General features: G+C 71.6%; 35 protein-coding genes and 1 rRNA gene. 13 read left to right on the forward strand and 23 right to left on the reverse strand.

The window, feature by feature from the left end; all coding sequences use genetic code 11:
- The 4 genes from ACWDN5_RS29405 to ACWDN5_RS29420 all read right to left on the reverse strand — a co-directional run.
- Positions 1-93: ribosomal RNA gene (locus tag ACWDN5_RS29405) — 16S ribosomal RNA — on the reverse strand; the annotation flags it as partial.
- Positions 94-526: 433 nt separating this feature from the next.
- A complete protein-coding gene (locus ACWDN5_RS29410; protein ID WP_449678560.1) occupies positions 527-2,089 on the reverse strand; it encodes an amidase in 1,563 nt (520 codons plus the stop codon).
- The gene (gene glnA, locus ACWDN5_RS29415; protein WP_191315086.1) at positions 2,089-3,432 is read right to left on the reverse strand and encodes a type I glutamate--ammonia ligase; all 1,344 of its coding nucleotides are present in this window, start codon (positions 3,430-3,432) and stop codon (positions 2,089-2,091) included. The genes ACWDN5_RS29410 and glnA overlap by 1 nt, the downstream gene beginning before the upstream one ends.
- A 61-nt stretch (positions 3,433-3,493) precedes the next feature.
- Positions 3,494-4,774, reverse strand: a complete 1,281-nt coding sequence (locus ACWDN5_RS29420) for an MFS transporter (protein ID WP_449678561.1) — start codon at positions 4,772-4,774, stop codon at positions 3,494-3,496.
- A gap of 87 nt (positions 4,775-4,861) precedes the next feature.
- Between ACWDN5_RS29420 and ACWDN5_RS29425 the strand changes: the two genes are divergently transcribed.
- On the forward strand, positions 4,862-5,509 hold the full coding sequence (locus tag ACWDN5_RS29425; protein WP_310970624.1) for an LppX_LprAFG lipoprotein: 648 nt from the start codon (positions 4,862-4,864) through the stop codon (positions 5,507-5,509).
- Here ACWDN5_RS29425 and ACWDN5_RS29430 read toward each other — a convergent pair whose 3' ends face one another.
- Positions 5,510-7,066, reverse strand: coding sequence for an alpha/beta hydrolase (locus tag ACWDN5_RS29430; RefSeq protein ID WP_449678585.1), 1,557 nt, complete (start codon positions 7,064-7,066; stop codon positions 5,510-5,512).
- A gap of 155 nt (positions 7,067-7,221) precedes the next feature.
- Here ACWDN5_RS29430 and secA2 point away from each other — a divergent pair, with 155 nt between their 5' ends.
- Together secA2 and ACWDN5_RS29440 are read left to right on the forward strand one after the other, a co-directional pair.
- On the forward strand, positions 7,222-9,561 hold the full coding sequence (secA2, locus tag ACWDN5_RS29435; RefSeq protein ID WP_310970626.1) for an accessory Sec system translocase SecA2: 2,340 nt from the start codon (positions 7,222-7,224) through the stop codon (positions 9,559-9,561).
- 102 nt (positions 9,562-9,663) lie between these two features.
- The gene (locus ACWDN5_RS29440; protein WP_449678562.1) at positions 9,664-11,385 is read left to right on the forward strand and encodes an NAD+ synthase; all 1,722 of its coding nucleotides are present in this window, start codon (positions 9,664-9,666) and stop codon (positions 11,383-11,385) included.
- Here ACWDN5_RS29440 and ACWDN5_RS29445 read toward each other — a convergent pair.
- The gene (locus ACWDN5_RS29445) at positions 11,382-11,996 is read right to left on the reverse strand and encodes a VOC family protein (RefSeq protein ID WP_449678563.1); all 615 of its coding nucleotides are present in this window, start codon (positions 11,994-11,996) and stop codon (positions 11,382-11,384) included. The genes ACWDN5_RS29440 and ACWDN5_RS29445 overlap by 4 nt on opposite strands.
- Positions 11,997-12,004: 8 nt before the next feature.
- On the reverse strand, positions 12,005-13,342 hold the full coding sequence (locus ACWDN5_RS29450) for a S8 family peptidase (protein ID WP_449678564.1): 1,338 nt from the start codon (positions 13,340-13,342) through the stop codon (positions 12,005-12,007).
- An 84-nt stretch (positions 13,343-13,426) separates the two neighbouring features.
- Between ACWDN5_RS29450 and ACWDN5_RS29455 the strand changes: the two genes are divergently transcribed.
- Complete coding sequence (locus tag ACWDN5_RS29455; RefSeq protein ID WP_449678565.1) at positions 13,427-13,960, forward strand: methylated-DNA--[protein]-cysteine S-methyltransferase; 534 nt, start codon at positions 13,427-13,429, stop codon at positions 13,958-13,960.
- A gap of 265 nt (positions 13,961-14,225) precedes the next feature.
- Here ACWDN5_RS29455 and ACWDN5_RS29460 read toward each other — a convergent pair whose 3' ends face one another.
- The 3 genes from ACWDN5_RS29460 to lysX all read right to left on the reverse strand — a co-directional run bounded on the left by ACWDN5_RS29460 (position 14,226) and on the right by lysX (position 18,841).
- Positions 14,226-14,816 carry a DinB family protein gene (locus ACWDN5_RS29460; protein ID WP_449678566.1) on the reverse strand — a complete coding sequence of 197 codons (591 nt, stop codon included), beginning with the start codon at positions 14,814-14,816 and terminating at the stop codon, positions 14,226-14,228.
- 71 nt (positions 14,817-14,887) lie between these two features.
- The gene (locus tag ACWDN5_RS29465) at positions 14,888-15,454 is read right to left on the reverse strand and encodes a hypothetical protein (protein WP_310970633.1); all 567 of its coding nucleotides are present in this window, start codon (positions 15,452-15,454) and stop codon (positions 14,888-14,890) included.
- Positions 15,455-15,517: 63 nt separating this feature from the next.
- Complete coding sequence (gene lysX / locus ACWDN5_RS29470) at positions 15,518-18,841, reverse strand: bifunctional lysylphosphatidylglycerol synthetase/lysine--tRNA ligase LysX (protein WP_449678567.1); 3,324 nt, start codon at positions 18,839-18,841, stop codon at positions 15,518-15,520.
- A gap of 238 nt (positions 18,842-19,079) precedes the next feature.
- Here lysX and panB point away from each other — a divergent pair, with 238 nt between their 5' ends.
- The gene (gene panB / locus ACWDN5_RS29475; RefSeq protein ID WP_449678568.1) at positions 19,080-19,949 is read left to right on the forward strand and encodes a 3-methyl-2-oxobutanoate hydroxymethyltransferase; all 870 of its coding nucleotides are present in this window, start codon (positions 19,080-19,082) and stop codon (positions 19,947-19,949) included.
- Between the two features lie 5 nt (positions 19,950-19,954).
- Here the strand turns inward: panB and ACWDN5_RS29480 are convergent, their stop codons facing one another.
- On the reverse strand, positions 19,955-20,803 hold the full coding sequence (locus ACWDN5_RS29480) for a cytochrome c oxidase assembly protein (protein ID WP_449678569.1): 849 nt from the start codon (positions 20,801-20,803) through the stop codon (positions 19,955-19,957).
- 1 nt (position 20,804) lies between these two features.
- On the reverse strand, positions 20,805-21,731 hold the full coding sequence (locus ACWDN5_RS29485) for an undecaprenyl-diphosphate phosphatase (RefSeq protein WP_449678570.1): 927 nt from the start codon (positions 21,729-21,731) through the stop codon (positions 20,805-20,807).
- A gap of 386 nt (positions 21,732-22,117) precedes the next feature.
- On the opposite strand from ACWDN5_RS29485, the gene pip reads away from it, so the two are divergent.
- On the forward strand, positions 22,118-23,062 hold the full coding sequence (gene pip / locus ACWDN5_RS29490) for a prolyl aminopeptidase (RefSeq protein WP_449678571.1): 945 nt from the start codon (positions 22,118-22,120) through the stop codon (positions 23,060-23,062).
- On the opposite strand, the gene ACWDN5_RS29495 is transcribed toward pip, so the two are convergent.
- On the reverse strand, positions 23,048-23,599 hold the full coding sequence (locus ACWDN5_RS29495) for a TetR/AcrR family transcriptional regulator (RefSeq protein WP_449678572.1): 552 nt from the start codon (positions 23,597-23,599) through the stop codon (positions 23,048-23,050). The two genes, pip and ACWDN5_RS29495, sit on opposite strands and share 15 nt — an antisense overlap.
- A 59-nt stretch (positions 23,600-23,658) precedes the next feature.
- Here ACWDN5_RS29495 and ACWDN5_RS29500 point away from each other — a divergent pair, with 59 nt between their 5' ends.
- A complete protein-coding gene (locus ACWDN5_RS29500; RefSeq protein ID WP_449678573.1) occupies positions 23,659-24,438 on the forward strand; it encodes an SDR family NAD(P)-dependent oxidoreductase in 780 nt (259 codons plus the stop codon).
- 157 nt (positions 24,439-24,595) lie between these two features.
- Here the strand turns inward: ACWDN5_RS29500 and ACWDN5_RS29505 are convergent, their stop codons facing one another.
- The 5 genes from ACWDN5_RS29505 to ACWDN5_RS29525 form a co-directional block, all read right to left on the reverse strand.
- The gene (locus ACWDN5_RS29505) at positions 24,596-25,384 is read right to left on the reverse strand and encodes an ABC transporter permease (protein ID WP_310970644.1); all 789 of its coding nucleotides are present in this window, start codon (positions 25,382-25,384) and stop codon (positions 24,596-24,598) included.
- Positions 25,385-25,394: 10 nt separating this feature from the next.
- Positions 25,395-26,234, reverse strand: coding sequence for an ABC transporter permease (locus ACWDN5_RS29510; RefSeq protein ID WP_449678574.1), 840 nt, complete (start codon positions 26,232-26,234; stop codon positions 25,395-25,397).
- A gap of 76 nt (positions 26,235-26,310) precedes the next feature.
- The gene (locus ACWDN5_RS29515) at positions 26,311-27,513 is read right to left on the reverse strand and encodes an ABC transporter substrate-binding protein (protein ID WP_449678575.1); all 1,203 of its coding nucleotides are present in this window, start codon (positions 27,511-27,513) and stop codon (positions 26,311-26,313) included.
- Between the two features lie 18 nt (positions 27,514-27,531).
- Positions 27,532-28,596 carry an ABC transporter ATP-binding protein gene (locus tag ACWDN5_RS29520; protein ID WP_310970648.1) on the reverse strand — a complete coding sequence of 355 codons (1,065 nt, stop codon included), beginning with the start codon at positions 28,594-28,596 and terminating at the stop codon, positions 27,532-27,534.
- A gap of 8 nt (positions 28,597-28,604) precedes the next feature.
- Positions 28,605-30,053, reverse strand: a complete 1,449-nt coding sequence (locus ACWDN5_RS29525) for a gamma-aminobutyraldehyde dehydrogenase (protein WP_449678576.1) — start codon at positions 30,051-30,053, stop codon at positions 28,605-28,607.
- A 111-nt stretch (positions 30,054-30,164) separates the two neighbouring features.
- Here ACWDN5_RS29525 and ACWDN5_RS29530 point away from each other — a divergent pair, with 111 nt between their 5' ends.
- Together ACWDN5_RS29530 and ACWDN5_RS29535 are read left to right on the forward strand one after the other, a co-directional pair.
- A complete protein-coding gene (locus tag ACWDN5_RS29530; RefSeq protein ID WP_310970650.1) occupies positions 30,165-30,899 on the forward strand; it encodes a FadR/GntR family transcriptional regulator in 735 nt (244 codons plus the stop codon).
- Positions 30,900-30,932: 33 nt separating this feature from the next.
- On the forward strand, positions 30,933-31,643 hold the full coding sequence (locus ACWDN5_RS29535; protein ID WP_449678577.1) for a cache domain-containing protein: 711 nt from the start codon (positions 30,933-30,935) through the stop codon (positions 31,641-31,643).
- Here ACWDN5_RS29535 and ACWDN5_RS29540 read toward each other — a convergent pair.
- Positions 31,640-31,963: a hypothetical protein gene (locus ACWDN5_RS29540; protein WP_449678578.1), complete on the reverse strand. Its 324-nt coding sequence runs from the start codon at positions 31,961-31,963 to the stop codon at positions 31,640-31,642. The genes ACWDN5_RS29535 and ACWDN5_RS29540 overlap by 4 nt on opposite strands.
- A gap of 49 nt (positions 31,964-32,012) precedes the next feature.
- Entirely contained in the window at positions 32,013-33,458 is a 1,446-nt protein-coding gene (locus ACWDN5_RS29545) for a PucR family transcriptional regulator (protein WP_449678579.1), read from the reverse strand.
- A gap of 101 nt (positions 33,459-33,559) precedes the next feature.
- Here ACWDN5_RS29545 and gabT point away from each other — a divergent pair, with 101 nt between their 5' ends.
- Both gabT and ACWDN5_RS29555 read left to right on the forward strand, forming a co-directional pair.
- Positions 33,560-34,915: a 4-aminobutyrate--2-oxoglutarate transaminase gene (gene gabT / locus ACWDN5_RS29550; protein ID WP_449678580.1), complete on the forward strand. Its 1,356-nt coding sequence runs from the start codon at positions 33,560-33,562 to the stop codon at positions 34,913-34,915.
- Positions 34,912-36,339 (forward strand): aldehyde dehydrogenase family protein, encoded by a 1,428-nt coding sequence (locus tag ACWDN5_RS29555; RefSeq protein WP_449678581.1) that lies wholly within the window; start codon positions 34,912-34,914, stop codon positions 36,337-36,339. Before gabT ends, ACWDN5_RS29555 begins: the two co-directional genes overlap by 4 nt.
- Here ACWDN5_RS29555 and ACWDN5_RS29560 read toward each other — a convergent pair.
- Both ACWDN5_RS29560 and ACWDN5_RS29565 read right to left on the reverse strand, forming a co-directional pair.
- Positions 36,311-37,087 (reverse strand): helical backbone metal receptor, encoded by a 777-nt coding sequence (locus ACWDN5_RS29560; protein WP_449678582.1) that lies wholly within the window; start codon positions 37,085-37,087, stop codon positions 36,311-36,313. The two genes, ACWDN5_RS29555 and ACWDN5_RS29560, sit on opposite strands and share 29 nt — an antisense overlap.
- Positions 37,084-38,490, reverse strand: a complete 1,407-nt coding sequence (locus tag ACWDN5_RS29565; protein ID WP_310970660.1) for an RNB domain-containing ribonuclease — start codon at positions 38,488-38,490, stop codon at positions 37,084-37,086. The genes ACWDN5_RS29560 and ACWDN5_RS29565 overlap by 4 nt, the downstream gene beginning before the upstream one ends.
- A 130-nt stretch (positions 38,491-38,620) precedes the next feature.
- Between ACWDN5_RS29565 and ACWDN5_RS29570 the strand changes: the two genes are divergently transcribed.
- Positions 38,621-39,565: an ATP-binding protein gene (locus ACWDN5_RS29570; protein ID WP_449678583.1), complete on the forward strand. Its 945-nt coding sequence runs from the start codon at positions 38,621-38,623 to the stop codon at positions 39,563-39,565.
- On the opposite strand, the gene ACWDN5_RS29575 is transcribed toward ACWDN5_RS29570, so the two are convergent.
- On the reverse strand, positions 39,562-39,747 hold the full coding sequence (locus ACWDN5_RS29575) for a hypothetical protein (protein ID WP_310970663.1): 186 nt from the start codon (positions 39,745-39,747) through the stop codon (positions 39,562-39,564). The two genes, ACWDN5_RS29570 and ACWDN5_RS29575, sit on opposite strands and share 4 nt — an antisense overlap.
- 401 nt (positions 39,748-40,148) lie before the next feature.
- Here ACWDN5_RS29575 and ACWDN5_RS29580 point away from each other — a divergent pair.
- Positions 40,149-40,430: hypothetical protein (locus tag ACWDN5_RS29580; protein ID WP_449678584.1), on the forward strand; the 282-nt coding region annotated here is incomplete at its 3' end.

The raw sequence follows: 40,430 nt of genomic DNA on the forward strand, positions 1-40,430 counted from the left end.
TCATCCACACCCGAAGGTGCTTCAGCGTTCGACTTGCATGTGTTAAGCACGCCGCCAGCGTTCGTCCTGAGCCAGGATCAAACTCTCCAACAATGAATAGTTTAATCGAGGCAATATAATGCTCTCAAAGGAAACCCCGACGAGGGGGTTTCAAATATAAGCTCTACTGGCTTAGTTCACTAGCACACTGTTGAGTTCTCAAGCAACACACTCCGGACTCACCGCCTTATCAGCGGCTCTATCCTCGGCAGTTGTTCCAAGCGATATTCACAAGCTTTTGGTCGAGCATGCCTCAGCCTACGGGTTTAGTCGTAGGGGGTCGGCGGCCGCTCGTGGGCCGACGCTGAACATTACCCGGTCCGATCCGCGGTGTCAACCCGCTCGTCCCGGCCTGGTCTCCGGGGCTTTCGGCCCCGGTGTGACCCGGTGTTCCTGGCGACGAAGAGAAGATTACATGGCCCGGAACGCCCCCCGAACAGGGGGGTCACTTAACGGCATCGCCGCAGGTCAGACTGCTTACGGACGGCTACGACGGCACCGTCGGCAGATACCGCGGCGGCACCCGGGCCGGCGCGGCCCGCGAGAAGTCCGCCGCCAACGCCAGCATCCGGGCGTCGGACCACCGCGCTCCCATGAACGAGATCCCGACCGGGAGCTGTCCCGCGAACCCGGCCGGGACCGTCACGTCCGGGTAGCCCGCGACCGCGGCCGGCGTCGAGGACGGGATCACGTCGTTGTCGCCCACCGCGCAATTCGTCTTCCACGCCGGCGGGTTGGTCGGCGAGGCGATCGCGTCCAGGTGGTACGCGTCCAGGGTCTCGTCCAAGGATCGACGCGAAAGGTCCGTGAGCTCGGCGCGCACGGCGAGGTAGCCCGGGTCCGACGGACCGGGTGCCGCCAGGGCCTGTTCGAACAGCTCCTGCCCCGCGAAACACGTCCGCTCCAGCGGGTCCGCCCGGTTGTAGGCGATCAGCTCGGCCAGGTTCCGCGGCCCGGACGGGCGGGTCGCCAGGTACGCGTCGATGTCCCGGTGGAACTCCGTGAGCAGCGCCGGGAACTCCAGTTCGGTCAACCGCGACTGGTAGGGCAACGTCACTTCGACGACCGTCGCCCCCGCCTTGACCAGGGAGTTCTTCGCCGATGTCATGATCGCGTCGGTGGCCGGGCCGAGGACCGGGAGGCGCCACAGACCGATGCGGGCGCCGCGCAGGACACCCGGCCGGAGGAACTTCGCGTAGTCCGTCGGCTGGGTGCGGGGGTACGTCAGGGTCGCCGGGTCCGCGGGGTCGCGGCCCTGCAGGACCGAAAGCGTCAGGGCCGCGTCGACGACGTTGCGGGCGATCGGGCCCGCCGTGTCCTGCTCGGCCGAAATCGGGACCACGCCCGTGCGGCTGACCAGGCCGAGACTCGGTTTGTGCCCGACCGTCGCCGTCATGCCGGCGGGGCACACGATCGAGCCGTCCGTCTCCGAGCCGATCGCGACCTGGGCCAACGTGGCCGCGACGCCGGCCGCCGAGCCCGCCGACGACCCGCACGGGTTGCGGTCCAGCACGTACGGGTTGTTCGTCTGCCCACCCACGCCCGACCAGCCCGACGTCGGCTTCGCGGCGCGGAAGTTCGCCCATTCCGACAGGTTCGCCTTGCCGAGGATCACCGCTCCGGCGGCACGCAAACGAGTGATGAGGGTGGCGTCCGCCGCCGGGCGGCTGCGCAACGCGCGCGAGCCGGCCGTCGTCCACTGGTCCCGGGTGTCGACGTTGTCCTTGACCAGCACCGGGATGCCGTCGAGCGGGCCACGCAGGTGGTGCGCGCGACGTCGCGCGTCGCTGGCCGCGGCCTGGCCGAGAGCCGACGGGTTGAGGGCCAGGACCGCGTTGACCTTACCGTCGATCCGGTGAATCCGATCGAGGTAAGTGCTGGTCAGGCCCACGGCGGTGAGCCGGCCCGACGCCATCCGGGCCTGCAGGGCCGGGATGTCGGCGGAGTCGAGGTCGAACCGCGGCGAAACCGGCGCGGCGGCGACGGGCGCGGCGGGGACGAGCACGAGTGCGGCGGCCAGGATCGCGAGGAACACCGGCCGCCGCCCCATCAGAGCACCGGGAGGAGCGTTCGGAGTTCGTACGGGGTGACCGCGCTGCGGTAGTTGTCCCACTCCACGCGCTTGTTGCGGAGGAAGAAGTCGTAGACGTGCTCGCCGAGCGCTTCCGGCAGGAGCTCGGACTTCTCCATCTCGGCCAGCGCCTCTCCCAGGTTCTGGGGTAGCTGGGCGTACCCGGCGGCGCGCCGCTCGGCGTCGCTCAGCTGCCAGATGTTGTCCTCGGCGGGTGGCGGCAGCTCGTAACCCTTCTCGATCCCCTTGAGCCCGGCGGCCAGGATGACCGAGTACGCCAGGTACGGGTTGCACGCCGAGTCCAGGGTACGGATCTCCACCCGGCGGGATGACGCCTTTCCGGGTGAATACATCGGGACGCGGACGAGCGCGGAGCGGTTCGCGCGGCCCCACGACACCGTCGTCGGCGCCTCACTGCCGCTGATCAGGCGTTTGTAGGAGTTCACCCACTGGTTGGTGACCGCGGAGATCTCCTTGGCGTGGTGCAGCACCCCGGCGACGAAGGCCTTGCCGGTCTCCGACAGCTCGTGCGGGTCCTCGGCGTCGTAGAACGCGTTGCGGTCGCCTTCGAACAGGCTGACGTGCGTGTGCATCCCCGAGCCGGGCTGGTCGGTGAACGGCTTCGGCATGAACGTCGCGCGCACGCCCTGGGTCAGCGCGACCTCCTTGACGACGTAGCGGAACGTCATCACGTTGTCGGCCATCGTCAGCGCATCGGCGTAGCGGAGGTCGATCTCCTGCTGGCCCGGTGCCCCTTCGTGGTGGCTGAACTCGACCGAGATGCCCATCGCTTCGAGGGTCTCGATGGCGTGCCGGCGGAAGTGCGTCGCGGTGGCGTGGCTGGCCTGGTCGAAGTAGCCGCCGTTGTCCGCCGGCTCCGGCTCGCTGCCGTCGTCGGGCATGTTCGAGAGGAGGAAGAACTCGATCTCGGGGTGCACGTAGCAGGTGAAGCCCGCTTCGGCGGCCTTCGACAGCTGGCGGCGCAGCACGTGCCGCGGGTCCGCCCAGGACGGTGAGCCGTCGGGCATCGCGATGTCGCAGAACATGCGGGCCGAGTACGGGCCGCCGTCGGGGGTTTCCCAGGGCAGCACCTGGAACGTGGCCGGGTCCGGCTTGGCGACCATGTCCGATTCGTAGACGCGCGCGAAGCCCTCGATGGCCGAGCCGTCGAAGCCGATCCCGTCGTTGAAAGCGCCCTCGAGCTCGGCCGGCGCGACGGCGACGGACTTGAGGAACCCCAGCACATCGGTGAACCAGAGACGAACGAAACGGATGTCGCGCTCCTCGAGCGTGCGGAGCACGAATTCCTGCTGGCGATCCATGGCCGCACCCTAACCACAGCGTGTTAACGGCATGTTTCGCGACGCGCCGACGCCGCCGAAGTCACGTCGCGAGCACCGCAACGGGTTTCTTCGCCCGCGTGATGGCCAGCGAAGCGACCGACGCGATCACGGCGAGCACGGCGGCGGAGTACCAGGCCAGGGTGTAGTTCCCGAGCTGGTCGCGGACCAGGCCGGCGGCCGACGCGGCGAACGCGGCCCCGAGCTGGTGGGAGGCGAAGACCCAGCCGAACACGATCGGGCCGGCGTCACCGAAGGCGCGGATGCAGAGCGCGACGGTCGGCGGGACCGTGGCCACCCAGTCGAGGCCGTAGAACAGGATGAACGCCCACATGCTCGGCTGCACGCTGTCGGTGAACAGCTGCGGCAGCAGCGCCAGCGAGAGCCCGCGCAGGGCGTAGTAGACGCCGAGCAGGATCCGCGGGTCGATCCGGTCGGTGAGCCAGCCGGAGAAGATCGTGCCGACGACGTCGAAGACGCCGACCAGGGCCAGCAGGCTCGCCGCCGTCGTCTGCGGCATGCCGTGGTCGTGCGCGGCCGGGACGAAGTGGGTGCCGACCAGCCCGTTGGTCGTCGCGCCGCAGATCGCGAAGCCGACGGCGAGCAGCCAGAACGTGCGGGTCCGGGCGGCCTGGCCCAGCACGGAGAGGGCGCGGCGGACCGAGCCGGTCTTCGGCGCCGGGCGCGCGATCTCGGTGCCGGCGGGCGCGCCGTAGGCCGTGGTGCCGATGTCGGCCGGGTGGTCGCGCATCACCAGCAGGACCACCGGGACGACGGCGAGCGCGGCGATGGCGATCACCAGCGACGCCGTCCGCCAGCCGGAGCTGACCGCGAGGTTCGCGATGAGCGGCAGGAAGATCAGCTGGCCGGTGGCGCCCGCCGCGGTCAGGACGCCGGTGACGACGCCGCGGCGCTCCACGAACCACCGGGTCGCGACCATCGCGGCGAAGCCCATCGCCATCGAGCCGGTCCCCAGCCCGACCAGCACGCCCCAGCACAGCACGAGCTGCCAGCTCGCGGTCATGAACACCGTGCCGCCCGCGCCGGCCGCGATCACGGTCAACGCCGTCGCCGAGACGCGCCGGATGCCGAACCGCTCCATCAACGCCGCCGCGAAGGGCGCGAAGAGGCCGAAGAGCACGAGGTTCACCGAGACGGCGGAACTGATCGTGGTGCGCGACCAGCCGAACTCTTCGTGCAGCGGGTCGATCAGGACTCCGGGAGCGGCGCGGAAGCCGGCGGAGGCGAGCAGCGCGACGAAGGCGGCGCCGGCGATCAGCCACGCGCGGTGCAGCTTCGGGGCGGGACGGGTCTCAACAGTCACCCAGGCAGTCTCACCGCGCGCGCGTGACGGCGGAAGTGGCCGGAAGGACATCATCCGCAAGATTCGGGCCAACAGTAGGCTCGCGCCATGTCCCGCCTCGCGCTGCTGCTGCTCGCGCTTCTCCTGACGGCCGGCTGCACCGGGTCACCCGACACGCGGGGGCCGTTCCCGGCGGGTGCCGACCTCGTCCGCGAGGCCGCGACGTCGTTCGCGGCCGTGCGGGGCGTGCACTTCGCGGCCGGCGTCAACGGCGTGCTGCCGGGCTTCCCGCTGCGTCAGATCGAGGGCGACGCGACCCTCGACGACGGCGAGTCCGCGACCGGCACCGCCGACGTCCAGGACGGCGACGGCCACACCGAGTTCCGCTTCATCGTCAATGGCACGCACGTCGACACCGGCACCGAGGCCGGTCCCCTGCCCGACGCGTACACGGTCAGCAGGTTCCTCGGTCCGCACGGCGGGCTGAAGCGGCTGCTCGACGGCGTGACCGACGCGAAGACCGAAGGTCGCGAGAACGTGGATGGCGCGCCCGCGCTGCGGGTCGGCGGCAAGGTGCCGGCGAACGTCGCGTACAGCGTGCTCGCCCAGGTCCACGCCGACCTGACCGTCAAGATCTGGGTCGCCGACGACGGCGGGCCCCGGCGCTTCGTGCGGCTGTGGGTGCAGGTCCCGCCGGCCGGCGACCACCTCAGCCCGGTGATGATCGAGCTGTCGCTGACCAACCAGCAGCAGTAGCTACTGGCCCGAGCAGCGCTTCCCGTCCGGCGGCACCGTGCCGTCGACCAGGTAGTCCGTCCCCGCCTGGTCCACGCACTTCACGCCCTGGAGGAACACCGTGTGCTGCGTGCCCTCGTAGGTGAGCAACGCGCCCTTCAGGCCCTTCGCGAGGTTGACGCCGGCCTGGTACGGCGTCGCCGGGTCGTTGGTCGTCGAGATGACCAGCGTCTTCGCCAGGCCTTCGACGTTCGGCACGTGCGGCTCGGACGTGTTCGGCACCGGCCAGAACGCACAGGCGTCGCGGGCCGCCGAAGCCGGGCGGCCGTCGTCGAGGAACGGCGCCACCTTCACGTACTCCTCCTGCGCCTTGAGGATGACGGCCGGGTCCGTGACGCGCGGGTCGTCGACGCACCGGATCGCCGTGAAGGCGTCCTGCGTGGTGCCGTACTTGCCGTCGGAGTCGCGCTCGTTGTAGATGTCGGCGAGCTTCTCGAGCGTCGCGCCGCGCTGCTGCTTCAGCTCGTTGAGGCCGGTGTTCAGGGTGTCCCACAGGCTTTCCTGGTAGAGCGCCTGGATGACGCCGGTGGTGGCGTCTTCGTAGGAGAGCTTGCGGCCGTCGCCGACCGGCACCGGGAAGTCGATCAGCGGACGGACGAGGTTCTGGAACGCCGTGACCGCGCCGCCGGCGTCCCCGCCGAGCGCGCAGTCCTGCTGGGCCGTGCACCACTTCGCGAACTGCGTGAACGCCGTCCCGAAGCCCTGACCCTGCGCGACGAGCGACTCGACCGCGTCCTGCTCGGGGTCGACCGCGCCGTCGAGGACCATCGCGCGGACGTTCTTCGGGAACGCCTCGGCGTAGGCCGACCCGATCCGGGTGCCGTAGGAGTAGCCCAAATAGGTGAGCTTTTCGTCGCCGAGGACCGAGCGGAGGACGTCCAGGTCCTTCACGACGTCGCGGGTGCCGACGTTGGCGAGCATCGCGGTGCCGTCGTCGGTGCGCTGCGCGCACTTGGCCGCGAAGTCCTTTTCCTGCGATTCCTGCTTCAGCACCCCGGCCGGCGAGCCGTCGGTCTCGCTGTCGTCGGCGCGGTCGGCGTCCCGCTCCTGATCGGTCAGGCAGTGGATGGCCGGCTGGCTGGCCCCGATCCCCCGCGGGTCGAACCCGACCAGGTCGAAGCGCTTGCCCAGCCCGGTGCTGGTCACCGGCTTGCCCAACCCGGCGGCCGCGACCATGCCCGACGCGCCCGGGCCGCCCGGGTTGACCACGAGCGACCCGATCTTCTCGCCGGTGGCCTTGCGGCGGAGCAGGCCCAGCGTGATCGTGTCCCCCGCCGGCTTCGCGTAGTCCAGCGGCACGGTCAGGCGCGCGCACTGGACGTCTTTCGCCTGGAACGCCGATCGCGAGTCCTCCGACGTCGCGTAAGGTGCGCAGTCGGCCCAGCTCAGGCTCTGGCCGTAGAACCGCTCCAGCCCGGCGGGCACCGGCCCGGACGGCGGGTGCGACTCGGTCGTCGGCGCGGGCGGCTCGGTCTTGCCGGAAGACGTGCACGCGGCCAGCGAGGCCGCGAGCAGCACGGACGTCGCGATCGCGGTGATCCGGCGACGATGGGACCTGGCGCTGGGATGAGGGAACACGGTTGGATCGTCCCATCCGGCCGCGGAACTCGAACGCACCACCGTCGCGTTGGGTGGTGGAGGCCGGTCGAGCGAGAGAGAACGGGAGACCAGGGGTGGCAGCACTGATCAGCCGGATGGGCAAGAAGCTCCGCCGGATCATCCAGCGGCCGGGCAGCGTCGAGCTGACCCGCTACGAAGCACTGCTGCCCGCGGTCGAGAAGCTCGAACCCGAGCTCGAAAAGCTCTCCGACGAGGAGCTGACCGAGCGGGCGGGCAAGCTCCGCGAGACGCTGAAGGACACCGCGTTCGGCGACGACCAGCTGATCGAGGTGTGCGCGCTGGGCCGCGAAGCTGCCCGGCGGGCCTTGGGCGAGCGCGCGTTCGACGTGCAGGTGCTGGGCACGATGGGCCTGCTCACCAAGCACGTCGTGCAGATGGAGACCGGTGAGGGCAAGACCCTCGCGGGTGCGCTGGCCGCGGCGGGGTACGCGATCCGCGGAAAGCGCGTTCACGTCGTCACGGTCAACGACTACCTGGCCCGCCGCGACGCGGAGTGGATGGGCCCGGTGTACGCCCTGCTGGGCGTGTCGGTCGGCTGGGTCGAGCCGTCGCACTCGCGCGAAGAGCGCCGCGAGGCCTACGCCAAGGACGTCACGTACGGCGCCGTCGCCGAGATCGGCTTCGACGTGCTGCGCGACCGCCTGGTCACGAAGGTCGACGACCTGGTCCAGCCCGACCCCGAGGTCGCGATCGTCGACGAGGCGGACTCGGTGCTGGTCGACGAGGCCCGCGTCCCGCTGGTGATGGCCGGCTCGATCGACCGCAGCGACGCCGACGAAGAGGTCGCCAAGATCGTCCGGCGGCTGCGGCTCAACCTGCACTACGAGACCGACAGCGAGGGCCGCAACGCCTGGCTGACCGACGCCGGCTCGTCCGTCGTCGCGAAGTCGCTCGGCCTCGAGGTCGACGACCTGTTCAACGAGCAGGCGTCGGACCGGCTGGCCGCGGTCAACGTCGCCCTGCACGCCCACGCGCTGCTCACCCGCGACGTCGACTACCTGGTCCGCGACGGCAAGGTCCAGCTCATCAACGCCGCCCGCGGCCGCGTCGCCGAGCTGCAGCGCTGGCCGGACGGCCTCCAGGCCGCCGTCGAGGCGAAGGAGCAGGTCACCGCGACCGACCGCGGCGAGATCCTCGACTCGATCACCGTCCAGGCGCTGCTGGCGCGCTACCCCGAGGTCGCCGGCATGACCGGCACCGCGGTCGCCGTCGCCGAACAGCTGCGCGAGTTCTACGAGCTCGAGGTCGCGGTCATCCCGCCGAACACCCCGAACATCCGCGAGGACCTCGAGGACCGCGTCTTCGCGTCGCCGTCGCAGAAGCTGCGGGCGATCGAGGAGGAAATCCGCACGGTGCACGAAACCGGGCGGCCGATCCTCGTCGGCACCCAGGACGTCGCCGAGTCCGAAGAGCTGGCCGAGAAGCTCGCGAAGGTCGACCTCGAGTGCGTCGTGCTCAACGCGCGCAACGACGCCGAAGAGGCCGCCATCATCGCCGAGGCCGGCAAGAAGGGCGCGGTCACCGTGTCCACCCAGATGGCCGGCCGCGGTACCGACATCCGGCTGGGCGGCACCGACGGCGCGACCCGCGAAGAGGTCGTCGAGCTGGGCGGGCTGCACGTCATCGGCACCGCGCGGTACCCGTCGAGCCGCCTCGACGGGCAGCTGCGCGGCCGGTCCGGACGTCAGGGCGACCCGGGCAGCGCGGTCTTCTTCGCGAGCCTGAACGACGACCTCGTGCTGTCGAACGCGCCGGACGTGCCCGAGGGCATCGTCGACGACGAAGAGACCGGCGAGATCACCGACGGCGCGGCGCTGCGGCAGCTCAACCACGCCCAGCGCGTCGCCGAGGGCGTCGACCTGGAGATCCACCGCAATACCTGGCGGTACACGCGGCTGATCGAGCGGCAGCGGCGTGACCTGCTCGTGCACCGCGACAAGGTGCTTCGCACCGCGTACGCGGCGGAGGTGCTGGAGAAGGCGCACGAGGAGAAGTTCGGCGAGCTGAAGGAGAAGCTGGACGATCAGGAGAAGCTGGAGCAGATGTGCCGCGAGGTGCTGCTGTTCCACATCGACCAGCTCTGGTCCGACCACCTCGCGTACCTGACCGACGTCCGCGAGAGCATCCACCTGCGCGCGCTGGCCCGCGAGACACCGCTGGACGAGTTCCACCGCGCGGCGATCCCGGAGTTCCACAAGATCATCGGCGAGGCCGATGCGCGGGCGGCGAAGACCCTCGAAGAGGCGGAGCTGACCGACGAGGGCATCGACCTCGGCGACGCCGGGGTGCGGCGGGCGAACACGACGTGGACGTACCTCGTGCACGACAACCCGTTCGATTCGGACTTCGAGCAGACCATCAAGAAGGTCCGGAGCATGATCAAGCGCAAGTAGTCCTTCGCCTGTCGAGGCCCCCGTCCGGTTCGCCGGGCGGGGGCCTTCGATTTCGCCCACATTCGCTCGGCCTTCCGGGTGACCGTGAGCCAGAATGGCGGCATGCCGCAACTGCGCATCGCGCTCGCCCAGGTCAACCCCACCGTCGGCGACCTCGACGGCAACGCCGAGCTGCACGTCGAGTGGACGCGGCGGGCCGCCGAAGCCGGCGCGCACGTCGTCGTCTTCCCCGAGATGTCCCTGACCGGCTACCCGATCGAGGACCTTTCGCTCCGCAAGACGTTCGCGGCCGCCTCGCGGGAGGGCGTCGAGTCGCTGGCGCGCCGGCTCGACGAGGCCGGCTGCGGCGAGGTGCTGACCTACCTCGGCTACCTCGACCTCGACGACGTCGGCCCGCGCGACGCCGCCGCGGCGCTCTACCGCGGCGAGGTCGTCGCCCGGCAGTTCAAGCACCACCTGCCCAACTACGGCGTCTTCGACGAGCACCGCTGGTACAAGGCGGGCACCACGCTCGACGTCGTCCGGTTCCACGGGCTCGACATCGGCATGGTCATCTGCGAGGACATCTGGCAGGACGGCGGGCCGATCTCGGCGCTCGGCCGGGCCGGCGTCGATCTCGTCGTGGCGCCGAACGCTTCGCCGTACGAGCGGTCGAAGGACGAGCAGCGGCTGCCGCTGATCGCCCGCCGCGCCGCCGAAGCCGGGGCGCCGCTGGTCTACACCAACCAGATCGGCGGGCAGGACGACCTCGTCTTCGACGGCGACTCGCTCGTCGTCGGCGCGGACGGCACGCTGCTGGCCCGCGCGCCGCAGTTCGTCGAGCACCTGCTCGTGCTGGACATGGATCTGCCCAAGACCGGGTACGCGGGCGACGGTTCGTACGAAGGCCTGGCCGTCCGGCGCCGGGTGCTCAGCGAGGATCCGCTGCCGGCGTACCCGGCTTCCGCCGAGCCGGTGATCAGCGAGCCGCTGTCGGACGAAGCCGAGGTGTGGCACGCGCTGGTCGTCGGGCTGCGGGACTACGTGCACAAGAACGGCTTCTCGTCGGTGACGTTCGGGTTCTCCGGCGGCATCGACTCGGCGGTCTGCGCGGCGCTGGCCGCGGACGCGCTGGGCGGCCACAACGTCTACGGCGTCTCGATGCCGTCGAAGTACTCGTCGGGGCACTCGAAGGACGACGCCGCCGACCTGGCTCGGCGGATCGGCGCGCACTACCGGGTCGAGCCGGTCGAGGACATGGTGCGCGTGTACGTCGACCAGCTGTCCCTGACCGGGCTGGCCGAGGAGAACATCCAGGCGCGGACGCGGGGCATGCTCCTGATGGCACTGTCCAACCTGGACGGTCACCTGGTGCTGGCCACCGGCAACAAGACCGAGCTCGCCGTCGGGTATTCGACGATCTACGGCGACGCGGTGGGCGCGTTCGCCCCGATCAAGGACGTCTTCAAGACGCACGTGTGGCAGCTGGCGCGGTGGCGCAACGCCGAAGCGGTGAAGAACGGCGAAACCCCGCCGATCCCGGAGAACTCCATCACCAAGCCGCCGTCGGCCGAGCTGCGGCCGGGCCAGGTGGACACCGATTCGCTGCCGGACTACGAGCTGCTGGACGACATCCTCGACGACTACGTCGAGGGCGACCGCGGGTACGCGGACCTGGTTTCGGCGGGCTTCGACCCGGAGACGATCGACCGCGTGGTGCGGATGGTCGACAAGGCCGAGTACAAGCGGCGCCAGTACCCGCCGGGCACGAAGATCACGTTCAAGGCGTTCGGCCGCGACCGGCGGCTGCCGATGACCAACCTGTGGCGCGAGGGCAAGGCTTAGCTCAGCGCGACCTGGCGGCCTTCCGGAGTGCGGAGGGCCGCCGTCAGGCTCGCCTCGTCCGCGCGGCGGACCAGCAGTTCCAGGCCGAGCGCGTCGGTCACCGCGAGCACCGAATCCGGGTCCGGGTGGGTGCCGGTGACCATCAGCAGCGGCAGGGACGGCAAGTCCCTCGTGGTCGGGTGCGGGGTGCTGCCCCAGTCGATGAGGAACGGGTGCAGGGTGCCCGGGACGCTCGGCGGGGTCAGGCGCCAGCGCAGGGTTTCGCCGTCGCCGGTTTCGCGGGACATCTCCCTCGGGTCGCCCGGGTCGAAGCCGTGGGCGCGGGCCTGCGCGATCGTCGCGTCGAGGTCCGTCGTGCGGACGGCCCAGGCGACCAGGGCGGGCTCGGTCAGGTCGTCGATGCCGAACGGCCGGGGCCCGTCGGGGTCCGGCTGGTCCGGGTCGGGGCCGATCACCTCGAGGTACATGCCCGCGCCGAGGTCGGCGAGGTGGTTGGCGGTGCCGAGACCGACGTGGCGGCCGCCGGGCGCGGGCGTGACCCCGGTGAGGGCGGCGACGCGGGCGACGGCGTCGGCGAGGTCCGGGCCGGCGTAGACGAGGTGATCGAGCACGAGCGCCATCATCCCGCGCCGACGGCCTTCGCCGCATCGACCACCCCGTGGCCGTAGTAGGTCGTTCCTTGTTTCGTGGGCGCGCAGACGGTGTCCGGGCAGGACAGCGGCGTGGCCGTGGCGTAGAGGGCGCGCTTGATGCGCTCGGCACTCCAGTGCGGGTGCTGGCTCGCGATCAGGGCGGCGACCCCGCTGGCGTGCGGCGCGGCCATCGACGTTCCGCTGGCCGATCGGTATTCGCCGTTCGGCCAGGTCGACCAGACGCGCGCGCCGGGCGCGGCGACGCTGATCCGCGTCGCGGAGTAGTTCGAGAAGGTGGCTTTGACGAGCTTTTCGTCGAGCGCGCCGGTGCCGACGACGCCGGGGAGCTCGTGCGGCAGCCGGGTGCAGGTCGGGTCGATCCGGCGTTCCACCGGGGTGCTGTCGGCCGGGCTCTCCTTGTCCACCGAGCGGGTGTCGAGGTTGATCCCGGCGTTGCCGGCGGAGGCGACGACGAGGACGTTCCGGCGTTGCGCGTACGCCACCGCGCGGCCGACGGCGAGCTTCGCGGCGGCCTGGTCCGGCTGGTCGTCGCAGTTGTAGCGCCACGGGATCGAGCGGTAGCTGTTGCTGGCCACGGTGAACCCGTGCTCGGCGGCCCAGACGAAGCCGCAGACCATGCTCTCGGCCGTCTCGGTGTCGTCGAGTTCGGCGAGCTTGACGGCGGCGATGCGGACGCCGGGAGCGACGCCGACGACGCCGGAACCGTTGCGGACCGCGGCGATCGTGCCCGCGACGTGCGTGCCGTGGCCGTCGAGGGTGGGCCGCCAGGCGCCGGGGCCGCGGTCGGGCCAACCGGAGAGGCAGGAGACGGAGTTCCTTCGGTCGAACGCTTCCGTGAGCTCCGGGTGGGTGTCGTCGACGCCGACGTCGAGGACGCCGACGACGGTGCGCCGGCTGCCGTCGGTGACCTGGTGGGCTTCGGGCAGGTGCAGCGCCGGGACGTCCCAGGCGGTGCCCTCCGGCGGGACCTGGCCGGAGTTCGGCGAGTTCGGCCCGGTGTAGCGGAGGTCCTTGCGGGGCGCGAAGAACTCCTTCGGGACCTTCGCGGTGCGCGTCGCGCCGACGGCGTCGATGCCCGGGGTTGTCCGGAGCTTCGCGGCGAAGTCGTCCTTCGCGGTGTACGCGACGACGACGCCGATCTGCGGGTAGCTCGCGACGACAGTGCCGCCGGCCTTCTTGATGGCGAGCTCGGCCCACCAGGTGTGGTGCGCGACGACGACGTGCGGCAGCACCAGCGGGTCGGCGGCCGCCGGCGTCGCGATCAGGCCGAGCAGCAGCGCTGTCGCCAGGATGATTCGCCGCACGCGTCCTCCTCGAATTCGCCCAAACCGAACTTAGCGATCATTTGCGGCGGGGCGGTACCCCTCTTCGGTCGTAGGCTGGACGCCATGACGACGGGGTTCACGGTGTTCGAGACGGCGATCGGCGCGTGCGGGCTGGCCTGGCGCGACGACGTCGTGATCGGGACGTCGCTGCCCGAGGGAAGCGCTTCGGCGACGCGGGCCTGGCTGATCCGGCGGTTCCCGGACGCCGTCGAGGGGCCGCCGCCGGCGCCGGTTCAGGAGGCGGTGGACGGGATCGTGGCGTTGCTCGTGGGCGCGCGTCAGGACCTGGCTTCGGTGGCGCTGGACATGGCCGGGGTGCCGGAGTTCAACCGCCGCGCGTACGAGGTCGCGCGGACGATCCCGCCGGGCAGGACGCTGACGTACGGCGACATCGCGCACCGGCTCGGCCAGCCGGGGTCGGCGCAGGCCGTCGGGCAGGCGATGGGGCACAACCCGTTCCCGATCATCGTGCCGTGCCACCGCGTGCTGGCCGCCGGCGGGAAGGACGGCGGGTTCTCCGCGCGGGGCGGCGTCGGGACGAAACGCCGGATGCTGGTGATCGAGGGCGCGCTGGCGGACGAGCCGACGCTGTTCTGAGCCTCCCGCGGTGCGCTCGGAGGGGCATCACGCGTGCCGGGATGGACGACACGCGTACCCAGGCGGACGACACACGTGCCGGGATGGACGACACACGTACCTGGACGGACGACACGCGTACCCAGGCGGACGACACGCGTACCTGGATGGACGACACGCGTGATTGGAGGGTCGGCTCGCGTGATTGGAGGGTCGGCTCGCGTGATTGGAGGGTCGACACGGGGGGCGGCTGGGTGGCTCGCGGGGGGCGCGAGCCGGGCGGCCGTCAGGCTGGTTGGGTTGTCGGGGTCCAGGGCTTGATGAAGGGGGACTCGGGCCAGCCTTCGGCGGCGGCCATCAGGGGGAAGGCCGTGGCGCCGTCGATGTGCTCGCGGATGATGTCCGCGTGGCCGGCGTGGCGGGCCGTCTCCTGGATCAGGTGCAGCAGGACCCAGCGGACCGACCACGCCTCGACGTCCTGCGGGAACCACGGGACGCCCTTCGGGACCGGGACCGCCTGGCCGAGGTCCTCGATGCCCGCGATCACCTCGGCCGTGCGCGCGGCCACCTCGTCGTAGCGGGCCAGGACGCCCGCCAGGGTCTCGTCCGGGCGCAGCCGGTGCGCGTCCTCGTACTCCGCCACCGCCTCGTCGAACGGCTTCTGCGGGACCTGCAGCACCGTGTCCATCCAGCCGTACTCGGTGCTGGCGACGTGCTTGATCAGCCCGCCCACCGACAGCGTGCTCTTCGTCGAGGTGAGTCTCGCCTGCTCGTCCGTCAGCCCGTGGGCGGCCAGCTTGAGCACGTACCGTTGCTGCTCCAGGAAGCTCAGCAGCCCGTCACGCTCGTCGGCCACCGGGCGCACGTTTCCCGCCATGTCGATCCTTCCGCTCGGATTCCCTTGCGGCGATCGTGCCACCCGGCACCGACATTTTCGGGCGAATCCCGCTATCGGTGCACGTGCCGCGGGGCCGGCTTGACGAAGGCGTACGCCCCGCCGACGCCGTACAGGGCCGCGCGGACCACCAGCTGGACCCGCGTGAAGACGCCTTCGTACGTGCCCAGCTGCCGGGCGAGCACGACGGCCAGCCAGGTCGCCAGCACCACGGCCAGGCCCGCGACCGCGAGGGCGCGCCAGCCCGGCGGCCACCACATGATCAGGCTGATCACCCCGCCCACCAGGACCACGTTGAGCAGCGACGACAGCAGGTCGCTGCGCTCGGGGTAGGCGGCCTGCAGCAGCACCAGCACGCCGAACGCGCTCACCGAGATCGAGCTGAGCCGCGCCGACCAGTGCACCGGCCCGAGCCGGTGCAGCGGGGGCCCGGCGAGCACGAACGCGACCCCCGACACGGCGAGCAGGACGCGGAACACCGGCGGCCCGGTCAGCAGCGCCTCGGCCGGGTCGTGCACCGGGGACACCCCGGTCGGCAGGAAGAACTCCAGCAGCCAGCCCGAATACGCCAGGATGGCCACCCCCATCAGGAGGGCCGAGGCGATCCGAGCCGTGCGCACGAGGCAGAGCGTAAGCGACGGACCGCGCCACGGCCCGTCGCCGTGACCAGGTCCACCGACTCGTTATGCCTGCGGTCGGACGAAGGGGAACAGGACCGTCTGGCGGATCGACGCGCCCGTCAGCATCATCAGCAGCCGGTCGACACCCAGGCCGAGCCCGCCGGTCGGCGGCATGCCGTGCTCCAGGGCGAGCAGGAAATCTTCGTCCAGTTCCATCGCTTCGACGTCGCCGCTGGCCGCGCGCAGCGACTGCGCTTCGAGCCGCCGCCGCTGCTCGATCGGGTCGGTCAGCTCGGTGTAGGCCGTGCCGACCTCGGAGCCGAACGCGATCAGGTCCCAGCGCTCGGCCAGCCGAGGGTCGGCGCGGTGCTGGCGGGTCAGCGGCGAGACATCGGTCGGGTAGTCGGTGTAGAACGTCGGCAGCACGGTCGCGCCCTCGACGAGGTGCTCGAACGCCTTGAGCACGAGGTCGCCGTGGCTCGGGTCCTCCCCCACCGGCACGCCCGCGGCCGCGCACAGGCGGCGCAGGTCGGCCACCGGCGTCCCCGGGCCGACCTGCTCGCCGAACACCGCCGAGACGGCTTCGTGCACCGGAACCACCGGCCAGTCCCCGGAAATGTCGTACTCGACGACCTTCCCGTCCGCGTCGGGCCGCCGCACGATCTGGGCGCCGTACGCCGCTTCGGCCGCGTGCTGGACCAGCTCGCGGGTCAGCGTCCGCATCGTGTCGTAGTCCGCGTAGGCCTGGTACGCCTCGAGCATCGTGAACTCGGGGTTGTGCGTCGCGTCGACGCCTTCGTTGCGGAAGTTGCGGTTGAGCTCGAAGACGCGCTCGACACCGGCCACGCACAGCCGCTTGAGGTAGAGCTCGGGCGCGATCCGCAGGTACATCCGCATGTCGTAGGCGTTGATGTGGGTGACGAACGGCCGGGCGTTGGCCCCGCCGTGGACCGACTGCAGCATCGGCGTCTCGACTTCGAGGTAGTCGGCGTGGTGCAGCCGGTCGCGCACCGCGCGGACCACAGTGGACCGCAGCCGCAGCATGGTCGTCGAGTCCGGGTTGACCGCCAGGTCGAGGTAGCGCTGCCGGACCCGCGTCTCCGGGTCGGTGAGGCCCTTGCGCTTGTCGGGCAGCGGGTGCAGGCACTTCGCGGTGACCGTCCACTCGTCGACGAGCACCGAGAGCTCGCCCCGCTTCGACGTCACGACCTGGCCGCTGACGCCGACGTGGTCGCCGAGGTCGACCCCGGTCCGCCAGCGGTCGAGGTCCAGCTCGCCGGCCTCCAGCATCAGCTGGATCTCGCCGCTGAAGTCCTTGACGCGGGCGAAGCACAGGCCGCCGAGGATGCGCAGGTTCAGCACGCGCCCGGCGATCCGGACCCGGTGCCCGGTGCTCGTGTCCGGGGCCAGGTCGCCGTACTTCGCCACGACGTCCCCGATGTGGTCGTCGCGGCGGAAGCCGACCGGGTAGGGGTCGATGCCGGCCTCGCGCAGCTTGGCGAGCTTGGCGATCCGGACGCGGACCTGTTCGGGCCGCCGCACGGTCTTGGCCGCCGGTGCCGCCGCCGACTCCTCGATCTCCTTGACGCGGGCGACGAAGTCCTCGCTGACCGTCTCCAGCCGCAGCGACCGCGCCCGGCCGGTCGGGACGAACCCTTCGAGGGCGCCCGCGACGATGCCGACGCGCGGCAGCCGCCGGGCCGAGGAGTAGCAGAGGAACCGCGGCTCCCAGTCCGGGCCGTACTTGGCGTTCGACCGGTACAGCGACTCCAGCTGGAAGAACCGCGAGAAGACGCTCAGGATCCCGCGCCAGGCCCGCAGCACCGGGCCCGCGCCGATCCGCTCGCCCTCGGAGAACACCGCGCGGAACATCGCGAAGTTGAGCGAGATCCGCTGCGCGCCGAGGTGCTGGGCGGCCGCGACGGTCTCGGCGATCATGTACTCGTTGAGGCCGTTCTCGGCGTCGCGGTCGCGGCGCATGAGGTCCAGCGAAAGCCCGCGGCGGCCCCACGGGACGAACGAGAGCAGCCCGCGCAGCTCGCCGTGGGCGTCGTAGGCCTCGACCATCACGCTGCGGCCGTCACTGGCGTCGCCGAGGCGGCCCAGCGCCATCGAGAAGCCGCGCTCGGTCTCGGCGCCGCGCCAGGCCTGCGCCCGCCACAGCAGCTCGGTCATCTCGGCGTCGGGGATTTCGCCGTGACGGCGGACCCGCGAGGTGTAGCCGGCGCGCTGGATGCGCTTGACGGCCTGGCGCACCGACCGCCGCTCCGGGCCGGCCAGGCTGAACTCGCGGACGTCGAGCACGGCTTCGTCGCCGATCTCGAGCGCGCGCAGGCCCGCGCCGGTGTACGCCTTCGCGCCGCGCTCGCTCGCCCCGAGCACGCCCGGGGTCCAGCCGTACGTGCGCGTCTCGTCGAGCCACGCGCGGACCGCGTCGGGCCACGCCTCCGGGTCGCCGACCGGGTCGGCGCTGGCGACGCTGGTACCGCCGAGGACGCGGTAGGTCACCGCCGCGCGGCCGTTCGGCGCGAAGACGACGCTTTTGTCGCGCCGGGTGGCGAAGTAGCCGAGGGAGTCGTCCTCGCCGTGTTCGGCGAGCAGCTTGCGCAGGCGGAGCTCGTCTTCGTCGGTCCGCAGCGCCCGGCTGCGCACGCCGCGGAAGAGCAGGTACAGGGCCGCGGTGGCGACGGCGGTCGCGCTGAGGTCGAGGAGGACGTCCAGCCAGCCGGGACCTTCGCCGACGCCGATCCGGCGCAGCTGCAGGTTCTCGCCGGTGGCGTGGTTGACGACCCAGGCGAAGCGTTCCCACGTGTCGCCGAGGTGGCCGGGGAACGCCTCGACCAGGCCCCAGCCGACCAGGATGACCACGGCGAAGCCGCCGAACAGCATGCTGAGGCCGTCGCGCCAGGCGCTCGGCGCGAGCCGGGCCGGGAACGCCGGGCGCAGCGCGAGCAGGAACACGATCAGCCCGATCGACACGACGTCGGCGATGGTCAGCACCCACAGCTGCGCGGGGATGTGCCGGACCTGCTTCGGGCCGAGCGTCAGCAGTTCGGGTGACCACAGCAGGGTCGCCTGCAGGGCCAAGGTGAGCAGCAGGCCGCCGATCTGGAACAGCACCAGCGTGTACAGCGCCGCCTTCTTGCGGCGGCGCAGCGCGCCCCCGAGCACCACCAGCAGCAGCACCATGACCAGGCTCTCGCTGGTCGGCACGCTCAGGCCGGAGAAGGCCATGTCGATGCCGTTGAGCAGGTGGCCGCGCGGGCCGCCGGTGAAGAGCAGGATCACCGAGAACACCGCGGCCAGCTGGACCACGGTCGCGACGATGCCGCCCGCCTTCGCCTTCCAGGCGGGGAGGCGACGGCGCGAGCTCGCGAGGTTTCCCATGGGTGGTTTCGTCGCCTTTCGCGGCCGGTCGGGGGTCATGCCCTCTTCTTGACGCAAGTGAACCCGCATCGGTTGTCCCCGGACATCAACCTGAAGGCTGACGGCCGGTCCTCCCCGGGGGTGTGAAGCTGGTCGCACGCGGTTGGGGCCGGTCCGGGGGCGTGTCACCCTTTGAGACGCCTCTGCTCCACGACCCGGGGACCTCACCGAGGCCTCGAGGGAAGGACGGTCGACGACGATGTCCGCCAGCACCGAAGAACCCGCCCCCTACGGCACCGGGCCCGCCGCTCCCGCGGCCAAGTCCCCGGGCCGGAAGGTCCGCGTCCACCACCTGCGCGAGCTCAAGGAACGCGGGGAACCGTGGCCCATGCTCACCGCGTACGACATGTACACCGCCGCCCTGTTCGACGAGGCCGGGATCCCGGTGCTGCTCGTCGGCGACTCCGCGGCCAACAACGTCTTCGGCTACGACACGTCGCTGCCGGTGACGGTCGACGAGCTGCTGCCGCTGGTCCGGGCCGTCACCCGGTCGGTCAAGCGGGCCCTGGTGGTCGCCGACCTGCCGTTCGGCTCCTACCAGCTCTCGCCGCAGCAGGCGCTGGAGACGTCGGTGCGGTTCATGAAGGAGGGCCGCGCGCACGCCGTGAAGCTCGAAGGCGGGCGGCGGTTCGCCTCGCACGTCGAGGCGCTGACGTCGGCCGGCGTGCCGGTGATGGGCCACATCGGGTTCACCCCGCAGAGTGAACACAACCTCGGCGGCTACCGGGTGCAGGGGCGCGGCGAAGCGGCGGACGTGCTGCTCGCCGACGCGCTGGCGCTGCAGGAGGCCGGGGCGTTCGCGGTGGTGATGGAGATGGTGCCCGCCGAGGCCGCCAAGCGCGTCACCGCGGAGCTGAAGATCCCGACGGTCGGCATCGGCGCCGGTCCGGACTGCGACGCGCAGGTGCTCGTCTGGCAGGACATGGCCGGGCTGCGGCGCGGCAAGGCACCGCGGTTCGTCAAGCGCTACGCCGACGTCGCGACGGTGCTGCAGGACGCGGCCACGGCGTTCGCCGAGGACGTCCGGCGCGGGGAGTTCCCGGCGCCGGAGCACGCGTTCCACGACTGAGCCCGTCACCGGCGCTTGAACCGTTCCGCGAGCGCCGGGTCGTTCTCCCACCACAGGCCGGTCGGCGGCGCTTCGTCCAACCGGACGTCGAGCTGCTTCGCCCGCCGTTCGTCGTCGCGGGCCCACCGCACGAACAACGCGACGACGAACGGCAGGCCGGCGACGTCACCGCCGATCCACAGCACGCCCGCGCCGATGACCTGGTCGGTGCGCGGGTCGGGGCCCCAGCCGGGGTGTGCGGCCGCGTAGTGCGCCGGGGCGAGCAGCGGGCCGAGCCACAGCACCAGGCCGAGCGCGCCGTCGAAGATCACCTCGGCGAACGCGATCCACACCGAGACCAGGTGCGGGTCCTCCCGCGGGGTCGGATCGAGCCCCAGGCGCGTCCAGAAGTAGGTGAAGCCGGCCAGCACGAGGGCCAGCCGGACCAGGCCGTCGACGAGCGGCGAGCGCAGCGTGAGGTCGTAGAGCGGCGTCAGGTACAGGACGAGCACCGGCGCGACCAGGACGACCGTGACGACCGGCGGGAACGTCAGCGCGCGGGCGAGCGGGCCACGGCCGTGCCGCCGCAGCCACCGGGCGTCGACGGTGTCGGCGAGCAGCCGGACGGGCGCGCCCAGGGCCAGCAGCAGAGGCGTGATCATCAGCAGCGTGACCGTCTGGACCGCGCGGACCCAGAAGAACGTCGTGTCGTAGGTCGCCAGCGGCGAGCAGGTGACGATCAGAATCGTCGCGAGCCCGGCGAGGAACGCCGTCGTGCGGCCCGGGGGCCAGCCACGGCCGCGGGCCGCGCGGACGTAGAGCGTCCCCGCGGCGAGCACGCCGAGGACGGCCGGGGCGTCGAACGTCAGCGGCATCTCAGACCGCGAAGAAGATCAGGCTGCCGATTCCGGCGACCACGCAGTAAATGGCAAACGGGGTCAGAGTGCGCGTTTCGAAGTATCCGGTGAGGAACCGGACAGAAACGTACGAAGCCACCCCGGCGATGACGCTGCCGGCGAGCGCCGGGCCGAGTGAAGCGTGGTTTTCGGGGGCGAACAGCGTCGGCATCTTGAGCACACCCGCGGCGAGGATCACCGGCGTGGCGAGCAGGAAGGCGAACCGTGCGGCGTCCTCGTGACCCAGCCCGCGGCGGAGGCCGGCGACCATGGTGATGCCCGAGCGGCTGATGCCCGGCAGCAGCGCGAGGATCTGCGCGGCGCCGATCAGCACGGCCTCGCCGACCCGCAGCTTCGCCAACCGGACGTCGGTCGCCTCCTCGACCGAGACCGCCCGCATGACCAGCGTGTCTTCGGCCGAGAAGTCCACTGTGTCCGCTTCCTCGGCGGGCCTGCGCCGGGAGAACTTCTCGGCGGCGTAAAGGACACCGCCGTTGAGCGCGAGGAAGATCGCCGACGGCAGCGGCTTGCCGAGGAAGTCGCGCAGCAGGCTTTCCAGCAGCAGGCCGGCCAGCCCGACCGGGATGGTGGCGAGCACCAGCAGCCAGGCGAGCCGCTGGTCGGGGGTGCGGACTTCGCGGTGGCGGAGGGACGTCCAGAAGCCGCCGATGATCCGCACCCAGTCCTTGCGGAAGAACAGGACCAGCGCGAGCGCGGTGGCGACGTGCATCGCCACCAGCACCGCGAGGTACGGCGAATCCTTCCCGATGCTCAGGTCCCGCTGCCACGAGCCGCCGAGCCAGGCCGGCAGCAGGATGCTGTGGCCGAGACTGGACACCGGAAACAATTCCGACACCCCTTGCAATGCCCCGACGACAATCGCCTCGACATAGGTCACCGCGGACATTCCGTACCCCTTTTTGCCGAATCCCGACACCGGAAAGTACCGGCCCTTTCGTTAGCGCCGGGCAAGGGGGACGCGCGCACTCAGCGTCCTCACAGCGGGCGTTCACATCCATGAACATCAATCATGTTCTTGACTGGTGTTCGGCTCGTGGCTTAGCGTTTAGCCCGTCGCCGCCACGACGAAGCATCGACCCTCGACGAGGAGGACGAAATGCGTGCGCGGATCACCGACCCACCCGTTTCCCCCCGCGGCGGCTGACGCCCTCGGACCGGGGACCCGCCCAGCCCGGCGGCGGGGGCGGGTCCCCACCTTTTTCGGTCGTCGTCCCGGCTCTCGGCGGCGGGGCGCCGGGGCGACGGCCGAACCCCTACGGCACAGTGACTTGCATGGACGAGCTGTACCCGCCGATCGCCCCGCGTGCCGAAGGGTTCCTGGAAACCGGTGACGGGCACCGGATCCGCTGCCAGGAGGCGGGCAACCCGGCCGGGAAGCCGGTCGTGGTGCTGCACGGCGGTCCCGGCAGCGGGATCGCCCCGATGGCCCGGCGGCACTTCGACCCGGCGGCGTACCGGATCGTCCTGTTCGACCAGCGCGGCTCGGGGCAGTCGACGCCGGGCGCGCACGACCTGGGTGCGAACACCCTGTGGCACCTGGTTTCCGACATGGAGGCCCTGCGCGAGCGGCTCGGCATCGACCGCTGGCAGCTCTTCGGCGGCTCCTGGGGCGCGACGCTCGCGCTCGCCTACGCCGAGACGCACCCTTCGCGCGTCAGCGAGATCATCCTGCGGGGCGTGTTCACCGTCCGGCAGAGCGAGCTGGACTGGATCTATCGCGGCGGCGCGGCCCACCTGTTCCCCCGCGAGTGGGAGGCGTTTCTCGCGCCGTTGCCCGGTTCCCTGCGCGACGACCCCCTCGCCGGGTACGCGGTGCTGCTCGACGACCCCGCCGAGGAGGTCCGCCACCGCGCGGCGGTCGCCTGGAGCACCTGGGAGGGCGCGACGGTTTCGGTGCTGCCGCAGGAGTCGTTCGTCCGTCAGTACGCGGACCCGGCGTTCGCGCTGACCTTCGCGCGGCTCGCGGTCCACTACTTCACCCACGGCGCCTGGCTCGACGACGGGCAGCTGATCCGGGACGCGGGCAAGCTGGCCGGCATCCCGGGTGTGCTGGTCCAGGGCCGGTACGACACGGTGTGCCCGCCGGTGACGGCGTACGAGCTGCACCGGGCGTGGCCGGGATCCGAGCTGAAGCTGCTCGAGGGCGCGGGCCACGCGGTGACGGACCCGGGCGTGCTGGCGGCCCTGCGCGCGGCGACGGACTCATTCCGCGAGTAGCACGGCGAACACCTTCTCGAGCTTGCCCCGCAGGGCCTCTTCGTCCGCGCGGTTGAGCTCGGTGCTCCCGAGCAGGGTGCGCATCACCCAGAACCCGGCGATCACCGACAGCGCCAGCGCCGGGTCCGCCGGCGCGCGGTCCGGGAGCAGGCCGGCCAGGTGCTTCTCGACGTGCCGCTCGATGCCGGCTCGCAGGAGCTCCGCGGCCCGCGGGTTGGCCGCCGAACGCAGCATCAGCAGGAACGGGTCGAGCCGTCCGGCGTCCGGAGCCGTCCGGCGCACGAGCGAGGCCGCGAGGTCCGCGGCGAGCGTCGCCGGGTCGTCGGTGAGCACGGTCCGCTCGGCCATCGCCGCGTCGACGACCTCGGCGAAGAGGCCTTCCTTCGAGCCGAAGTAGCGGTTGACGAGCATCGCCGTGACGCCGGCGGATTCGGCGATCTCGCGGACGCCGACGCCGTCGTAGCCCGCCCGGGTGAACGCTTCGAGCGCGGACGCGAGGATCGCTTCCCGGGTCGCGGCGGCGTTGCGGGGTCTCATGTATACGAGTGTAGACTTCGACTAAGTCTACAGCCGTAGACCTCAACGAAAGGCACTTCATGGATCTCGAAATCGCAGGCAAGCGCGCTCTGGTCACCGGTTCGAGCGCGGGTCTCGGCGAGGCGATCGCGCGGTTGCTGGCCGCCGAAGGCGCGGCCGTGGTCGTCCACAGCCGGAACGCGGCCCGCACGGAGCAGGTGGCGGCGTCGATCGGGGCGGCCGGGATCGCCCTGGGCGATTTGTCGACCGACGCGGGAGCAGACGCGGTCGCCGCGGCGGCCGGGGACGTCGACATCCTGGTCAACAACGCCGGCGCCTACGACCACCTGGGGTGGGGCGACGCGACCCCGGCGGACTGGACCGCGATGTACGAGGCGAACGTCGTCTCGGCGGTCCGGATGATCCACCGGTGCGTGCCGGGCATGCGTGACCGCGGCTGGGGCCGGGTCGTCCAGATCGGCGGCGGGCTGGCGATCCAGCCCCTGGCCATGCAGCCGCACTACACGGCGACGCTGGCCGCGCGGCACAACCTGGCGGTGTCGCTGGCGCGCGACCTGGCCGGCACGGGCGTGACGTCGAACGTCGTCTCCCCCGGCGCGATCCTGGTCGACTCGGTGCGCGAGCTGCTGACGTCGATCGCCCCGCAGCACGGCTGGGGCACCTCGTGGGACGACATCGAACGCGCCGCGGCGCGCGAGCTGGTCCCGAACGACACCGGCCGCCTGGGCCGCCCCGAGGAGATCGCGGCCGCGGTGGGCTACCTGGTGAGCCCGGCGGCGGCCTACGTGAGCGGCGCGACGATCCGCGTGGACGGCGGCACGATCCGGTCAGTGCACTAGAGCCGCGGTTTTCGTGGTTCACCCCCCGCGGGAGCGGACGATCGCGTGGTCAGGCGGCTCGGTCGGCAGATCCGGGTAGTTCGACCCAGCCCCCGCGCGACGGGTGATGGTGGTGGCGTACCGAGCAGGCGTTGCAGCAAATCAGCTCAGACGTGCACTAGAGCCGCCCGCCCGAAGCTGTGTCGCCAGACAGGCGTTGCGCCAGGTACACCGGGACCGTCGACGCCACGATCAGCACCGCCGCCACCACGTTCACGATCGGGGCCTGGTTCGGCCGGAACAGGTTGTTGTAGATCCAGATCGGCAAGGTCTCCATGCCCGTGCCGAGGGTGAACGTCGTCACGATGATCTCGTCGAACGACAGCGCGAACGCCAGCAGTCCGCCCGCCAGCAGCGCCGACCGCAGCATCGGGAACGTCACCAGGCGGAACGTCGTGAGGCCGGTGGCGCCGAGGTCCATCGACGCCTCCTCCAGGTTGCCGCCCATCCTCCGCAGCCGGGCCACGACGTTGTTGAACACCACCACGATGCAGAACGTCGCGTGCGCGATGATCGCCGTCAGCAGGCCGAGGTCGATGCCGAGGATCGTCCGGAACGCGTTGTTCAGCGCGATGCCCGTGACGATCCCCGGCAGCGCGATCGGCAGGATGATCAGCAGCGACACCGGGTTGCGGCCGAAGAACCGGTAGCGCTGCAACGCGAACGCCGCCATCGTGCCGAGCACCAGCGCGATCGCCGTCGCCGCCAGGCCCGCCTGCACGCTCGTCCACAGCGCGTGCAGCGCGCCTTCGTTGGACGCCGCGCGGCTCCACCACTCCAGGGTGAAGCGGGACGGCGGCCAGCCGAACGTCGTGTCGGCGTTGAACGAGTTGAGCAGCACCACCACCAGCGGGAAGTAGATCACCGCCAGGCCGAGCCCCAGCGCCACCCACAGCACCCTGCGCACGAGAGAACTCCTAGAGGTTGTCCAGCGCGCCGGTGCGGCGCACGGCGGCCAAGTACGCGAGCATGATCACGACCGGCACGGTCGCCACCGTGGCCGCGAACGGGAGGTTGTTGGCCGCGCCGATGTTGTCGTAGACGACGTTGCCGAGCATCTGGGAGGTGCCGCCGACGATCTTCACCGCGATGTAGTCGCCCAGGGACAGCGAAAACGTGAAGATCGAGCCCGCCACGATCGCCGGGAACGTCAGGGGCAGGATCACCGAGCGGAACGTCCGCAGCGAGCGGGCGCCGAGGTCGCCGGACGCGTCGACCAGGGAGTCCGGCAGCCGGTCGAGGCCCGCGTAGATCGGCAGGATCATGTACGGCAGCCAGAGGTACGACAGCGTGATGATCGTGGCCGTGACGCCGTACCCGGGCGAAACCGAGCTCAGGGCGCCGTTGCCGGACAGCATCGAGCGCCAGGCGTACGCCTTCACCAGGTAGCTGGCCCACAGCGGGGTCATCACCGCGATCACCAGGATCCGCTGCGCCCGCGGCGAAGCGAGCTTGGCCATCGCGTAGGCCATCGGGAACGCGATGACGGCGTCGATCACCGTCACCAGCGCCGCGATCCCGACCGTGCGGAAGGTGATCGTGCGGTACACCGCGTCGGTGAACAGCGTCTCGAAGTTGCCCAGCGACCAGTCGATGACGACCTGGCCGGTGAAGGCGTCGGTGTGCCAGAACGCCGTGACGAACAAGGCGGCGAGCGCGCCCAGGTAGGCCAGGCCGAGCCAGAGCAGCGGGGCCGACAGCAGGAAACCCAGGCGCAGCTTGGGTTTCCGGTAGAAGAAGGCGGAAACGGCGGTCATCGCACCTCGCAGGGTGAAGGCCGGACGCGGCGGGCGGAGTGGGGGGACACAGCCCGCCGCGTCCGGGGTTCGGGGGTCAGCCCTTGATCTCGGTCCAGGCCTTCGTCCACTCGCCGTAGTCCTTGCACTTGACGTCCGTGCGGCCGTCGAGGCACTGCGGGATCGGCGTGGTCCAGTACGCGATCTTCGCCGCGTACGCCGCGTCGTTGGCGTGGTAGGTGTCGCAGAGCGTCTTGTCCGACATCTCCGCGCACGCCTTCGTGTTCGCCGGCGCTTCGCCGAAGTACTCGGCGACCTGGGCGTTCACCTTCGGGCTGATGATGTAGTCGAGCCACTTGTACGCGCACGTCTTGTGCGCCGACTTCGCCGCCACCATCCAGGTGTCCGACCACCCGGTCGCGCCCTCGCTCGGCACCGCGGCCTCCAGCGGCGCGCCCTCGCCCTTGGTCAGGTTGACCGTGACCTGCCAGGCGGTGCCGACGACGGCGTCGGCGTTCTTCAGCGCCTGCGACTCCTTGAGGTAGTCCGACCAGTACTCGGACACCAGCGGCCGCTGCTGCTTGAGCAGGTTGACCGCCGCGGTGAACTGCTTGTCGTCGAGGGCGTACGGGTTCTTGATGCCCAGGTCCGGCTGGTGGGTCTGCAGGTACAGCGCCGCGTCGGCGATGTAGATCGGCGAGTCGTAGGCGATCACCTTGCCCTTGTAGGGCGAGTTCGCGTCGAACATCACCGACCACGACGCCGGTGCCGGGGTCACCTTGTCGGTGCGCCAGGTCAGCAGGTTCGCGCCCCAGCCGTGCGGGATCCCGTACGCCGTGCCGTTCACGCTGTTCCACGACTTGTTCTTGAGGAACGGCTGGACGTCGTTGTAGTTCGGCACCAGGTCGGTGTTCACCGGCTCGGCGTCCCCGGACGCGACCAGCCGCAGCGACGCGTCACCCGAGGCCGAAACGACGTCGTACTGCCCGGTCTTCATCAGCGTCACGGCCTCGTCGGAGGTCCCGAACGGCTTGACGTTCACCTTGCAGCCGGTCTGCTGCTCGAACGGCGTGACCCAATTGACCTTCGGGTCGTTCGACCCGTTCTCCGCGTACCCCGGCCAGGCGAGGACGTTCAGCTGCCCCTCCGGCTGCCCGAGCGCCTTCAGCGCTTCGAGCTTCGGCGGCGTGAAGCCCTGCGCGCCCGGCGGCGCGGCGGAGTTCGAGCCGGACGTGCCACATGCAGCCAACAGCAGGCTGGCGCCGATGAGACCGGCGAGCCGCGTCTTCCTGTTCTTCATGGCAACCCTTCTGAAGGACTACTGGACCTGGAAGCTGTGTTCGTTCCGCCAGCTGAGCCGGACGCGCCCGTCGGCGAACGCCGCGCCGTCGGTGTTCTGCCGGACGACCGAAAGCCGGCCCCCGGCGTCGAGCGCGACCGAGTACCGCACGGTCGCCCCGGCGTAGACGACGTCGGTGACCGTGCCCGTCGCGGTGGTGTGCCCGGCCGCGGCGGGCTCGGACAGGTCGCCGTCGATGCGGATCTTCTCCGGCCGGATGCTGAACAGCCCCGGCCGGCCGATGACGCTCTCGGCGCCACGCCCGCCCAGCAGGTTGGACGTCCCGACGAACCCGGCGACGAACGCGCTCGCCGGGCGTTCGTAGACCTCCTCCGGGGGGCCGACCTGCTCGATCCGGCCGTCGTTGAACACCGCGATGCGGTCGCTCATGGTGAGGGCTTCGTCCTGGTCGTGGGTGACGAAGACGAACGTGATGCCGACGTCCCGCTGGATCTGCTTGAGCTCCAGCTGCATCGCCTGCCGCAGCTTGAGGTCGAGCGCGCCGAGCGGCTCGTCGAGCAGCAGCACCTTGGGCCGGTTGACCAGCGCGCGGGCCAGGGCGACGCGCTGGCGCTGCCCGCCGGACAGCTGCGCGGGCTTGCGGGAGCCGTAGTCCTCCAGCCGCACGGTCTTCAGCGCTTCGAGCGCGCGCTCCCGGCGCTGCTGCTTCGGGACGCGCTTGACGCGCAGGCCGTATTCGACGTTCTGCTGCACGTTCATGTGCGGGAAGAGCGCGTAGTCCTGGAACACCGTATTGACGTCCCGCTCGAACGGCGCGAGCCGGCTCACGTCGTGGCCGTCGAGCTCGATCGTGCCCTCGGTGGGCAGCTCGAACCCGGCGATCATGCGCAGCACCGTCGTCTTGCCGGAGCCGGACGGGCCGAGCATGGAGAAGAACTCGCCCGGCGGGATGTCGAGGTCGACGCCGTCGACCGCGTGGACGTCGCCGAAGTGCTTGCGCAGCCCGGAAAGCCGGATCGCCGGGCGCGTGCTTTCCGGCGCGGCGGGCTCTTCCCGCGTCCCGGACGGTGCTTGGTTGGGCATCGCGACCCTCACAGTGCGCTCATCACGTGCTTGACGCGCGTGTAGTCCTCGAGGCCGTAGAGGGAGAGGTCCTTACCGTAGCCGGACTTCTTGAACCCGCCGTGCGGCATCTCGGCGACCAGGGGGATGTGCGTGTTGATCCAGACGCACCCGAAGTCGAGCTTCGCGGCGGCGCGCATCGCCCGCTGGTGGTCGCGGGTCCAGACCGACGACGCGAGGGCGTACTGGACGCCGTTCGCGAGCTTCAGGGCTTCGGCTTCGTCGGAGAACCGCTGGACGGTGATGACCGGGCCGAAGATCTCGTTCTGGATCGCCTCGTCGTCCTGCCGGAGGCCGGAGACGACGGTGGCCTCGTAGAAGTAGCCTTCGTCGCCGGCCCGGTGTCCTCCACAGTGGACGGTCGCGTGCTCCGGCAGCCGCTCGATGAACCCGGCGACCTTCTCGAGCTGGGCGGCGTTGTTGAGCGGGCCGTAGGCGACGTCTTCGTCGTCCGGCTTGCCGGTCCTGGTCTGCTCGGCCTGCCGCGTGAGCGCGGCGACGAAGGTGTCGTGCACGTCTTCGGCGACCAGTACGCGCGTGGCGGCGGTGCAGTCCTGGCCCGCGTTGAAGTACCCGGCGACGGCGATGGCCTCGGCGGCCGCTTCGAGGTCGGCGTCGCCGAAGACGATGACCGGCGCTTTGCCGCCGAGTTCCAGGTGCACGCGCTTGACGTCGTTCGCGGCCGACCGCGCCACCTCGATGCCGGCCCGGACCGAGCCGGTGATCGACACCATCGCCGGGATGTCGTGCTCGACCAGCGCGCGGCCGGTGTCGCGGTCGCCGCAGATCACGTTCAACACCCCGGGCGGGAAGAACTCGCCAGCGATCTCGGCGAGCAGAAGGGTCGACGCCGGGGTGGTGTCGGAGGGCTTGAGGACGACGGTGTTGCCGGCGGCGAGGGCGGGCGCGATCTTCCAGATGGCCATCAGCAGCGGGTAGTTCCACGGCGTGACCTGCGCGCAGACGCCGACCGGCTCGCGGCGCACGAACGACGTGTGGCCTTCCAGGTACTCCCCCGCGGCCCGGCCTTCGAGCACGCGCGCGGCCCCGGCGAAGAAGCGGACCTGGTCGAGGACCATCGGGATCTCTTCGGCCATCGTCAGGGCGACCGGCTTGCCGGTGTTCGCGGACTCGGTCGCGACCAGTTCTCCGGCCCGGGCTTCGAGGGCGTCGGCGAGCTTGAGCAGCGCGAGCTGGCGCTGGGAGGGCGTGGTTTCCCGCCAGGTCTCGAACGCGGTCGCGGCGACCTGCAACGCGTTGTCGACGTCTTCGGGGCCGGCGATCGGGGCGGTGCAGTAGGGACGTCCGGTGACGGGGTCGACGATCTCCGCCGTCCGGCCCGACTTGGACTCGACGTACGCGCCGCCGACGTAGTGCTTGAGCTCCTGCGGCGGGGTGGGTGGGCTGGCAGAAGACACGGTCACTCCTCGGTGCTGACGGGAGCTAAAACATATGACTCCATATGTAATAGGACAAGGGCATGAGGCAAGATTGGTGCGAACGGGTAACTCCGACCGGCGAGGATCACGATGCGCAAGGGCATGTCGCACAGCGCGCGATCCGCCATGTTCGCCCCGCTCGGCCAGATCGGGCGGGCGGAGGCGGTGGCGGCGCGGCTGGTCGACGCCATCACCCTCGGCCTGCTCGCCGACCAGGAGCAGTTGCCCAGCGAAGCCGACCTGGCCGCGCAGTTCGGCGTCTCGACGGTGACGGTCCGGGAGGCGCTGGTGGCCCTGCGGCAGCAGGGGCTGGTCGAGACGCGGCGAGGGCGCAGCGGCGGCAGCTTCGTGCGCGCGCCGGCCCACCCGCCCGCGGACGCGTGGCGCTCGCGGCTGCGCGAGGTGTCGCTGTCGGACCTGCGGGACGTCGGCGACCACTACCTGGCGATCGCCGGGGCTGCGGCCAAGCTCGCCGCCGAGCGCAGTTCTCCCGAGGACGTCGCCCGGCTGCGGCTGGCGACCGACGACCTCCGCACGGCCCACGGCATCGATTTCACCCGGGCGGAGCGGCAGTTCCACCTGGAGGTCGCGGCGGCCGCGCAGTCACCGAGGTTGACGCACGAAGAGGTCCACCTGCAGAGCGAGCTGGGTGGGTTGCTGTGGCTGCCGCTCGGGTCCACGGCACCCTCGTGCGAGGAACACGCGGCGATCACCGCGGCGATTTCCTCCGCGGACGGCGAGCTGGCCCGCAAGCTGACCGAGGAGCACCTGCTGGGCGCCCTCGACCGCCTCGCAGACGTGCACCTGGACCTGCTCACGCCGTAAACTTCCGCTACTCCGCGCATCGAGGTGAGCACCGTGAACGACACCCGCACGCTGGCCGGCGACGAGGTCGTCGAGCAGGTTTCCGCGTTGGTGGAAGGGGTTTTCGAGCGGCTCAAGCCCCTGCTGGCGGCCGCCGAGTCGGTCCTGGCGGACAGTCCGGCCGCGGCCGCCCTGCACCGGATCCGCCCGCAGGTCACCGAGGCACTGGGCGGGCTCATCATCGGCGCGGGGTTCGTCAGCGCCCCCCGCGTGCTGGCCGACTCGGAATTCGGCTTCGAGTGGTGGACGGGCTCGTCTTCGGAGCCGTCCCAGCTGTTCATCAGCCTCGACCCGGCGAGCGAGAACTTCCTGGACTACACGCGCCAGTCCTGGTTCACGGTCCCCCGCGACACCGGGCGGCGGCACATCAACGGCCCGTACGTCGATTACCTGTGCACCGACGAGTACACGCTGACGTTCACGATCCCGGTGTTCCGGGGCGATTCTTTCGCGGGGGTCGTCGGCGCGGACGTGTACGTGAGGGAGTTCGAGCGGACGGTGCGGCCGCGGCTGCGGTCGCTGGGGCGCGGGGCGGCGCTGCTGAACGCGCAGGGCCGGGTGATCGTGTCGAACAGCGTCCGGCAGCCGACGGGATCGCTGGTGCGGGAGGCGGACGTCCCGGCGTGGTGGTCGGCGGGCGCGGAGCCCGGCCCGGGCCTGCGGCGGTGCGGGGATTCGCCGATCGTGCTGGTGACTGCGGCTTAGGGACCGCCCAGCAGTGCGTACCGCACGAAGCAGCCCGGGCTGTCCCGCACGAGCACCGTCAACGGCGTTCCCTCGGGCACCGGCCGGGTCGTGAACACGGGGTGCGCCGGACCGAACAGCGTGCTCACCTCGCCGACCCGGGTCAGGGAGGTTTCGTCGCCGCCGAAGGGGGTGCAGTTCGTGGAGGCGCGGTAGTCCCGGCCATCGTGGTGGATGCGCGAGGGGAGCCCGCCGTTGCCGGGCAGGGCGTAGCCGAAGTGGTTCGCCGTCCACGGCAGGAACGCCATCCCGCCCGCCGCGAGCAGGACGACAGCAGCCACGACAGCCGCGCGTTTCCAGGTCACCTCCCGAAGACGCCCGTCGGGGTGTTCAGGTTTGCAGCGCCACCCAAAGTTCCGCGCGGACGCCCGGTGAGTCCAGGTCGCGGCCCAGCAGTTCCTGCGCCTTCGTGATCCGGTTCCGCAGCGTGTGCCGGTGGACGCCGAGCCGCGCGGCCGCCACGTCCCAGTGGCCGTGGTGTTCCAGCCAGCAGCGCAGCGACGCCACCAGGTCTCCGCGGCCCGTTTCGTCGTGGCGGCGCAGCGGGGCCAGGAGGTTTCCGGCGTGGACGCGGGCCACCTCCGGGTCGATCAAGGACAGCAGGCCGCGGCCGGTGTGTTCGGCCGCCGAGATGAGGATCTTGCCCTCGGCCTCCGCCGCCTGGGCCGCCAGGCCCGCCTGCTCGAGCCCGGCCGCGAAGTCGCGTGGGGCGACCGGGCCCGCCACCCCGCCGTGCAGCCCTCCGATCCGCACCGCCACCTCGGCGGCCTGCTCGACCACGCTCGCCGGCCCGAAAGCGACCACCGACGCCCCGGAACGCGCCGCGAACAGCTCGCCGTCCAGGGCCCCGAGCAGCTTGCGCCGGGCCGCGGGCGGGCCGAGGAACACCAGCACCGACCACGGCGCGGCCGGCGCCTCGGCCCCGGAAGCGGCCAGCACCCGCAGGGCCAGCTCGGCCTGGCCGCCCACGAGCAGCTCCACCAGCCCGGTCCGCAACGCCTCCCGCGCCGCCGCCTGCGCGCGATCCTGTTCCAGCGCCAGGGAAAGCACCGAGACCGCCGTGTTGACGATGTGCCGCCCCGCCGTGTCCAGGGACGCCCCGACAGCGAGCACCCGGCGCGCACTGGTGTCCAGCGTTTGCAGGACCACTTCGTCGTCCCCCAGCGACACAACCCGCGTGCCGGTCTGCAGCCGCTCCAGCTCTTCGCGCAGCGAAGCGCCGTACGCCCGCGCGCTCGCCGGAGCCGCTTCGGTGACGGTTGTGCGGTCGAAGAGCAGCACCCAGCCGTCGACGAGCTTCGCCAGCTTGCGCAGCACACCCGCCGGGCCGCCCTTGCCGACCGCCGTGCGGGTCAGTTCCTGCTGGGCGCGGCCGATGCGGACCGTCGTCGCGTACTCGTCGGCCGCCACCGCGCGCGACACGGCCCGGGTGATCGCGATGAACGGTGTCTTCCGCGGCACCTCCAGCACCGGCAGCCCCACCGACGCCGCCGTCGTCACGAGTGAGCGCGGGACGGACTCGTGGCTGAGCCCGACGCCGAAGCCGAGGCCAGCGACCCCGGCGGCCACGAGCCGCCGGACGTAGGCCGGTGACGTCGCTTCGTCCAAAGCCAGGCCGGTGGTGAGCAGCAGCTCGCCGCCTTCGAGGAACGCCTGGGGGTCGGTCAGCTCCGTCGGGTGGACCCAGCCGATCGGGCGGTCCAGGACGTCTTCGCCGGTCAGCACCCGCAGCCCGAGCGGGCGCTCGGCGGCCAGCCGGGCCAGCGTGAGTGCCATAACGGCCAATTGTACGCGCGGAATTGTCCAGGACGGCCACCTGACGACCGTCCGGTAACCGCTCATCCTGAGGACGTCCCCCGACTTCCCAGGAGCACGCCGTGACCGCAAGCACCACCGCCGGGCCGCAGGCGCCGGCGCCCCGCCAGCGCAGGCTGCAGACCGAAATCCCCGGCCCCGTCTCGCGCGAGCTGCAGCAACGCCGCACCGCTGCCGTCGCCGCCGGGGTCAGCTCGGTGCTGCCCGTCTACGTCACCTCCGCCAGCGGCGGCCTGCTCACCGACGCCGACGGCAACGTCCTGATCGACTTCGGCTCCGGCATCGCGGTGACGAACGTCGGGCACTCCGCGCCGGCCGTCGTCGACCGCGTCCGCAAGCAGGCCTGCTGGTTCACCCACACCTGCTTCATGGTCACGCCGTACGAGGGGTACGTCGAGGTCTGCGAAGCCCTGGCCGAGCTGACGCCGGGCGACCACGCGAAGAAGTCCGTCCTGTTCAACTCCGGCGCCGAAGCCGTCGAGAACGCCGTGAAGATCGCGCGCACGGCGACCGGGCGTCAGGCCGTCGTCGTGTTCGACCACGCCTACCACGGCCGCACCAACCTGACCATGGGCATGACCGCGAAGTCCATTCCCTACAAGCACGGCTTCGGCCCGTTCGCGCCCGAGATCTACCGCGTGCCGGGCTCGTACCCGTTCCGCGACGGCCTGTCCGGCCCCGAAGCCGCCGCGCTGGCCATCGACCGGATCGAGAAGCAGATCGGCGGCGACCAGGTGGCCGCGGTGGTCCTGGAGCCGATCCAGGGCGAAGGCGGCTTCATCGAGCCGGCGCGCGGCTTCCTGCCCGCGATCGCGGCCTGGTGCCGCGAAAACGGCGTCGTGTACGTCGCCGACGAGGTCCAGACCGGTTTCTGCCGCACCGGTTCGTGGTTCGCGTCCACCGACGAGGACGTGGTGCCGGACCTGATCGCGACGGCCAAGGGCATCGCGGGCGGCCTGCCGCTGTCCGCCGTCACCGGCCGCGCCGAGCTGCTGGACGCGGTCCCGCCGGGCGGCCTCGGCGGCACGTACGGCGGCAACCCGATCGCGTGCGCGGCGGCGCTCGGCTCGATCGAGACGATGAAGACCGAGAACCTGGCCGCGTCGGCCCAGCGCATCGAAGGTGCCGTGCTGCCGCGGCTGCGGGCGCTGGCCGCCGAGACCGGCGTGATCGGCGACGTCCGCGGGCGCGGCGCGATGCTGGCCGCGGAGTTCGTGAAGCCCGGGACTTCAGAGCCCGACGCCGACCTGACCAAGCGCGTCGCGGCGGCCTGTCACCGGGCCGGTGTGGTGGTGCTGACCTGCGGGACCTACGGCAACGTCGTCCGGCTGCTGCCGCCGCTGGCGCTGTCCAACGACCTGCTCGACGAGGGCTTGTCGGTGCTGGAGCACGCCGTCCGGACGGAGGCCCGCGCATGACGTTCCCGTTCTGGGTCGCCGGGAAGCCGGTGACCGGCGGCGCGACCGCGGTCGTCCGTCACTCCTTCGACGGCTCCGAGGCGGGGTCCCACTTCGTCCCTTCGCCGTCGGACGTCGAAGCCGCGGTGCAGGCCGCGGCGGACGTCGCCGACGAGTTCGCGACGCTGCCCGCGCACGTCCGCGCCGGGGCGTTGGACCACGTGTCCCGTTCGCTGGGTGAGCGGTCCGAAGAGATCGCCGCGCTGATCACGGCGGAGTCGGGCAAGCCGCTGAAGTGGGCCCGCGGCGAGGTGGGGCGCGCGGTGTCGACGTTCCGCTGGGCGGCCGAGGAGGCCCGCCGCTTCTCGGGTGAGCTGCAGCGGCTCGACACGGACCCGGGCGGCACCGGCCGGCTGGCGCTGGTCCGGCGCGTGCCGCGCGGGCCGGTGCTGGGCATCACGCCGTTCAACTTCCCGCTGAACCTGGTGGCGCACAAGGTGGCCCCGGCGATCGCGGTGGGTGCGCCGATCGTGCTCAAGCCCGCGCCGGCGACGCCGCTGACGGCGTTGCTGCTGGGCGAAATCCTGGCCGGCACCGATCTGCCGGCGGGGTCGTGGTCGATCCTGCCGGTGGACAACGAGACGTCGTCCCGCCTGGTCGAGGACCCGCGCCTGCCGGTGGTGTCGTTCACCGGCTCGGTCCCGGTGGGCTGGGCGATCCGCGACCGCGTGCCCCGCAAGCACGTGGCCCTGGAGCTGGGCGGCAACGCGGCGGTGCTCGTCTGTCCGGATTGGCCGGACCTGGACTTCGCGGCGCAGCGGATCGCGACGTTCGCGATGTACCAAGCGGGGCAGTCGTGCATTTCGGTGCAGCGGGTGTACGCGCACGACTCGGTGTTCGACGCGCTGGCCGCGAAGGTGCTCGACCAGGTCCGCGCGCTGGGAGTGGGTGACCCGCGCGCCGAGGGTGTCGACGTCGGCCCGTTGATCAACGTCGACGCCGCTTCCCGGGTTTCGTCGTGGGTTTCGGCGGCGGTTGCTTCCGGCGCGAAGTTGCTCACCGGCGGCGGGCAGTCGGGAGCCACGGTCGAGCCGACGGTGCTGGCGGACGTCCCGGAGGACGCGTCGGTGATGGCCGAGGAGGTGTTCGGGCCGGTGGTTTCGCTGGTCCGGGTTTCTTCGGTGGAGGACGGCGTTTCGCGGATCAACGCGTCGCGCTTCGGGCTGCAGGCCGGGGTGTTCACGCGTGACGTCCCGACGGCTTTCTCGGTGTCGGCGGCCCTTCGCGTGGGCGGCGTGATCGTCGGTGACGTGCCGAGCTTCCGGGCCGACCAGATGCCGTACGGCGGGGTGAAGGACTCCGGTGTGGGGCGGGAAGGCCCGGCGTCGGCGATGGCGGACTTCACCGAGGAGCGCGTCACGGTCCTGACGGGATTGACGCTGTAAGAGCCTCGTGCGCCTCGACGAGTGACGGTCCGTACCACGTGAGGTGACGGCCCGAGACCAGGACGTACCGCGCGTCCGGGAAGTGGTCCGGGCCGTCCTCCTCGGTGAACAGGTACGGCTCGTCCGGCAGCACCAGCAGGTCCGCGTCCGCCGCGAAGTGCGCCCGCAGCTCCTCGAGGTCCGGGCGCGGGTAGCGCTCCTCCGACGTCGCATACACGTTCGCCACGCCGACGCGGCGCAGGACGTCGCCGGCGAACGTGTCGCGGCCCAGCACGATCCACGGCTTGCGCCACACCGGGACCACCGCGTGGAAACGCACCGGCCGGACCTCGCGCCAGGCCTCTTCCGCCGCCACCAGCCACTCCGGCTCGGCGAGCTCGTACGCCTGCGTCAGGATCCGGCGCAGCGAGCCGAGCGCCGCGGGCACCGACGCCGCCGCGGCCATCACCCAGACCGGGATTCCGTTGGCGCGCAGCCGTTCCACGTCCTCCTGGCGGTTCTCCTCCGCGTTGGCCAGCACCAGGTCCGGCGCCAGGTCGAGCACGCGGTCCAGCTTCGGGTACTTCGACCCGCCCACCCGCGGAACGTCCAAATCGGACGGATGCGTGCAGTAGTCCGTCGCGCCCGCCAGCCGTCCGGGCGCGCTGACCTCGACCGCTTCGGTCAGGGACGGCACGAGCGACACCACTCGCGCAGCCGGTCCGGACAGCGGTACCGGTTCGCCGAGATCGTCGACCAGGTACGTCATGCGCGTTCGAACGACACCTTCCGCTTCTCGACGTCGACCGCGGTCAGCCGGACCGCGATCCGCTCCCCCGCGGTCAGCCGCTCCCCCGCGCACTTCGCCATCACCGTGGGGTCCTCGACCAGGATCTCCGCCTTGTTCTCGTCCGCGCGCAGCACCACCGCGCTGAACTCGCCGCCGACGTGCTCGGCCAGCACCCACGCCTCGACCTGGTCGATGCACGCCCGCTCGACCTTCGCGGCGAGCGCGTCCGACGCGCTCATCCGCTCCGGGACGTCGGCGAGCGCCGCCCGCACCCACTCCGGGACCTCGCGGCCGGCCGAGACGGCGAGGCAGATCTCGGTGGCGAACCGGTCGACCAGCCGCCGGATCGGGGCCGTGACGTGCGCGTACGCGCCGCCGATGCCCGCGTGCGTCGTCAGTGACGGCAGTTCGCCGTCGAACGCCGTGTAGCCCGCGCCGCGCAGCAGCCGGGTCGTGTCGGCGTAGAGCGCCATCGACGCCGGCTGCCCGGGATCCAATCGGGACAGGAACTCCGACACGGTCACTTCCGGCGCCCACGCGATGCCGAGCGCTTCGGCCGAGCGGCGCAGCCAGTCGACGGCCTCGGGCTCCGGGTCGGGCAGCGTGCGCAGGACGCCGATCCGCGCGTCGAGCATGATCCGCGCCGCGGCCATCCCGGTGAGCAGCGAGATTTCGGCGTTCCAGGCGTCGACGGCGGTGCGCGGGCGGCGGGCGAGCACCCAGCCGCCGTCCGGGTCGCCGGTGATCTCCTGCTCCGGCAGCTGCAGCTCGACGGCGCCGCGCCGGACGGCCAGCTCGCGCCGCCGCCGGCCCAGTTCCGGCAGCGCGGCGACCGACGGGTGCGGGTTCCCGGCGTCGAGGGCGGCCTGCACCGTCTCGTAGTCGAACTGCTCGGTGGACCGGACCAGCGCGCGGCGGACGCGGGTGGCGGTCGGCTCGCCGGCGTCGTCGGTCTCGATGGTCCAGAGCACCGCGGGCCGGATCTCGCCGGGCAGCAGGCTCGCCGCGCCTTCGGAGAGCACCGGCGGGTGCAGCGGGACGTTGCCGTCGGGCAGGTAGAGCGTCTGGCCGCGCAGGCGTGATTCGCGGTCGAGGGCACCGCCGGGCGGGATGAACGCGGCGAGGTCGGCGATGGCGTAGTGCACGCGGAAGCCGTGCGCGGTCTTCTCGACCACCATCGCCTGGTCCAGGTCCTTGGACCCGGGCGGGTCGATGGTGACGAACGGCAGGTCGGTCGCGTCCTCGCGGGGGCCGGCGCTGGCCAGCGGGTCGAGGACCGCCGCCTCCGCCTCGGCCAGCACCTCGGGCCCGAACGACTCCGGCAGCGAAAACTCGGCACGCAGGGGGCCGAAGTCCCCGCCCGCCGAGTGTGTCCTGATCACGAGGGGAGGCACCCCCCAACCCTAACCCGCGCCGGGCCCGGAGATCGCCCGATCGGGTGCGGGCCGGTCGGGTGTACGTTGCCCTGGGCATAATGAAAACCGTCATCATTACCAGAAGGGGATCCCGACCGTGAAGATCGCGTTCGTCGGCAAGGGCGGCAGCGGCAAGACCACGCTGTCGTCGCTGTTCGTGGCGTACCTCGCCGACGCCGGCCTGCCGGTGCTGGCCATCGACGCCGACATCAACCAGCACCTGGCGGTGGCCCTCGGCGCGACCGAGGAGGAAGCGCTCGCCTGGCCGACGCTGGGCGACAACATGGCGCTGATCAAGGACTACCTGCGCGGCGACAACCCGCGGATCCCGGACGCGGCGTCGATGATCAAGACGACCCCGCCCGGCCGCGGCTCGCGGCTGGTCCGGCCGTTCGAGGACAACCCGGTCTTCGCGGCGTGCTTCCGCCAGCTGGGCGGCGTCCGGCTGGGCGTCACCGGCCAGTTCGACGAGGACGACCTCGGCGTCAAGTGCTATCACTCGAAGGTGGGGGCGGCGGAGCTGCTGCTGAACCACCTGGTCGACGTCGACGGCGAGTACGTCGTGATGGACATGACGGCGGGCGCGGACGCGTTCGCTTCGGGCCTGTTCACCCGGTTCGACGTGACGTTCCTGGTCTGCGAGCCGACGGTGCGGAGCGTGGGCGTGTACCGCCAGTACGCGGACTACGCGCGCGACTTCGGCGTCCGGCTCGTGGTGGTGGGCAACAAGGTGACGGACGCGGAGGACGTCGAGTTCCTGCAGGACCAGGTCGGCGCGGCGCTGCTGGGGTGGCTGTCGGCATCCGGGCACGTACGGGCGGCCGAGCGCGGAACGGCCCGCCCGATCGCGGAGCTCGAGCCGGTCAACCTGGCCACGCTGGCCACGATGCGCGCGGCGGTCGACGCGGAAGAGCGCGATTGGGCCCGCTACCAGCGCCAGGCGGTCGAGTTCCACCTGCGCAACGCGGCGGCCTGGGCCGGCGCCGACCTCGCCGCGCAGGTGGACCCGGAGTTCGTGCTGAGCCCGCGGTTGACGGTCTAGTCGTCGTCCTCGGCATCGGCCCGCCGGGTGCGCTCCCGGGCGATCTCGAGGGCGCGCCGGGCGGTGGCCTCGTCGGGGTACGGGCCGAGCAGATCGACGCTGCGGCTGCGTTCGAGGTGCTCGACCTGGTGGGTGCGGGTGTTGTAGTACCACCCCTGGTCCGGGTTCGGGTCTTTGGACATGGTCCTAGGTTCGCACCCGAGCGCCGGTTTTTCAGCGCTTGTACCGGTAGGGGATCTCGGTCGGCTGCCCGGTGGGCCCGAAGTCCTGCGGTTCTTCGGGCTCTTTCTGTTCGGTGAATTCGTCGAACCAGCCACGCGGGGTGCCGCGAGGAGGAGTTTCGGGTTCCTGGCGGGAGGGCTGCGGGAGCGGGGTGTCCCGCCCGGGGAAGACGGGACGGGCGTTCGGCGCCGGCGGCGGAACGGGCGGCATGGTCCCGGGCCCCGGGAAGACCGGGCGGGCCGGGGCCGCGTGGCGGGCCGGGAACGGCTGGGGGGTGGATTCCGGGCCGGGGAAGACCGGCTTGGGGTTTTGGGGCCGGCTGGGTGGGGCTGGGAAGGTGGTTGGGCCTGGGGCCGGAGTGGTGGGTGCTGCCGGGCTCTGCGCCGGACCGGTGGCCGGGGTGCTGGGCGCTGCCGGACTCTGCGCCGGACCGGTCGCCGGGGTGCTGGGCGCTGCCGGGCTCTGCGCCGGACCGGTCGCCGGGGTGCTGGGCGCTGCCGGGCTCTGCGCCGGACCGGTCGCCGGGGTGCTGGGCGCTGCCGGACTCTGCGCCGACGCGCTGGTCGAGGCCGCCCGCCCGGACGTCGTGCTGGTGGGCGGCGCCGGTCTCGACGACGTCCGCAACCGCGCCCGGCGCGCCCGC

It is taken from the genome of Amycolatopsis sp. NPDC003731, assembly GCF_053586895.1.

What these genes read in the sequence shown, in the direction of transcription:
- ACWDN5_RS29410 (WP_449678560.1), bottom strand. Translation starts at nt 2,089, where the DNA reads ATGGGGCGGCGGCCGGTGTTCCTCGCGATCCTGGCCGCCGCACTCGTG.
- glnA (WP_191315086.1), bottom strand. Translation starts at nt 3,432, where the DNA reads ATGGATCGCCAGCAGGAATTCGTGCTCCGCACGCTCGAGGAGCGCGAC.
- ACWDN5_RS29425 (WP_310970624.1), top strand. Translation starts at nt 4,862, where the DNA reads ATGTCCCGCCTCGCGCTGCTGCTGCTCGCGCTTCTCCTGACGGCCGGC.
- ACWDN5_RS29440 (WP_449678562.1), top strand. Translation starts at nt 9,664, where the DNA reads ATGCCGCAACTGCGCATCGCGCTCGCCCAGGTCAACCCCACCGTCGGC.
- ACWDN5_RS29455 (WP_449678565.1), top strand. Translation starts at nt 13,427, where the DNA reads ATGACGACGGGGTTCACGGTGTTCGAGACGGCGATCGGCGCGTGCGGG.
- ACWDN5_RS29460 (WP_449678566.1), bottom strand. Translation starts at nt 14,816, where the DNA reads ATGGCGGGAAACGTGCGCCCGGTGGCCGACGAGCGTGACGGGCTGCTG.
- lysX (WP_449678567.1), bottom strand. Translation starts at nt 18,841, where the DNA reads ATGGGAAACCTCGCGAGCTCGCGCCGTCGCCTCCCCGCCTGGAAGGCG.
- panB (WP_449678568.1), top strand. Translation starts at nt 19,080, where the DNA reads ATGTCCGCCAGCACCGAAGAACCCGCCCCCTACGGCACCGGGCCCGCC.
- ACWDN5_RS29480 (WP_449678569.1), bottom strand. Translation starts at nt 20,803, where the DNA reads ATGCCGCTGACGTTCGACGCCCCGGCCGTCCTCGGCGTGCTCGCCGCG.
- ACWDN5_RS29485 (WP_449678570.1), bottom strand. Translation starts at nt 21,731, where the DNA reads ATGTCCGCGGTGACCTATGTCGAGGCGATTGTCGTCGGGGCATTGCAA.
- pip (WP_449678571.1), top strand. Translation starts at nt 22,118, where the DNA reads ATGGACGAGCTGTACCCGCCGATCGCCCCGCGTGCCGAAGGGTTCCTG.
- ACWDN5_RS29495 (WP_449678572.1), bottom strand. Translation starts at nt 23,599, where the DNA reads ATGAGACCCCGCAACGCCGCCGCGACCCGGGAAGCGATCCTCGCGTCC.
- ACWDN5_RS29500 (WP_449678573.1), top strand. Translation starts at nt 23,659, where the DNA reads ATGGATCTCGAAATCGCAGGCAAGCGCGCTCTGGTCACCGGTTCGAGC.
- ACWDN5_RS29510 (WP_449678574.1), bottom strand. Translation starts at nt 26,234, where the DNA reads ATGACCGCCGTTTCCGCCTTCTTCTACCGGAAACCCAAGCTGCGCCTG.
- ACWDN5_RS29515 (WP_449678575.1), bottom strand. Translation starts at nt 27,513, where the DNA reads ATGAAGAACAGGAAGACGCGGCTCGCCGGTCTCATCGGCGCCAGCCTG.
- ACWDN5_RS29520 (WP_310970648.1), bottom strand. Translation starts at nt 28,596, where the DNA reads ATGCCCAACCAAGCACCGTCCGGGACGCGGGAAGAGCCCGCCGCGCCG.
- ACWDN5_RS29530 (WP_310970650.1), top strand. Translation starts at nt 30,165, where the DNA reads ATGCGCAAGGGCATGTCGCACAGCGCGCGATCCGCCATGTTCGCCCCG.
- ACWDN5_RS29545 (WP_449678579.1), bottom strand. Translation starts at nt 33,458, where the DNA reads ATGGCACTCACGCTGGCCCGGCTGGCCGCCGAGCGCCCGCTCGGGCTG.
- ACWDN5_RS29555 (WP_449678581.1), top strand. Translation starts at nt 34,912, where the DNA reads ATGACGTTCCCGTTCTGGGTCGCCGGGAAGCCGGTGACCGGCGGCGCG.
- ACWDN5_RS29560 (WP_449678582.1), bottom strand. Translation starts at nt 37,087, where the DNA reads ATGACGTACCTGGTCGACGATCTCGGCGAACCGGTACCGCTGTCCGGA.
- ACWDN5_RS29575 (WP_310970663.1), bottom strand. Translation starts at nt 39,747, where the DNA reads ATGTCCAAAGACCCGAACCCGGACCAGGGGTGGTACTACAACACCCGC.